Source organism: Agrococcus sp. Marseille-P2731, from assembly GCF_900117395.1.
GTDB lineage: Bacteria > Actinomycetota > Actinomycetes > Actinomycetales > Microbacteriaceae > Agrococcus.
Map to the genome: position 1 here is coordinate 951,753 of NZ_FPEG01000003.1, position 54,436 is coordinate 1,006,188.

Annotated in this window: 59 protein-coding genes (2 of these 59 only partly in view); 37 read left to right on the top strand and 22 right to left on the bottom strand. The window is 72.6% G+C overall.

What is annotated here, in order from left to right; all coding sequences use genetic code 11:
• A protein-coding gene (locus BQ6202_RS12720; protein ID WP_072314764.1) for an Fpg/Nei family DNA glycosylase crosses the window boundary here: on the top strand, positions 1–344 show its final stretch. Its footprint begins 580 nt before the window's first position; the window shows 344 of its 924 coding nt (coding positions 581–924); its start codon lies beyond the left edge, outside the window; its stop codon occupies positions 342–344.
• A 27-nt stretch (positions 345–371) separates the two neighbouring features.
• On the opposite strand, the gene BQ6202_RS12725 is transcribed toward BQ6202_RS12720, so the two are convergent.
• The 3 genes from BQ6202_RS12725 to BQ6202_RS12735 form a co-directional block, all read right to left on the bottom strand.
• Positions 372–653, bottom strand: coding sequence for a YciI family protein (locus tag BQ6202_RS12725; RefSeq protein ID WP_072314765.1), 282 nt, complete (start codon positions 651–653; stop codon positions 372–374).
• 51 nt (positions 654–704) lie between these two features.
• A complete protein-coding gene (locus BQ6202_RS12730) occupies positions 705–1,280 on the bottom strand; it encodes an NADPH-dependent FMN reductase (RefSeq protein ID WP_072314766.1) in 576 nt (191 codons plus the stop codon).
• Positions 1,281–1,402: 122 nt separating this feature from the next.
• Positions 1,403–2,623, bottom strand: a complete 1,221-nt coding sequence (locus BQ6202_RS12735; RefSeq protein WP_072314767.1) for an amidohydrolase — start codon at positions 2,621–2,623, stop codon at positions 1,403–1,405.
• A gap of 73 nt (positions 2,624–2,696) precedes the next feature.
• On the opposite strand from BQ6202_RS12735, the gene BQ6202_RS12740 reads away from it, so the two are divergent.
• From BQ6202_RS12740 to BQ6202_RS12750, 3 genes are read left to right on the top strand one after another with little or no spacing between them, the layout of a single operon-like run.
• Entirely contained in the window at positions 2,697–3,281 is a 585-nt protein-coding gene (locus tag BQ6202_RS12740) for a hypothetical protein (protein ID WP_072314768.1), read from the top strand.
• Positions 3,278–3,544: a hypothetical protein gene (locus BQ6202_RS12745; RefSeq protein WP_072314769.1), complete on the top strand. Its 267-nt coding sequence runs from the start codon at positions 3,278–3,280 to the stop codon at positions 3,542–3,544. Before BQ6202_RS12740 ends, BQ6202_RS12745 begins: the two co-directional genes overlap by 4 nt.
• Positions 3,541–4,134 carry a hypothetical protein gene (locus BQ6202_RS12750; RefSeq protein ID WP_072314770.1) on the top strand — a complete coding sequence of 198 codons (594 nt, stop codon included), beginning with the start codon at positions 3,541–3,543 and terminating at the stop codon, positions 4,132–4,134. Before BQ6202_RS12745 ends, BQ6202_RS12750 begins: the two co-directional genes overlap by 4 nt.
• A gap of 18 nt (positions 4,135–4,152) precedes the next feature.
• Here BQ6202_RS12750 and BQ6202_RS12755 read toward each other — a convergent pair whose 3' ends face one another.
• Positions 4,153–4,842: a response regulator gene (locus BQ6202_RS12755; protein ID WP_072314771.1), complete on the bottom strand. Its 690-nt coding sequence runs from the start codon at positions 4,840–4,842 to the stop codon at positions 4,153–4,155.
• Entirely contained in the window at positions 4,806–6,041 is a 1,236-nt protein-coding gene (locus tag BQ6202_RS12760) for a sensor histidine kinase (RefSeq protein WP_143143729.1), read from the bottom strand. Before BQ6202_RS12760 ends, BQ6202_RS12755 begins: the two co-directional genes overlap by 37 nt.
• Positions 6,042–6,158: 117 nt before the next feature.
• On the opposite strand from BQ6202_RS12760, the gene BQ6202_RS12765 reads away from it, so the two are divergent.
• The 4 genes from BQ6202_RS12765 (at position 6,159) to BQ6202_RS12780 (ending at position 9,946) form a co-directional block, all read left to right on the top strand.
• Positions 6,159–6,902: a GAP family protein gene (locus BQ6202_RS12765; protein WP_072315179.1), complete on the top strand. Its 744-nt coding sequence runs from the start codon at positions 6,159–6,161 to the stop codon at positions 6,900–6,902.
• A gap of 66 nt (positions 6,903–6,968) precedes the next feature.
• Positions 6,969–7,799, top strand: a complete 831-nt coding sequence (locus tag BQ6202_RS12770) for a sulfurtransferase (RefSeq protein WP_143143730.1) — start codon at positions 6,969–6,971, stop codon at positions 7,797–7,799.
• Positions 7,800–7,874: 75 nt separating this feature from the next.
• Positions 7,875–8,297 (top strand): Fur family transcriptional regulator, encoded by a 423-nt coding sequence (locus tag BQ6202_RS12775; protein WP_072314774.1) that lies wholly within the window; start codon positions 7,875–7,877, stop codon positions 8,295–8,297.
• Positions 8,298–8,440: 143 nt separating this feature from the next.
• On the top strand, positions 8,441–9,946 hold the full coding sequence (locus BQ6202_RS12780; RefSeq protein ID WP_072314775.1) for a catalase: 1,506 nt from the start codon (positions 8,441–8,443) through the stop codon (positions 9,944–9,946).
• A gap of 84 nt (positions 9,947–10,030) precedes the next feature.
• On the opposite strand, the gene BQ6202_RS12785 is transcribed toward BQ6202_RS12780, so the two are convergent.
• The 6 genes from BQ6202_RS12785 to BQ6202_RS12810 form a co-directional block, all read right to left on the bottom strand.
• Entirely contained in the window at positions 10,031–10,699 is a 669-nt protein-coding gene (locus tag BQ6202_RS12785; RefSeq protein WP_072314776.1) for a hypothetical protein, read from the bottom strand.
• Positions 10,700–10,703: 4 nt separating this feature from the next.
• Entirely contained in the window at positions 10,704–11,264 is a 561-nt protein-coding gene (locus BQ6202_RS12790; RefSeq protein ID WP_072314777.1) for a GAD-like domain-containing protein, read from the bottom strand.
• A gap of 22 nt (positions 11,265–11,286) precedes the next feature.
• Entirely contained in the window at positions 11,287–11,973 is a 687-nt protein-coding gene (locus BQ6202_RS12795; RefSeq protein ID WP_072314778.1) for a polymorphic toxin type 15 domain-containing protein, read from the bottom strand.
• A gap of 3 nt (positions 11,974–11,976) precedes the next feature.
• Entirely contained in the window at positions 11,977–12,696 is a 720-nt protein-coding gene (locus BQ6202_RS12800; protein WP_083587277.1) for a WXG100-like domain-containing protein, read from the bottom strand.
• 111 nt (positions 12,697–12,807) lie between these two features.
• The gene (gene purB, locus BQ6202_RS12805; protein WP_072314779.1) at positions 12,808–14,187 is read right to left on the bottom strand and encodes an adenylosuccinate lyase; all 1,380 of its coding nucleotides are present in this window, start codon (positions 14,185–14,187) and stop codon (positions 12,808–12,810) included.
• Between the two features lie 9 nt (positions 14,188–14,196).
• The gene (locus tag BQ6202_RS12810; protein WP_072314780.1) at positions 14,197–14,709 is read right to left on the bottom strand and encodes a low molecular weight protein-tyrosine-phosphatase; all 513 of its coding nucleotides are present in this window, start codon (positions 14,707–14,709) and stop codon (positions 14,197–14,199) included.
• A gap of 207 nt (positions 14,710–14,916) precedes the next feature.
• Here BQ6202_RS12810 and BQ6202_RS12815 point away from each other — a divergent pair, with 207 nt between their 5' ends.
• A complete protein-coding gene (locus tag BQ6202_RS12815; protein WP_072314781.1) occupies positions 14,917–15,174 on the top strand; it encodes a hypothetical protein in 258 nt (85 codons plus the stop codon).
• A gap of 55 nt (positions 15,175–15,229) precedes the next feature.
• The gene (locus tag BQ6202_RS12820; RefSeq protein ID WP_143143731.1) at positions 15,230–16,624 is read left to right on the top strand and encodes a hypothetical protein; all 1,395 of its coding nucleotides are present in this window, start codon (positions 15,230–15,232) and stop codon (positions 16,622–16,624) included.
• 9 nt (positions 16,625–16,633) lie between these two features.
• Here BQ6202_RS12820 and BQ6202_RS12825 read toward each other — a convergent pair whose 3' ends face one another.
• Positions 16,634–17,038 (bottom strand): phage holin family protein, encoded by a 405-nt coding sequence (locus BQ6202_RS12825; protein WP_072314783.1) that lies wholly within the window; start codon positions 17,036–17,038, stop codon positions 16,634–16,636.
• Between the two features lie 101 nt (positions 17,039–17,139).
• Between BQ6202_RS12825 and BQ6202_RS12830 the strand changes: the two genes are divergently transcribed.
• Genes BQ6202_RS12830 through BQ6202_RS12845 form a run of 4 tightly spaced genes read left to right on the top strand, consistent with a single transcriptional unit; the run spans position 17,140 to position 21,635 of the window.
• Positions 17,140–18,198, top strand: coding sequence for a histidinol-phosphate transaminase (locus BQ6202_RS12830; protein ID WP_072314784.1), 1,059 nt, complete (start codon positions 17,140–17,142; stop codon positions 18,196–18,198).
• A complete protein-coding gene (locus BQ6202_RS12835; protein WP_072314785.1) occupies positions 18,195–19,331 on the top strand; it encodes a thiamine pyrophosphate-dependent enzyme in 1,137 nt (378 codons plus the stop codon). The genes BQ6202_RS12830 and BQ6202_RS12835 overlap by 4 nt, the downstream gene beginning before the upstream one ends.
• A complete protein-coding gene (locus tag BQ6202_RS12840) occupies positions 19,328–20,335 on the top strand; it encodes an alpha-ketoacid dehydrogenase subunit beta (RefSeq protein ID WP_072314786.1) in 1,008 nt (335 codons plus the stop codon). The genes BQ6202_RS12835 and BQ6202_RS12840 overlap by 4 nt, the downstream gene beginning before the upstream one ends.
• A 13-nt stretch (positions 20,336–20,348) precedes the next feature.
• On the top strand, positions 20,349–21,635 hold the full coding sequence (locus BQ6202_RS12845) for a dihydrolipoamide acetyltransferase family protein (protein ID WP_072314787.1): 1,287 nt from the start codon (positions 20,349–20,351) through the stop codon (positions 21,633–21,635).
• Here the strand turns inward: BQ6202_RS12845 and nadE are convergent.
• Complete coding sequence (gene nadE / locus BQ6202_RS12850; protein ID WP_072314788.1) at positions 21,632–22,474, bottom strand: ammonia-dependent NAD(+) synthetase; 843 nt, start codon at positions 22,472–22,474, stop codon at positions 21,632–21,634. The genes BQ6202_RS12845 and nadE overlap by 4 nt on opposite strands.
• A 63-nt stretch (positions 22,475–22,537) precedes the next feature.
• Between nadE and nhaA the strand changes: the two genes are divergently transcribed.
• The 11 genes from nhaA (at position 22,538) to BQ6202_RS12905 (ending at position 30,812) form a co-directional block, all read left to right on the top strand.
• Positions 22,538–24,367, top strand: coding sequence for a Na+/H+ antiporter NhaA (gene nhaA / locus BQ6202_RS12855; RefSeq protein WP_072314789.1), 1,830 nt, complete (start codon positions 22,538–22,540; stop codon positions 24,365–24,367).
• Positions 24,368–24,484: 117 nt separating this feature from the next.
• Positions 24,485–25,585 carry a metal ABC transporter substrate-binding protein gene (locus BQ6202_RS12860; protein ID WP_072314790.1) on the top strand — a complete coding sequence of 367 codons (1,101 nt, stop codon included), beginning with the start codon at positions 24,485–24,487 and terminating at the stop codon, positions 25,583–25,585.
• Complete coding sequence (locus BQ6202_RS12865) at positions 25,582–26,391, top strand: metal ABC transporter ATP-binding protein (protein ID WP_072314791.1); 810 nt, start codon at positions 25,582–25,584, stop codon at positions 26,389–26,391. Before BQ6202_RS12860 ends, BQ6202_RS12865 begins: the two co-directional genes overlap by 4 nt.
• Positions 26,388–27,299 carry a metal ABC transporter permease gene (locus BQ6202_RS12870; RefSeq protein WP_072314792.1) on the top strand — a complete coding sequence of 304 codons (912 nt, stop codon included), beginning with the start codon at positions 26,388–26,390 and terminating at the stop codon, positions 27,297–27,299. The genes BQ6202_RS12865 and BQ6202_RS12870 overlap by 4 nt, the downstream gene beginning before the upstream one ends.
• Positions 27,299–28,189 carry a metal ABC transporter permease gene (locus BQ6202_RS12875; RefSeq protein WP_072314793.1) on the top strand — a complete coding sequence of 297 codons (891 nt, stop codon included), beginning with the start codon at positions 27,299–27,301 and terminating at the stop codon, positions 28,187–28,189. The genes BQ6202_RS12870 and BQ6202_RS12875 overlap by 1 nt, the downstream gene beginning before the upstream one ends.
• Entirely contained in the window at positions 28,186–28,581 is a 396-nt protein-coding gene (locus BQ6202_RS12880; RefSeq protein WP_072314794.1) for a Fur family transcriptional regulator, read from the top strand. Before BQ6202_RS12875 ends, BQ6202_RS12880 begins: the two co-directional genes overlap by 4 nt.
• 82 nt (positions 28,582–28,663) lie before the next feature.
• Positions 28,664–29,629, top strand: a complete 966-nt coding sequence (locus tag BQ6202_RS12885) for a hypothetical protein (protein ID WP_072314795.1) — start codon at positions 28,664–28,666, stop codon at positions 29,627–29,629.
• A gap of 197 nt (positions 29,630–29,826) precedes the next feature.
• Positions 29,827–30,063: a 50S ribosomal protein L28 gene (rpmB, locus tag BQ6202_RS12890; protein WP_072314796.1), complete on the top strand. Its 237-nt coding sequence runs from the start codon at positions 29,827–29,829 to the stop codon at positions 30,061–30,063.
• Positions 30,063–30,233, top strand: coding sequence for a 50S ribosomal protein L33 (gene rpmG, locus BQ6202_RS12895; RefSeq protein WP_072314797.1), 171 nt, complete (start codon positions 30,063–30,065; stop codon positions 30,231–30,233). The genes rpmB and rpmG overlap by 1 nt, the downstream gene beginning before the upstream one ends.
• Entirely contained in the window at positions 30,233–30,538 is a 306-nt protein-coding gene (gene rpsN, locus BQ6202_RS12900; protein ID WP_072314798.1) for a 30S ribosomal protein S14, read from the top strand. The genes rpmG and rpsN overlap by 1 nt, the downstream gene beginning before the upstream one ends.
• A 79-nt stretch (positions 30,539–30,617) precedes the next feature.
• Positions 30,618–30,812, top strand: coding sequence for a hypothetical protein (locus tag BQ6202_RS12905; RefSeq protein ID WP_072314799.1), 195 nt, complete (start codon positions 30,618–30,620; stop codon positions 30,810–30,812).
• Between the two features lie 5 nt (positions 30,813–30,817).
• On the opposite strand, the gene BQ6202_RS12910 is transcribed toward BQ6202_RS12905, so the two are convergent.
• The 3 genes from BQ6202_RS12910 to yczR all read right to left on the bottom strand — a co-directional run bounded on the left by BQ6202_RS12910 (position 30,818) and on the right by yczR (position 34,982).
• Positions 30,818–32,497, bottom strand: coding sequence for an alpha-amylase family glycosyl hydrolase (locus BQ6202_RS12910; protein WP_072314800.1), 1,680 nt, complete (start codon positions 32,495–32,497; stop codon positions 30,818–30,820).
• Entirely contained in the window at positions 32,494–33,465 is a 972-nt protein-coding gene (locus tag BQ6202_RS12915) for a TIGR03885 family FMN-dependent LLM class oxidoreductase (RefSeq protein WP_072314801.1), read from the bottom strand. Before BQ6202_RS12915 ends, BQ6202_RS12910 begins: the two co-directional genes overlap by 4 nt.
• Positions 33,466–33,548: 83 nt before the next feature.
• Positions 33,549–34,982, bottom strand: coding sequence for a MocR-like transcription factor YczR (gene yczR, locus BQ6202_RS12920; protein ID WP_072314802.1), 1,434 nt, complete (start codon positions 34,980–34,982; stop codon positions 33,549–33,551).
• A gap of 105 nt (positions 34,983–35,087) precedes the next feature.
• Here yczR and yczE point away from each other — a divergent pair, with 105 nt between their 5' ends.
• The 5 genes from yczE (at position 35,088) to BQ6202_RS12945 (ending at position 39,493) form a co-directional block, all read left to right on the top strand.
• Positions 35,088–35,792, top strand: coding sequence for a membrane protein YczE (yczE, locus tag BQ6202_RS12925; RefSeq protein WP_234946213.1), 705 nt, complete (start codon positions 35,088–35,090; stop codon positions 35,790–35,792).
• Between the two features lie 186 nt (positions 35,793–35,978).
• On the top strand, positions 35,979–36,263 hold the full coding sequence (locus tag BQ6202_RS12930; RefSeq protein ID WP_072314803.1) for an HU family DNA-binding protein: 285 nt from the start codon (positions 35,979–35,981) through the stop codon (positions 36,261–36,263).
• A gap of 80 nt (positions 36,264–36,343) precedes the next feature.
• Positions 36,344–38,347, top strand: coding sequence for a bifunctional copper resistance protein CopD/cytochrome c oxidase assembly protein (locus BQ6202_RS12935; protein WP_072314804.1), 2,004 nt, complete (start codon positions 36,344–36,346; stop codon positions 38,345–38,347).
• Positions 38,344–39,096, top strand: coding sequence for a histidine phosphatase family protein (locus BQ6202_RS12940; RefSeq protein WP_072314805.1), 753 nt, complete (start codon positions 38,344–38,346; stop codon positions 39,094–39,096). Before BQ6202_RS12935 ends, BQ6202_RS12940 begins: the two co-directional genes overlap by 4 nt.
• Before the next feature lie 4 nt (positions 39,097–39,100).
• Positions 39,101–39,493: a PPOX class F420-dependent oxidoreductase gene (locus BQ6202_RS12945; protein ID WP_072314806.1), complete on the top strand. Its 393-nt coding sequence runs from the start codon at positions 39,101–39,103 to the stop codon at positions 39,491–39,493.
• 4 nt (positions 39,494–39,497) lie between these two features.
• Here BQ6202_RS12945 and BQ6202_RS12950 read toward each other — a convergent pair whose 3' ends face one another.
• Together BQ6202_RS12950 and trhO are read right to left on the bottom strand one after the other, a co-directional pair.
• Positions 39,498–39,983 carry a GNAT family N-acetyltransferase gene (locus BQ6202_RS12950; protein ID WP_072314807.1) on the bottom strand — a complete coding sequence of 162 codons (486 nt, stop codon included), beginning with the start codon at positions 39,981–39,983 and terminating at the stop codon, positions 39,498–39,500.
• A gap of 49 nt (positions 39,984–40,032) precedes the next feature.
• Entirely contained in the window at positions 40,033–40,896 is an 864-nt protein-coding gene (trhO, locus tag BQ6202_RS12955) for an oxygen-dependent tRNA uridine(34) hydroxylase TrhO (protein ID WP_072314808.1), read from the bottom strand.
• Positions 40,897–40,959: 63 nt separating this feature from the next.
• On the opposite strand from trhO, the gene BQ6202_RS12960 reads away from it, so the two are divergent.
• On the top strand, positions 40,960–41,529 hold the full coding sequence (locus BQ6202_RS12960) for a thioesterase family protein (protein WP_234946237.1): 570 nt from the start codon (positions 40,960–40,962) through the stop codon (positions 41,527–41,529).
• 151 nt (positions 41,530–41,680) lie between these two features.
• Here the strand turns inward: BQ6202_RS12960 and BQ6202_RS12965 are convergent, their stop codons facing one another.
• On the bottom strand, positions 41,681–43,351 hold the full coding sequence (locus BQ6202_RS12965) for a phytoene desaturase family protein (RefSeq protein ID WP_072314810.1): 1,671 nt from the start codon (positions 43,349–43,351) through the stop codon (positions 41,681–41,683).
• Between the two features lie 84 nt (positions 43,352–43,435).
• On the opposite strand from BQ6202_RS12965, the gene BQ6202_RS12975 reads away from it, so the two are divergent.
• Positions 43,436–47,563 (top strand): bifunctional proline dehydrogenase/L-glutamate gamma-semialdehyde dehydrogenase, encoded by a 4,128-nt coding sequence (locus tag BQ6202_RS12975; RefSeq protein WP_234946214.1) that lies wholly within the window; start codon positions 43,436–43,438, stop codon positions 47,561–47,563.
• 26 nt (positions 47,564–47,589) lie between these two features.
• Positions 47,590–48,582: a glucose-6-phosphate dehydrogenase (coenzyme-F420) gene (gene fgd / locus BQ6202_RS12980; RefSeq protein WP_072314811.1), complete on the top strand. Its 993-nt coding sequence runs from the start codon at positions 47,590–47,592 to the stop codon at positions 48,580–48,582.
• A gap of 47 nt (positions 48,583–48,629) precedes the next feature.
• Here the strand turns inward: fgd and BQ6202_RS12985 are convergent, their stop codons facing one another.
• Together BQ6202_RS12985 and BQ6202_RS12990 are read right to left on the bottom strand one after the other, a co-directional pair.
• Positions 48,630–49,937 (bottom strand): FtsX-like permease family protein, encoded by a 1,308-nt coding sequence (locus BQ6202_RS12985; protein ID WP_072314812.1) that lies wholly within the window; start codon positions 49,935–49,937, stop codon positions 48,630–48,632.
• The gene (locus BQ6202_RS12990) at positions 49,934–50,887 is read right to left on the bottom strand and encodes an ABC transporter ATP-binding protein (protein WP_072314813.1); all 954 of its coding nucleotides are present in this window, start codon (positions 50,885–50,887) and stop codon (positions 49,934–49,936) included. The genes BQ6202_RS12985 and BQ6202_RS12990 overlap by 4 nt, the downstream gene beginning before the upstream one ends.
• Before the next feature lie 122 nt (positions 50,888–51,009).
• On the opposite strand from BQ6202_RS12990, the gene BQ6202_RS12995 reads away from it, so the two are divergent.
• Together BQ6202_RS12995 and BQ6202_RS13000 are read left to right on the top strand one after the other, a co-directional pair.
• Positions 51,010–51,852, top strand: a complete 843-nt coding sequence (locus tag BQ6202_RS12995; RefSeq protein ID WP_200792295.1) for a CPBP family glutamic-type intramembrane protease — start codon at positions 51,010–51,012, stop codon at positions 51,850–51,852.
• A 65-nt stretch (positions 51,853–51,917) separates the two neighbouring features.
• Positions 51,918–52,286, top strand: a complete 369-nt coding sequence (locus BQ6202_RS13000; protein WP_072314814.1) for a VOC family protein — start codon at positions 51,918–51,920, stop codon at positions 52,284–52,286.
• 35 nt (positions 52,287–52,321) lie between these two features.
• Here the strand turns inward: BQ6202_RS13000 and BQ6202_RS13005 are convergent, their stop codons facing one another.
• Complete coding sequence (locus BQ6202_RS13005) at positions 52,322–52,966, bottom strand: hypothetical protein (protein ID WP_072314815.1); 645 nt, start codon at positions 52,964–52,966, stop codon at positions 52,322–52,324.
• Between the two features lie 69 nt (positions 52,967–53,035).
• Here BQ6202_RS13005 and BQ6202_RS13010 point away from each other — a divergent pair, with 69 nt between their 5' ends.
• Both BQ6202_RS13010 and BQ6202_RS13015 read left to right on the top strand, forming a co-directional pair.
• Positions 53,036–54,043, top strand: coding sequence for a nucleoside hydrolase (locus BQ6202_RS13010; protein ID WP_200792256.1), 1,008 nt, complete (start codon positions 53,036–53,038; stop codon positions 54,041–54,043).
• An 88-nt stretch (positions 54,044–54,131) separates the two neighbouring features.
• A protein-coding gene (locus tag BQ6202_RS13015; protein ID WP_072314816.1) for a DUF368 domain-containing protein crosses the window boundary here: on the top strand, positions 54,132–54,436 show its start. 595 nt of this gene lie beyond the right edge of the window; only the first 305 of its 900 coding nucleotides appear in the window; its start codon is at positions 54,132–54,134; its stop codon lies off the right edge, out of view.

Below are 54,436 nucleotides of genomic sequence, written 5' to 3' on the forward strand. Positions count from 1 at the left end.
TCGGGAACGCCTACTCCGACGAGATCCTGCACGCCGCGCGCATGTCACCGTTCCATCCTGCGTCGATGCCGGCTGCCGACGTGCAGCGCCTGTACGCGGCGCTGCGACAGGTGCTCGGCGAGGCCGTGGAGCGCGCTCTGAGCGTCAGCGCAGCGTCGCTCAAGGCCGAGAAGCGGCAGGGGATGCGCGTGCACGGCCGCAAGGGCGAGGCCTGTCCCGTGTGCGGCGACACGGTGCGACAGGTCATCTATGCCGAATCGACCTTCGAGTACTGCGCCACGTGCCAGACGGGCGGCAAGCCGCTCGCCGATCGCGTGCTGTCACGGCTCGGCGTGCGGCGATAGCCCAGGGCTCCGGCCGGCGAGGAGCCGTCAGCTCGACGGGCCAGGGATCCCGCCGGTCGCGATCGTCCACGGCTGCGCGGTGACCACCCGCACGCCGGGCGCCGAGTAGTAGGGGTCGTCGGCGATGGCAGCCTCGACGGCAGCCATGTCGTCGGTGCTGAACAGCAGCAGCGCCCCCGACTGATCCTCGAAGGGGCCGCCGGCCAGCAGCAAGCCCTGCTCGTGGAGCGCGGCGGCGCGCTCACGGTGCGCGGGACGCAGCTCGAGGCGGGCGGGGTCGTCGGAGAACGAGAGGATGACGGCGATCATGGCTCCAGCCTAGGCACTGCCAACGGCTCGCCTCCGACGAAGCCCGAAGGCCTAGGCCGCGACGAGCTCCTCGGCAGCCGCCGAGACCAGCAGCTCGACGCTCTCGCGCAGCGCTGCCTCGGAGCGGCCGACGAACGCGGATGCGTCGATCATGCGCATCGACTCGTCGAAGTCGGTCGACGCGAAGGGCATCTGCACGCCCTCGCCCTGCAGCGCGAGCCCGATGTAGCCGAGCACGGCGCTGAGCTGCGCGGCGGCCGAGCGGCCGCCCGCCCAGCCGTAGGAGACGACGATCGCGGGCTTGGCGACCCACTCGGACTTCAGGTAGTCGATGGCGTTCTTGAGGGCCGCCGGGTAGCCCGAGTTGTAGTCAGGGGTGACGAAGACGACGCCGTCGAGGGCCTCGATCCGCCCGGCCCACGCGATGGTGTGCGGCTCGGTGCGCACGCCGGATGCCGGCGGCATCGCCTCGTCGAGCAGCGGCAGCCGGATCTCGGCCAGGTCGAGCATGACCGCGTCGGCTCCGGCCGACTCGAGCAGGGCGACGAGCTCGTCGGCGACGGGCCTGCCGACGCGGACGGGGCGGGTGCTGCCGACGATGATGCCGATCTGCGGGCGTGCAGACATGATGCTCCTCAGGGTCTGGGGTGGGTGCTGGCGCGCCTCGACGCGGCGCCGCAATCAGACAACGCGGCGCGCGCGCCGCTATTCCGAGCAGTGCGGCCGCGGCGGCCGGGCTCGAGCGCGCCCTAGGCGAGGAAGGCGCGCGCCGCGGCCACCATGGCGGTCGTCGCGGTGTCGAGCGTGGGCTGCAGCACCGGGATGAAGTCGGGGGAGTGGTTCGACGGCACATCCGCGTCGGCCGTGCCGCGCGCGGTCGCGTCGGCGACGAGCTGCGGGTCGAAGCCGCCGTAGAACCAGTAGACCGACGGCGCACCCCAGGTGTCGGGCAGGTAGCTGAAGTCCTCCGACCCGAGCACCGGGGTCTGCGGCAGGTGCCGCTCGCCGAAGAGCGCATCGAACGCTGCGCCCACGGCCGCAGCCGCATCCGCGTCGTTGATCGTGAGCGGCGCCCGCTCACCGGTCTCGATGGTGGCGGCCGGCGCACCGGCGACCGCGCACTCGCCCTGCACGATGCGCTCGATCGCGGCGATCATGCGGGCGCGCACCTGCTCGTCGAAGGTGCGGATGTTGATCTCGAAGCGCGCCGTCTCGGGGATGATGTTCTGCCTCGTGCCCGCGTGGAAGGTGCCGATCGTGAGCACGGCCTGCTCGCGGGGCGCGACCTCGCGCGACACGATCGTCTGCAGGCGCAGCACCATGCTCGCCGCGAGCACGATCGGGTCGATCGTCTTCTCGGGCTGCGAGCCGTGGCCGCCGCGCCCCCGCACCGTGACGACGAAGTGATCGCTCGCCGCCATGACCGGGCCGCCGGCGGTCAGCACCGTGCCGGCCGCGCCGGGCATCACGTGCTGGCCGAGCGCCACGTCGATGCCGCCGGGCAGCAGCTCGCGCAGCGCCTCCTGCATGCCGAGCGCGCCGTCCATGGTCTCCTCGGCGGGCTGGAAGAGGGCGATGACCGTCCCCGACCAGTCGTCCTGGTCGAGCAGGATGCGCAGGGCGCCGTGCAGCGAGGCCATGTGGGTGTCGTGCCCGCACGCGTGCATGACGCCGACCGGCGTGCCCGCGAGATCGGCCGTCGCGGTCGAGCGGTAGGGCACCTGCTCGACCTCGGTGACCGGCAGCCCGTCCATGTCGGCGCGCAGCAGCACCGTCGGGCCCTCGCCGCGGCGCAGCACGCCGACGACGCCCGTGGCGGTGCCGACCCGCTCGTGCACCTCGAAGCCCGACTCTCGCAGCAGCTCGGCCATGCGCGCGGCCGTGCGGTGCTCGCGCGACGAGAGCTCAGGGCTCGCGTGCAGCTCGCGGTAGAGGTCCTCGATGAAGGGGCGGTGGTGCTCGAGCGTCATGCGGCCAGGCTACGCCGCCGACCGCACCGGGGCCCCGCGCCGATAGGATCGATGGCGAACCGTGAGGAGAGCCGTGACCGCCACGCCCGTCGCCTCGCAGGAGCTGCAGCACTGGCACCTCCCTGCGCTGCGCGCCATCCCCGCCCTCGTCGTCGGTCTGCCGCTGCCCTTCGTCCTGCTGCACTCACCGCGCGTCGGGCTGATCGCGCTCGCCGCGCTGCTGCTCGGCAGTGCCGCGGCGGTGTGGGTCGCGCGCCGTCGCGTGCCGGAGGGCACGGGCGCGTGGCCGACCGTCGTCGCCGTGTGGTCGGGTGTCGTCGGCGTGGTCGCCATCGCGATGGCGATCATCGCGCCGACACCGGCGGTGCTCGGGCTGACGGTCGCCCTGTGGGCCGTGCCCGCGGGCCTCGTCGAGCTGCAGGGCTGGGTGCGGATGCGCGCCACCACCGAGCCGCGCACGCGCCAGCTGGCACGCGACTGGCTCGTGGTCGGCGGGTTCACGGTGCTGCTCGGCATCGTGTTCGCCTTCCTGCGCGATCCCGTCAGCCTCACGGGCTTCATCGGCGCCTACGCCGTCATCGTCGGCGTCTTCCACGCGGTCGCGGCGCTCTCCGCACGCCCGTCCCGCGCCACCTCGAGCGAGCGGAGCGATGCATGAGCGACGCAGATCCCCAGCGACCCGGCCAGCCCAGTCGACGCCAGAAGCTGAAGCCCTTCGAGTACCTGGTGTTCGCCGCCGTCGCGGGCGGCTTCATCGGCCTCGTCGTCATGCTGAGCGTGCGCGACGTGACGCTCGCGCTCATCTTCGGCGGCGTCGGCTTCATCGCCACGCTGCTGCTGACCGCGACCATGATGCTCGCCATCAAGCCGAAGGGCCGCTCGTCGGCCGACCTCGACAAGCGGGACGGCTTCGAGGCGTGAGGCGCGCGCGGGGGCTGGCAGCGCTGCTGCTGCTGCCGCTCGCGCTCGGGGGCTGCACCACGTTCTCGTCCTCCCTCGAGACCGCGCCGCCGGCCGCGAGCGACCACGGCGCGGACCACGGCCCCCATCCCGACGGCCCGCACCTCCTCGCCGAGGGGCGCGCCTTCGATCCCGCGAGGGACGACGTCGACCCCGAGACCGACTGCGACGGCCGCGGAGGGCGCGAGACGCTCACGACGTTCGACCGGTCGGCCTGGCCGGGTCTCGACGTGACCGCTGGTGACGCGCGCCTGACGTGCGGCAACGCATCCGGCGCCGGCTGGCGCCACATCGCCGACGGCCACACGGATGACTTCGGCGAGCTCGCCGACCTGGTCGACGCCGACTGGGAGGACGTCGCGTGGTTCGCGATCGACCGCGCCCTGGAGCAGCCGACGCGGGTCGAGGAGTACCGCGATGACATCGTGAACTACGACGTGCTGGTCGAGTACGTCGACGGCGGCGCGGTCGAGCGCTCGTGGATGGTGACGGTCGGGGTCGGGCTCGGCTCAGGGCAGATCATCACCTCGTTCCCCGACGAGCAGCACTGATGCAGGGCCGGCCGCGCGTCAGGGTCTGAGCCCCGCCTCGCGCGCCACGATCGAGGCCTGCAGACGGGTCGAGCACCCGAGCTTCGCGAGCACGCGCGACACGTGCGTCTTCGCCGTCGCGGCGCTGATACCGAGCCGCTGCGCGAGCTCGGCGTTCGAGAGCCCGTCGCCGAGCGCTGTGAGCACCTCGCGCTCGCGCTCGGTGAGCGCGGCGACACCCGGATGCTCGATCGGCTCAGGCGGCTGGGGAGCTGCCGCGAACGCATCGAGCACGCGGCGGGTCACCTCTGGCGCCATGACCCCCTCGCCGCGCGCGACGCGACGCACGGCGTCGACGAGCGTCGCGGCATCCGCCGACTTGAGCAGGAAACCCGCGGCTCCCGCACGCAGAGCGTCGAAGACGTAGTCGTCGAGGTCGAAGGTCGTGAGCACGAGCACGTGCGCGAGCCGCTCGGCGACGATCGCGCGCGTCGCCGCGATGCCGTCGGTGCCGGGCATGCGCACATCCATGAGCACGACGTCGGGCCGCAGCGCGCGAGCGTTCCGCACCGCGGCGGCGCCGTCGCCCGCCTCGCCGACGACGTCGAGGCCTGCGGCCTCGAGCAGCAGCCGCAGACCACCCCGGATCGCCTCGTGATCGTCTGCGATGATCACGCGCGTCGCGGCGTCGCTCACGATCGCAGCGGCAGCGTCGCCCGCACCGTCCATCGCGCACCTCCCTCGGTGGTCGCGCCGTCACCGGCGCCGCGGCCGCGACCGTTAGCATCGCCGCGACCGCCGCCGGGATCGATGTCGTCCGGCCCGGCGCTGAGGTCACCGCCGAGCGCGAGCGCGCGTTCGCGCATCATGCGCACCCCGAGGCCCGCCGAGGGCGGTGCAGCCAGGCGACCGGACACATCCATCGCCGAGTCGATTCGGAGCGCCATGGCGCCGCGCGCGTGCGAGATGTGCACGGTGACGGGGGAGCCAGGCGCGTGCTTCATGGCGTTCGTGAGCGATTCCTGCAGGATGCGCCCCGCTGCTTGGTCGGTCGCCACGGCCATTGCGGGTAGCGTGCCCTCGAGCGAGACCTGCAGACCCCGCTGCCGAGCGCGCTCGACGATGCCCTCCGCGTCGCTGACCCGGTCGGGTGCCGATGGGGATTCCCCGCCCGAGCGCAGCACCAGGATCATCGAGCGCATCTGCTCCAGGCTGCGCACGCTCGCCGCGCGGATGGTCTCGAGTGACGAACGGGGCGCGGTGGGCGCGGCGAGCGCAGCCTCGGTGTGGATCGCGATCGCCGCGAGCTCGCTCGCGATCGCGTCATGGAGGTCGCGCGCCATGCGGGCTCGCTCCTCGCGCACCACATCCTGCTGCGTCATCGCCGCGAGCCGTTCGAGGTCGTCGGCGCGCGCTGCCTCGAGCGCAGCCCTCGCACGCTCGCGCTGCACCGCAAGGCCCCACCAGTAGGGCGTGCCGACGATCGCGAACAGCTGCAGCCCCGTGAGCGCCGTCATGCGCAGATCGCCCGTCAGCGCGAGCACGAGCAGCGTGGCACCGACCGCGAGCCCGGCCACGAGGGCGAGCAGCACTCGCCTGCCGCGGTCGCTCGTGTGCAGCACGGTGCTGTAGATCGCGTCGATGAGCGCGAGCAGCATGCCGATACCCCCGCCGAGGGCGAGATCGACGCAGCTCAGCACCGCGGTCGCCGCGAGCACCGAGAACGGAGCGCGGCGCTTGGCGAGCAGCACGAGGCACGCGAGCGCCAGCAGGCCCGCCTGCACCCACGGCACGTGCCCGAGCAGCAGCGGCGGGTCGGAGACGAACGGTGCGTCGAGCGCGATGAACAGCAGGCCGATCGCGAGCGTGGCCGCAGAGGTCAGCGGGATGCGCCACGCGCGCACGCGTGACGGCAGTGGGCTCGTCATGTCCACATTCCAGCACGCCGGAGCGCGATAGCCGTCGGCCGAAGGATGCAGTCCGCTCGTCGAGGTCGCACCGTTCGGGTGATGCGCGCGCAGCCGCACCCCCGGGAGTCTCGAGCCGTGGACATTCCCCTGCTGCTCTCCCTCGCTGCGCTCGCACTCGTGGACAGCCTGAGCGTCGGCACGCTGCTCGTGCCGGTGTTCTTCCTCATCGCACCTGGCAGCGTGCGCGCCGGCCGCGTGCTGCTCTACCTCGCCGCGATCGCCGGCTTCTACGTCGCCGTTGGGATCGCGCTCGCGAGCGGGGCCGGCTGGATCGCCGAAGTGCTCGCACCCGTGACCGACAGCGAGCCGGTGCTGTGGCTGCAGCTCGTCACCGGAGCTGCCTTGCTCGCCGGAGCTCTGATCTTCGGCCGTGCCGCGCCGAAGCCGGGCACCCCCGAGGCGGAAGCGCTGCTGAACCGGCCTTCGCGCCTAGGTCGCTGGCGCGACACGGCGATGGCAGGTGGCGGTGGCGGCGCGCTCATCGGCATCGCCGTGGCCGCTGGCGCACTCGAGCTCGCGACGATGCTGCCGTACCTCGCAGCGATCGGCATGCTCACCTCGGCTGCGCTGCCGCTGCCGCAGCTGGTGGCGGCGCTCGCCGGCTACTGCCTCGTGATGATCGTGCCCGCGCTGGCGCTGCTCGCCGGTCGGGTGCTGCTGCGCGGGCTCGTCGAGCCTGCGCTGCAGCGCCTCGCGCGCTGGCTGCAGCGCAACGGCCCGGAGAACACCGCGTGGATCGTCGGCATCGTCGGGTTCCTCCTCGCGCGCGACGCCGCTGGCCGGCTCGGCATCGAGGTGCTCGGCGCTTCGTTCGGCTGAGGCGACTCGTCGCCAGCGTCTCGCTCCTGCACTGGGGCACTGCGCATGCTCTGCCACGATGGGCGCATGCGCGATCTCGTCTCCGTCGACTGGCTGGCCGAGCACCTGGGCGAGGATGACCTGGTCGTCGTCGACGCCTCCATGAGCCCGCCCGGCTCCGACGCGCCGCTGCCGACCGAGGGCATCCCTGGCGCCGTGCGCTTCGACCTCGAGGGCGCGATGTCCAGGCACGACGAGTCGGATGGGCTGGGCCCGGTCGGCGTGCACGACATGCCCGCGCCGGCCGACTTCGAGCGCGCGCTGCGCACGCTCGGCCTGCGGGCGGGCGACCGCGTCGTCGCCTACGACGCCGCCGGCCTCTTCTCGAGCGCCCGCGCGTGGTGGATGCTGCGTGCCGCAGGGCTCGACGCAGCCGTGCTCGACGGTGGCCTGCCCGCCTGGGTCGCCGCAGGCCATCCGCGCGCCGAGGTCGGAGCGACCACGGGGCGCCGGGGCGACGTGGCGGTGGTGTGGGACGCGTCGGCGCTGGTCGACGCGGAGGTCACGGCCGCAGCGCTCCAGTCGGGCGACGCAGCGGTGCTCGACGCGCGCTCCGCGGCGCGGTTCTCGGGCGACGAGCCCGACCCGCGCGAGGGCGTGCGCGCCGGCCACATGCCGGGCGCTGTCTCGCTGCCGTTCGCCGAGCTTGCCCCCGGCGGCCGCATGCTGCCGATCGAGCAGCTGCGCGAGCGGCTGGGCCAGGCGGCGGGAGCGCGCCCGATCATCGCGAGCTGCGGCTCGGGCGTGACCGCGTCGGTGCTGGCGCTCGCGGCGACGCTCGTCGGCCGCGAGGCCGCCGTCTACGACGGCTCCTGGTCGGAGTGGGGCCACGAGGCCTCGGGCCGACCCGTCGCCTGAAGCTGCATCGGGCAGCCGCCCCGACACACCTCGCGCGAGATTTGATCCATTCACGATAAGCGCTACGGTGGAGCCATGACCGAGAGCGACACCGAGCTGCTGCGGGGGCGGGGTCTGCGCGTGACGCAGGGCCGGCTCGCGGTGCTCGGCGCGCTCGAGCGGATGCCGCACGCCGATGCCGACGCGGTGCACCGCGCGCTCGCCGGTGCAGGCTCCGACCTCAGCGTGCAGTCGGTGCACAACGTGCTGGGCGACCTCACGGCCGCCGGTGTGCTGCGCCGCTTCGAGCCCGAGCGGCAGGCGGCGCGCTACGAGCGGCGCATCGACGACAACCACCACCACGCGGTCTGCTCGAGCTGCGGCAGGGTCGAGGACGTCGACTGCGTCGTCGGCGCAGCACCGTGCCTGCACGCCGACGCTCCGCCAGGGTTCGCGGTGCGCACCGCCGAGGTGACGTTCGTCGGCGTCTGCGCCGACTGCGTCGAGGCAGCCGCCTGACTGCACCGCACGGCCACCGCACCCGCCCGGGCGACGGAGCCCATCCGCCGCATCGCCCGGCAGCACGCAGCGCGGCGCGCTCGCGCCCTCGTGCGACCACCGACCACCAGAGCCTGACCCACGACCGAGACGGAAGAGGATCCATGACGACACCCACCACGAACAGCGTCGGCACCCCCATCGCGAGCGACGCTCACTCGCAGAGCGTCGGCGCCGAGGGCGCCATCGCGCTCACCGATCACTACCTGGTCGAGAAGCTCGCCCACTTCAACCGCGAGCGCGTGCCCGAGCGCGTGGTGCACGCCAAGGGCGGCGGCGCCTTCGGCACCTTCGTCACGACGCACGACGTCTCGCAGTACACCCGCGCGGCGCTCTTCCAGCAGGGCGCCGAGACCGAGATGCTCGCGCGCTTCTCGACCGTCGCCGGCGAGCAGGGCAGCCCCGACACCTGGCGCGACCCGCGCGGCTTCGCGCTCAAGTTCTACACGAGCGAGGGCAACTACGACCTCGTCGGCAACAACACGCCCGTCTTCTTCATCCGAGACGGGATCAAGTTCCCCGACTTCATCCACTCGCAGAAGCGCCTGCCCGGTAGCCACCTGCGCGACAACGACATGCAGTGGGACTTCTGGACGCTCTCGCCCGAGTCTGCGCACCAGGTCACCTGGCTGATGGGCGACCGCGGGCTGCCGAAGACCTGGCGCAACATGGACGGCTTCGGCTCGCACACCTACCAGTGGATCAACGCCGCGGGTGAGCGCTTCTGGGTGAAGTACCGCTTCAAGACCAACCAGGGCAACGACTTCCTCACGCAGGAGGAGGCCGACCAGCTCGCCGGCAGCGACGCCGACCACCACATCCGGGACCTGTACACCGCGATCGAGCGGGGCGATCACCCCTCGTGGACCCTCTCGGTGCAGGTGATGCCCTACGCGGATGCGAAGAGCTACCGCTTCAACCCCTTCGACCTGACGAAGGTGTGGCCGCACGCCGACTACCCGCTCATCGAGGTCGGTCAGATGACGCTGGACCGCAACCCCGAGAACTACTTCGCCGAGATCGAGCAGGCGGCCTTCAGCCCCGCGCACTTCGTGCCGGGCATCAACGGCAGCCCCGACAAGATGCTGCAGGCGCGCATCTTCAGCTACGCCGACGCGCAGCGCTACCGCGTGGGCGTCAACCACGCGGAGCTGCCCGTCAACGCCGCGAAGACCGAGGTGCGCTCCTACGACAAGGAGGGCTCGATGCGCACGCGCTTCCGCCCCGCGGACCAGCCCGTCTACGCGCCGAACTCCTTCGGCGGGCCGGCGGCGGATGCGGCTGCGGCAGGCGACGACGGCGGCTGGGTGTCGGACGGCGAGCTCGTGCGCGTCGCCCACACCCTCCACCCCGAGGACGACGACTTCGGCCAGCCCGGCACGCTCTACCGCGAGGTGCTGGATGACGAGGAGCGCGCACGCCTGGTGGAGAACATCGTGGGCCACGTCGGCAAGACGCGCGTACCCGCGATCCGCGAGCGAGCCATCCAGTACTGGAAGAACGTCGACGCCGACCTCGGTGCGCGCGTCGAGGCCGGACTGACGCCCATCGACCACCCGCGCACGCGCCTCGCGGGCGACCCGGAGCCCGCGCCCATCGGCACGACGTGATCGCCGGCGAGCCGAGCGCTCGCCCGTCGCGCTGAGCACGAGAGGCCCGCACCTGCACGGTGCGGGCCTCTCGTGCTCGGTGGACTACAGGAGGCCGTGCGCCCGCACGGATCCGTCTGCCTGATCCACCAGCACGCGGATGTCGTCGCCCTGGATGACCGCTGCGATCCCGGCGGGCGCTGCCGCCGCGCGGACGATCGCCGGCCGCAGCAGCTGCACCATCCAGGCGGAGAGCTTCTCCTGCTGCTCCGGATCCCAGGTGCCGGGCTCGTCGGCGTGCGGTTCGATGAACCACCCGGAGTCGCCGGCACCCGGATGCTCGACGCGCGACATCGTGAGGAGCTCGCAGCGCTGCCAACCGGCGACGGCGAGGAAGGTGTCGTCAGAGCGGATGGGCTGTGCGGGCAGTGCGATCGCCCGTGCGACGCGCTCCCAGGCAGCCTCGATGGAGAGCACGGTCGTCAGATCGGTCGTCCGGCGCTCCAGGGGCTCCGCATCGAAGTCGGGGACCTCGAGCACGAGGCCCTGCCCGTCGCGTCGAACGGTCAACGGGCTCCAGGGGCGCTCGATCGTGGCTCCGTCGCGCACCGCATCGGCCTGCTCGGCGAGCTGTGCGAGCAGGGACTCGAGCCGTGGACGCAGCGAAGCCGCCGCACGCCCCCGCACCGCCGCGCCGCCGACCTGCCGGACGACGTCGACGGGCTGCGGCCCGCGGGGCGGGAGGGTGAAGGAGAACTCCTGACGCGCCGTCATGCGGTCAGTGCTCGATGCGGCCCTGGAACTCGACCATCATGCGGATGGCCTCGATCGTCTTGCGCGGCTTCAGGTTCGCGACCTTCTTCTTGCCGCCGAGCGACAGCAGCGGCACGAACACGAAGGACTCGTCGAAGCCGGGCGCGCCGTGCGCCTGCACCGCCTCCGGGAAGAGGCCCCAGTCGAACAGGAACGCGAGGTGCTTCGCACCGCCGGCGCGGACGGGGGTGAAGAACGCCTGCATCGACGAGCCCACGCCCCTGAGCCGCTCCTCGCGGTAGATCAGGGCGATGAGGCCGGAGCCGGGCTCCCAGGTGATGAGGTCGCCGAGGCCGGTGACCATGACGGGGATCGACTCGGTGGAGTCCACCACTCGGCCGATGCAGTCGCCGACGCCGTCCTCGTACTGCTGCGGATCGATGATGCGGATGAAGCCCTCGGCGAAGGTGCCCGTCCCGTACTGCTCCCAGATCTCGACGAGCTCTGCCGGGACCCGGTCGCGATAGCGCGCGATGACCTCTGGGGCGAGGGGGGCGTGCGCGACGAAGTCAGGGATCTCGATCATGGTTCCAACCTAGCGAGGGTCGTCACGGCAGCTGGGTGACGTTCATGAAGACGGTGGACAGGTCGATGCCGGGGTTGCTCTGCACGAAGTCCGCGACCGCGATGTCGATCTGGCGGATGCGCGAGCTCCACTGCCCGCCGATGGACGAGTTGATGCCGCCGGCGCCCAGCCCCGAGATGTCGGTGACGTTGCCGCCGGCGACGCCGTCGAGCCGATGGAGCGCGGCCTGGCTGCTCATCCAGCTGCTCGTCTGGGCCAGGGCATCGTCGTAGTCGACCCCTGCGTCGAGGAGCTCGGTCAGGTGATCGATCTCTGCCTGGTCGCGCGCCGCCTGCTGCGCCGCGCGGGATGCGCTGGGCCTGCCGCCGTCGGCGTAGCGACCGCGGCGCGCGATCCACTCGAGCATCGACATGTCCTGCAGCGTGTCCAGCTGCTCGCGCACCTGGTCGTCGAACTCGCCCTGGTCGTAGCCGCGCCGATTGCGGAAGCCGGGGATGTCGACGTCGAGCTCGGTGCGGCGGTGCGGCGGCACGTCGTGGCGCCGCACGCGGCTCGCGAGCTCGAGGTCCTTGTCCTTGATCGCCTTCGACATCGCGACGATCTTCTTCTTCGCGCGCGTCGACTGCCGCGAGACGCCTCGCGCGATCTGCGGCAGCACCTCCTGCAGCGCGTCGACGGCTTGCTTCGTGATGATCTTGAGCTGCGACATCGACTACTCCGTGAAGATCTGGCAGGAGGAGAGCTGCGTGAGGAAGTCGTCGGCGAGCGCCTCCTGGTCGCTCGCGTTGCTCTCGAGGTCGTTCGCGGCGGTGTCGAGCGCATCGAGGTCGGCGCCGAACTTGTCGACGTCGCCGACCTGGCCCTCGACGATCGGCGAGTCGAGCATCGCCATCACCGCGGGCACCGCCTGGTTGAACAGGGGCTCAATGATCATCGGCAGCAGCTGCTGCGCGAGCTGGTCGATGGCGATGTTCGTCGCGACGTCGAGCAGCTTCTTGCGCAGCGCGATGATGGCGGCGTTCGCCGCGAGGCTCGCGCCGAGCGTGAAGACCGCGCTCGCTGCCGCGGCAGCGATCTGCGCGGCGGTGATGACGAGCTCGGCGATCACCTTGACCTTGAGCGCGAAGACGGCGTCGGCCGCGATGTCGACGCCGCTCGCCGCCGGCTCCAGCACATCGATGAGCTTCTGGATGTTCTGCGACTTGTTGGTGTCCCAGGCGTTGCCGAACGACTGGGCGGCCTGCGCCTTCATCGCGGAGCCGACGTCGTTCTTGATGCGCGAGTCCGCGACCTCGATGGTTCCCTCGACATCGGCGCAGAACGTGCGGATGATGCCCGCAGCCCGGCGCATCTCGTCCTCGTCGAGCGGAGGCCAGTCGTACCCGAGCATGTCGAGCACCCAGACGAGCTCACCCGGCAGGTTCATCGCCATGTCACACCACCCCTATCGAACCGATGTGCTCACGCTAGGGCGATCGCCCGGCCGACGCGATGGGCAGAACTACCCGTCGCGTCGGCGGGGCCGGGTGCAGAGCCGAGCGGCCTACGGCAGGCGGTCGACCAGCGCGCTCGCGACCCCCGTGTAGGCACCCGGCGTGAGGCGGCGCAGGCGCTCCTTCGCCGCATCCGAGATGTCGAGGCCGTCGACGAAGGCGACGAGCTCAGCCTGGCCGACGCGCTGGCCGCGCGTGAGCTCCTTGAGCTGCGCGTAGGGGTCGTCGATCGACGAGCTGCCGGCGAGCACCTCGGCGCGGATCACGGTCTGGATCGCCTCGGCGAGCACCTCCCAGTTGCCCTCCAGCGCGGCGTCGAGCGACGCATCCGACACCGCGATCTCGCTCAGCCCCCGGCGCAGGTTGTCGAGCGCGAGCAGCGAGTGCCCGAGGGCGACGCCGATGTTGCGCTGCGTCGACGAGTCGGTGAGGTCGCGCTGCAGGCGGCTGGTGACGAGCGTCGCCGAGAGCGAGTCGAGCAGGGCAGCGGCGATCTCGAGGTTGGCCTCGGCGTTCTCGAAGCGGATCGGGTTGATCTTGTGCGGCATCGTCGACGAGCCGGTCGCGCCTGCGATCGGGATCTGCGTGAAGGTGCCGAGCATGATGTACGTCCACACGTCGGTCGCCAGGTTGTGCAGGATGCGGCCGGCGTGCGAGATCGCTCCGAAGAGCTCCGCCTGCCAGTCGTGCGACTCGATCTGGGTGGTGAGCGGGTTCCAGGTGAGCCCGAGCGACTCGACGAAGGCGGATGCGGTGGCGGGCCAGTCGGCGCCGGGCTCGGCCACGACGTGGGCCGAGAAGGTGCCGGTGGCGCCCGCGAACTTGCCGAGCACCTCGACCGCATCGATGCGCTTCGCCTGCCGCTCGAGGCGCCAGGCCACGACCGCGAGCTCCTTCCCGAGCGTCGTCGGGGTCGCGGGCTGGCCGTGGGTGAGCGAGAGCATCGGCCGGTCGCGGTGCTCGAGCGCGAGCTCGCGCAGTCGATCGATGACGGCGCGGAACGCCGGCATCCAGACCTCGGCCACCGCGGAGCGGATGGTGAGCGCGTAGGAGAGGTTGTTGATGTCCTCGCTCGTGCAGGCGATGTGCACCGCCTCCGAGAGGCGCGAGAGGCCCTGCTGCTCGAGCTGGTCGCGCACGAGGTACTCGACGGCCTTCACGTCGTGGCGGGTGACCGCCTCCTTCTCGGCCAGCCAGTCGATCTGCTCCTCGCCGAACGCCGCAGCCCACTGCCGGAGCGCATCCGCGTCATGTGCCTCGACCGGGGTGGCGCCGAAGAGCCCGTGCTCGGCGACCCAGAGCAGCCACTCGACCTCGACGTGCACGCGGGCGCGGTTGAGCCCCGCCTCGGAGAGGTGCTCGGCGAGCGCCGAGGTCTGCCGCTGGTAGCGGCCGTCGAGGGGTGAGAGCGGCTGGATGGGGAGGGGCATGGGGCTCCTTCAGGGACGCATGGCTGGCTGGATCTGTCGGAACAGCCTGCTGACGGCGGTCTCGATCTGGTGGAGGACGGTGCCGAAGAAGGCGTCCTCCGAGTAGTAGGGGTCCGGCACGTCGAAGCCGGCCGCCTCGGGGTCGAACGAGAGCAGCAGGCGGATCTTCGACTCCTGCTCGTCGCTGCGGGCGAGCGAGCGCAGAGCGCGCTCCTGACCGCGGTCGAAGGCGATCACGAGGTCGAAGGAGTCGAGCCACTTCGCCTTGAACTGCTTCGCGCGGTGCGCGACGGCGTCGTAGCCCGCGTCGGTGAGCGCGACGAGGGTGCGGGGGTCGGCCGTCTCGCCCACGTGGTACTCGCTGATGCCCGCGCTCGCGACCAGCAGGCGCTCGGCGACGCCGTGCTTCTTGGCGAGGTGCTCGAAGACGGTCGCGGCCATGGGGGATCGGCAGATGTTGCCGGTGCACACGAAGCAGACGCGGAAGCGCGTCGCGTCGGCGAACTCCCGGTCGATGGTCACGGCTCCATTCTGGCGCACGCGCTCGCCCGCAGGTCGAGGAGCGCGCGGCCCCAGGCCGCTCGCGTCACGAGACCCAGCCCTCCACACCCCCACTTCCCGCTACCCGCGGCAGACCTCGGCGCTCGCCGAGCACCTCTCCGAGGCGGGGCTCAACCGCGCCCGCGGGCCGTGCCATCGTGCGACCCGGCGTCGAGACGAGGTGGCGAGATGACGATGACGGATGCGGTGGCCGCGGCCGCGAGGGCGAGCGCGGCAGCCGAGGCCCACGTGGCGATCGCGGCGGTGGAGCGCGCGGCTCGTGCGCTCGGTGACGCGGGGTCGCTCGCGGTGCTGCGGGGTCAGGAGGCGTGGCTCGGCCCCGCACGCGACGCGTTCGACGCTCGCGGGATGGCGCTGCGGGCGCAGCTGCTCGACGAGTCGACCGCGCTGCAGCTGCTCGCGTCGTCGATCCGGGGCGCGCTGTGACCGGGCGGGCCTCGTGAGCGCGGGCGGTCAGCAGCTGCGGGCCTGGGATCCATCGGTGACGGGCATGGCGTGCGCGCAGCTGCGCGAGGCGGAGGGCCGCGCGCAGGATGCGCTGCACGCGCTGCGCGCCGCTCCCGACCTGGTGGTGCAGGCCGCTCCCGGCGTCGATGCCGCCATGCTGCGCATGTGCGGTGCGGCGATCGGCGAGCGCGCGGTCGAGGCGCAGCGGCTCGTCGACGAGCTCGGCCGGCTGCACGACGACACCGCGCTTGCCGGTCGCTGCTACGAGTGGGCGTCGGATGCCGTGCGGCACATCATCGAGGAGACCGCCGGCAGCGTCGCCTACGCGCTCGGCACTGCCGCGCGCACGGCGCTGCTCGCCGCGGCACCGTGGGCGGTGGCGCTCGGGCTCGTGGCGGTGCCGCTCGCCGCCCGGCTGCTCCTGCTGCACCCGGCGCTGCTCGCTCGCGTGACGGAGGACGGCGCGCGGATCGGCACGGACGTGCAGCGCTTCCTCGACGACACCTCTCGCTTCTGGGAGCGGGCGGGGGAGGCGCTGATGGCGAACCAGGTCTTCACCGCTGCGCTCGCGCTCGCTGTCGAGTCGACCGACGAGGCGCTCGCGGGTCTGCTCGGCATCCCGGCGCCGATGGCAGCGCAGCTGGAGGCGCGGGTCGGCGATGATGAGGTGTTCGGGCTGATCGCGCTCGCGGCAGCGGGCGGTGCCGGTCTCGCGACGGGCGGCGGCCGCGTGGAGCCTGCCTTCCGTCGACCGGTCCCGGTGCCCGATGCGCCGGTGACCGATCCGGCCGAGGCGATGCGCATCATCATTGAGCAGGAGGACCAGGTGACCATCCACGAGCACCGCATGCCCGACGGCTCTCGTCGCTTCCAGGTCTTCGTGCGCGGCACCGAGTCGATCGGCCCGGATGCGACGACGGGCCTCGACATGCGCGCGAACCTCGAGAACGCGGGCGACGACGGGTCGCGGCTGCACGGCTCGAGCGCCGCGGTCGCACAGGCGATGCGCGACGTCGGCGTCGAGCCAGGGGACGCGGTCGACCTCTTCGGCTTCTCGCAGGGCGCCGGCGCGGCGGCGAACGTCGCCGCGTCAGGCGAGTTCGACGTGCAGACCGCGCTGCTCGTTGGCGGCCCGGTCGACGCCGCCGGCATCCCGCCGCACGTCGCCGTCTTCAGCGTCGCGCACCACGGCGACGTCGTGCCGGCGCTCGACGGCTGGGGCGACCAGAGCGTGCACGCGACGACGATGGTGCGAAGTGCGGAGGCGCACGGCTCCGGCCCGCTCGCGCGCCACTCCGGGCTGGAGTACGTCGACACGCTCGACGCGCTCGACGACTTCGCCTACGACGCCTATCAGGAGCGTCTCGCAGGAGGTGCCGTCGGCGGCATTGGGGTGGCAGGAGTCAGCGTGCACCTGCGAAGGCGGTGACGTAGCGCCTCAGCGCTCGCGCGGACGCTCCTTGCCGAAGATCGGGCGCGTGACGATCGTGATGAGCCAGGTCAGGAAGGCGATGCAGACGGCGGCCAGCATGCCCCACCAGAAGCCGTCGACCTGCAGGCCGTAGCCCACGGCCTCCGAGATCCAGTGGACGATCATCAGCAGGAACGCGTTCACGAACAGCGACACCAGCCCGAGCGTCAGGATGTAGAGCGGGAAGGCGACGATGCGGATCACGTTGCCGATCGTCGCGTTCACGATCGCGAACACGAGCGCGACGCCGAGCGTCGTCAGCGCGACCTGCCACCCCTCCTCGCCGAAGGGCACGATGTGGATGCCGCCCACGAACAAGGTGACGAGCCAGATCGCGACAGCGGTGAAGATCACTCGGAGCAGGAAGCGCATACGGGGATTGTCGCACCATCTCCTCGGCGCACACCTCGGCGCACACCTCGGCGCGCACCCATATCCCTGCGGCGGCCGCCCGCTCGCAATAGCCTGAGGAGGTGACTGTGCGACTTCGACCCGAGATCGCGGCGGTACCGCCGTACCAGCAGGGGCGGCCAGCGCCGCAGGGGGGCTTCAAGCTCTCCAGCAACGAGAACCCCTTCCCGCCGCTGCCCGCGGTGGTCGCGGCGGTGCAGCGGGAGGCCGAGCGCGTCAACCGCTATCCCCGGCCCGGTGGCCCCGAGCTGAAGGCGGCGCTCGCGAGCGAGCTGGGCGTCGACGCCGAGCGCATCCTGATCGGCGACGGCTCCGCCGCGCTCATCCAGCAGCTCATCCACGCCGTCGCCGGCCCCGGCGACGAGGTCGTCTATGCCTGGCGCTCGTTCGACGCCTACCCGCTGTTTGTGCGGATGGGCGGCGCGTCAGCGATCGAGGTGCCGGTCGACGCCGACCACGCGCACGACCTCGACGCGATGGCCGACGCGATCACCGAGCGCACCCGTGCGGTCATCGTCTGCAGCCCGAACAACCCCACCGGCACGATCGTCGATCGCGAGGCGCTCGACGCCTTCATCGCGAAGGTCCCCGCGGACGTCCTGATCATGCTCGACGAGGCCTACATCGAGTTCGTGCGCGTGCCGACCGTCGACGGGATCGCCTTGCAGCGCGCGCACGACAACGTCGTCGTGCTGCGCACCTTCTCCAAGGCGCACGGCCTCGCGGGCCTCCGGGTCGGCTTCGCGGTCGGCGACCCCGCGGTGCTGCGCGGCGCCGACATGGCGGGCGTGCCGCTCTCGCAGACGGCGCTCGGCTCGGCCGCCGCGCTCGCCGCGCTCGAGCACGCCGGCGAGACCTACTCCCGCATCGAGCGGCTCGCCGAGCAGCGCGACGCGCTCTGGCAGCGCCTCGTCGACGCGGGCGTGCGCGTGCCCCGCCCGCACGGCAACTTCTTCTGGGTGCCCGCGAAGCCCGGCCAGGAGGAGCAGGTGCACGACATCCTCGAGGCGAACCGCATCGTCGCGAAGGTCTTCCCCGGCGGCGCCCGCATCTCGGTGGGCGAGCCGGAGGCCGACGAGCACATCCTCGCCGCCGCCGTCGCGATCCAGGCGCTGCAGTGACCGCTGCCGACGCGACCCGGGCGCCGCAGGCAGCCGAGCCCATCCGCCTGCTCGACGCCGAGGGAGTGCTCGTCGAGAGCGCCGCCACCGAGCAGTGGCAGGCGATCGCAGCGCAGCTGAGCACCGAGGACCGGTTGGCGATGCACGGTGAGATGGTGCGCACGCGCCGCTTCGACATCGAGGCCGGCCACCTGCAGCGGCAGGGCAAGCTCGGCCTCTGGGTGCCCTCGATCGGTCAGGAGGGCGCGCAGGTCGGCGCCGCCTGGGCGGCCCGCGAGCAGGACACGATCTTCCCCTCCTACCGCGAGCACCTCATCGCGCTGCACCGCGGCGTCACGATGCACGAGATCATCGACATCTTCCGCGGCGCGCGCCACGGCGGCTGGGACCCGCTCGAGACGCGCGGCATGCGCATCTACTCCCTCGTGATCGCCACGCACGCCCTGCACGCGACGGGCTACGCCATGGGCGTGCGGCTCGACGGCGCGTGCGGCACGGGCGAGGCCGAGCGCGACGAGGCGGTCATCGCGTTCTACGGCGACGGCGCTGCGAGCCAGGGCGACGCGAGCGAAGGGCTCGTCTTCGCCGCGAGCTACGAGGCGCCGATCGTCTTCTTCGTGCAGAACAACAAGTGGGCGATCTCGGTGCCCTCCACCCGCCAGAGCCGCTTCCCGCTGCACGAGCGCGCTCGTGGCTTCGGGCTCGACGCCGCCTGGGTCGACGGCAACGACCCGCTCGCCTCCTTCGCGGTGACGCGGCGGATGCTCGACGCGGCACGGCAGGGCACGCCCGGCTACATCGAGGCGGACACCTATCGGATGGGTGCGCACACCACGAGCGACGACCCCACCCGCTACCGCACGAGCGACGAGGAGGAGTCGTGGCGGCGTCGCGACCCCATCGCCAGGCTCGCCACGCACCTGCGCTCGCTCGGCGTCGCCGACGCCGCGCTCGCGGAGCAGGAGCAGGAGGCGGCCGACCTGGCCGCCGACATGCGCCGCCAGGCGCTGGCTGCCGGCACCGCGATGAGCGACGACATCTTCGACCACGTCTACGCCGAGCCGCATCCGCTCATGACCGAGCAGAAGCGCGCACTGGCCGAGTTCGAGTCGAGCTTCGGAGGCGACGCATGACCGAGCCTGCTGCTCCCACCACCATGCCGATCGCGAAGGCGCTGAACTCGGGCCTGCGCGCCGCCATGCGCGAGGACGACCGGGTGCTCCTGATGGGCGAGGACATCGGCCCGCTCGGCGGCGTCTTCCGCATCACCGACGGCCTGCACGCCGAGTTCGGCGGCGACCGGGTGCTCGACACGCCACTCGCCGAGTCGGGGATCATCGGCACCGCGATCGGGCTCGCGATGCGCGGCTACCGGCCCGTGATCGAGATCCAGTTCGACGGCTTCGTCTACCCGGGCTTCGACCAGATCGTCTCGCAGCTGGCGAAGATGACCGCGCGCCACCGCGGCGCCGTGCGGATGCCGGTCGTGATCCGCATCCCCTACGGCGGCCACATCGGCGCCGTCGAGCACCACCAGGAGAGCCCGGAGGCCTACTTCGCGCACACGGCCGGCCTGCGGGTCGTGAGCCCCGCGACCGCCAACGACGCGCACTGGATGCTGCGGCAGGCGATCGCGAGCGACGACCCCGTCGTCTTCCTGGAGCCGAAGTCGAAGTACTGGTCGAAGGGCGAGGTGCTCGCCTCGCCCGCCGCGGGCCTCGACGGCGTGACGGGCATGCACCGCGCCGTCATCGCGCATCCGGGCACCGACGTGACCCTGATCGGCCACGGCGCGATGGTGCACGTCCTGCTGCAGGCGGCGCAGATCGCCGAGCGCGAGGGCACCTCGTGCGAGGTCGTCGACCTGCGCTCGCTCTCGCCCATCGACTGGGAGACGCTCGTAGGCTCCGCGCGCCGCACGGGCCGCGTGGTCGTCGCCCAGGAGGCGCCGGGCCACGTCTCGGTCGGCAGCGAGATCGCCGCCACGATCGCCGAGCGCGCGTTCTACTCGCTCGAGGCGCCGGTGCTGCGGGTGTCGGGCTTCGACACCCCGTTCCCGCCGGCGCAGCTCGAGGACATCTACCTGCCAGACGCCGACCGCGTGCTCGACGCGGTCGATCGCGCCATGGCCTACTGACGGAAGGCGCACCATGCAGGAGTTCCGACTGCCCGATCCGGGCGAGGGCCTGACCGAGGCCGAGATCGTCACCTGGCGGGTGAAGCCCGGTGACACCGTCCACGTCAACGACGTGCTGCTCGAGGTCGAGACGGCGAAGTCGCTCGTCGAGCTGCCGAGCCCCTTCGAGGGCACCGTCGAGGCGCTGCTCGTCGACGAGGGCCAGACCGTCGAGGTCGGCTCCCCGATCATCAGGGTGTCGGGGGGCGACGCGGATGCGGTGGAGACCACCCAGGACACCGCCGACACCGTCGAGAAGGACGAGGACGGCGGGGCCGTGCTCGTCGGCTACGGCGTGCGCGGCGGCGCGGAGACCCGCAGGCGCAAGCCCCACACGGTGCGCTCGGTGCCCGCGCCCACGCAGCCCGTGCGGCCCGCCTCGGTGCCCGCGGCATCCGCCTCGCCCGTGATCGCGAAGCCGCCGACGCGCAAGCTCGCGAAGGACCTCGGCGTCGACCTCGCCGCCGTGGCGGGCTCGGGCCTCGCGGGCGAGGTGACGCGCGACGACGTGGTGCAGGCGGCGCAGCAGGCGACCGTGTTCCGCAACCTGCAGGCGCCCGAGTGGTCCGGTGGCCGCGAGGAGCGGATCCCGGTCAAGGGCGTGCGGAAGGTGATAGCGCAGGGCATGGTCGACTCGGCGTTCACAGCGCCGCACGTGTCGGTCTTCACCGACGTGGATGCGACGCGCACGATGGAGTTCGTGCAGCGGCTGAAGGCGTCGACCGACTTCGCGGGCGTGAAGATCTCGCCGCTGCTGATCATGGCCAAGGCGATCCTGTGGGCGATCCGCCGCTCGCCGCAGGTCAACTCGACCTTCACCGGCGACGAGCTCGTCGTGCACCACTACGTCAACCTCGGCATCGCGGCGGCGACGCCGCGCGGCCTGCTGGTGCCGAACGTCAAGGACGCGCAGGACTTGTCGCTGCTCGAGCTCGCGACGGCGCTGCAGCAGCTGACGGCGACCGCCCGCGAGGGGCGCACGCAGCCGGCCGACATGCAGCACGGCACGTTCACGATCACCAACATCGGCGTCTTCGGCATGGACACCGGCACGCCGATCCTGAACCCGGGCGAGACCGGGATCATCGCGCTCGGCACCATCCGGCAGAAGCCGTGGGTCGTCGACGGCGAGGTGCGGCCGCGCTGGGTGACCACGGTGGGCGGCTCGTTCGACCACCGCGCGATCGACGGCGACGTGATCAGCCGCTTCGTCGCCGACGTCGCGGCGATCCTGGAGGAGCCCGCGCTGCTGCTCGACTAGCTGCGCTCGCCCTGCCACCAGGCGTCGTCGGGGCCGACCGGCATGCGGCGCTTGTGCTCGGTGGCGTCGTAGCGGGCGATGATCTGGTCGGCGACGCCATCCTCGACCCGCTCTCCGCGGAGGAATGCGTCGATCTGCTCGTACTGCAGGCCGAGCTCCGCCTCGTCGGTCTGGCCGGGCCTGTCATCGAGCAGGTCGGCGGTGGGCACCTTCTGCCACAGCCGCTCGGGTGCGCCGAGCTCGCGCAGCAGCTGCTTGCCCTGGCCCTTGGTGAGGCCGGCGAGCGGCAGCACGTCGGCCCCGCCATCGCCGTGCTTCGTGTAGAAGCCGGTGACCGCTTCGGCGGCGTGGTCGGTGCCGAGCACGAGCAGGCCCAGCTGGCCTCCGACCGCATACTGCGCGATCATGCGCGCACGGGCCTTCACGTTGCCCTTGTGGTAGTCGCTGACCGGGCCGATCGCCGCCTCGACGGAGGCCTCGAGCGCATCGACGCCGGGCTTCACGTCCACCGTGACCTCGCGGTCGGCCGCGATGAAGTCGAGCGCGAGCTGCGCGTCCTCCTCGTCGTGCTGCACGCCGTAGGGCAGGCGCACGCCGACGAAGGTCGCTTCGCCGCCGCTCTCTCGCACCCGCTCGACCGCGAGCTGCGCGAGGCGCCCGGCGAGCGTGGAGTCCTGCCCGCCCGAGATGCCGAGCACGAAGCCGCCCGCCCCCGTCGAGCGCAGGTAGTCGACGAGGAAGCCGATGCGGCGCTCGAGCTCCGCGGGGGGATCGATGCTCGGCTGCGAGCCGAGGGCCGTGGTGATCGCGGACTGCCGAATGTCGTTGCTGGTCGCCATGGAGCGAGCCTACGCGCGCTCTCTGACGATCGCTCGGCTGGTTAGGGTGAGCGCGGAGGCACCATGCGGGATGCGACGACGAGAGCGCGCTGGCTCGACCGACTGCGGTCCGAGAGCGGCGGCGCGATCATGCTGATCACGGTGACGGCGGTCGCGCTGCTGCTGGCGAACTCGCCGCTCTCGCACCCGATCGCCCAGTTCTGGGAGACCCCGGTGGCGATCGCGTTCGGCGACGAGCAGCTCGAGCTGAGCCTGCACCACTGGGTGAACGACGGGCTGATGGTGGTCTTCTTCCTGCTCATCGGCCTCGAGGTGCGGCAGGAGCTCGCCGTCGGGTCGCTGCGCGATCGCTCGCGGGCGCTCGCGCCGCTCGTGGCGGGCGCTGCCGGGGTGGCCCTCCCTGCGCTGCTGTTCCTCGTCGTCGCCGGCCGCGACGCCCCGCAGGCCTGGGGCGCGGTCGTCGGCACCGACACCGCGTTCCTGCTCGGCACGCTCGCGCTCGTCGGGCCGCGGATGTCGAACCAGCTGCGCATCTTCCTGCTGACGCTCACCGTGGTCGATGACTTCCTCGCGGTGCTGATCGTCGGGGTCGTCTACTCCGACGAGGTCCGGGTGTGGCCGCTCGTGGTCGCCGCCCTGTGCCTCGGCCTGCTGTGGCTGCTGGGCAGGCTGCGCGAGTGGCGCACGGCGCCCTACGTCCTCGTGATCGTGGTGCTGTGGCTCGCGACGCTGCTCTCGGGCATCCACCCGTCGATCGCCGGCATGGCCGCCGGCCTCCTGATCCCCGCTTTCGCGCCGGAGCGGCAGGGCGTCATGCGCGCGAAGCACCTGTTCGTCTCCTACTGGCAGTCGCCGGAGGCCTCGATGGCGCGGGACGCCCAGCGCGGCCTGGCGCGCTCGATCGCGGTCAGCGAGCGCTTCTCGAACGCGCTGCGGACTCCGGTCTCCCTCGTGATCGTGCCCGTGTTCGCGCTCGCGAACGCCGGCATCGACCTGCGCGGCGATGCGATCCCCGAGGCGCTCGGCTCCACCGTCATGTGGGGCATCGTGCTCGGGCTCGTGGTCGGCAAGCTCGTCGGCATCGCCGGCGGCACCTGGCTCATCGTGCGGTTCGGCCTCGGTCGCCTGCCCGACGGGGTCGGCTTCGGCAGCGTGATGGGCGGTGCTGCGCTCTCGGGCATCGGCTTCACGATGTCGCTGCTGATCGTCGGCCTCGCCTTCGACTCGGCAGAGGAGCGCCGCCCGGCGGTCGTCGGCGTGCTGCTGGCGATGGTGCTCTCCGCGCTGCTGGGCTGGCTGATCTTCCGCGTCGCCAGGCGCCGGTTCGGCGAGACCGCCGCCGACCTGCCGCTGACGCTCACGCCCGCGGTGCACGAGCGCGACCACGCGCGCGGGCCGGCGGATGCGCGGCACACGGTCGTCGAGTACCTCGACTTCGAGTGCCCCTTCTGCGCCGAGGCGACGGGCATGTGGCGCCAGGTGCAGCAGCGCTTCGGGGACCGCGTGCGCTACGTGGTGCGGCACCTGCCGCTCACGGACGTGCACCCCGCTGCCTGGCGAGCGGCGGTCGCGGCGGAGGCGGCGGGGCGCCAGGACCGGTTCTGGGAGATGCACGACGTGCTCTTCGCCAATCAGGCGACGCTCGAGCCGGGTGACCTCGAGCGCTTCGCCAGCGAGCTCGGGCTCGACCTCGAGCGCTTCGCCGAGGACTGCGATGACGAGCAGGTGCACGCGCGCGTGCGACGGCACGCCCAGAGCGCCCACGACAGCGGAGCGCGCGGCACGCCGACCTTCTTCATCGACGGGATGCGCCACCGCGGCCCGCACGATGCGCGCACGCTCATCGCCGCGATCGAGGCGATCGGCGCGCAGCCGCGCGCGATCGGCGCCTGAGCGGCGTCAGCGCTCCGGCTGCTGCGCGCACGGACTGCAGTGCGACATTGACAATCGTTCTCAGCACCGCGTAGCGTGGTGCGGCACGGCAAGGCGTCGTGCTGAGAAGGAATCGTCATGCGCAAGCTCCCCGCCCTCGGCACCGTCGCGGCCGTCGCCCTCGTGCTCACCGGATGCGCGGGAGCCGGCGCCGACCCCGGCGCGGCAGCGGACACCGGGGCCGCCGGCGAGAGGCTGCAGATCGTCGCCACCACGACGCAGCTGGCCGACGTCACGCGCGAGATCGTCGGCGACTCGGCCGAGGTGACGAGCCTGCTGCAGCCGGGCGCATCCGCGCACTCGTTCGACCCCGGCCCCGCGGCGCTCAGCGCGCTCGCGGACGCCGACCTGCTCGTCATCAACGGCGCGGGCCTCGAGGGCTGGCTCGACGACACCGTCGAGGCCTCCGGCTTCGCGGGCACCATGGTCGACACCTCGAGCGAGCTCGAGCTGATCGCGGCTGACGAGGACCCGCACGCCGGCCACGACCACGAGCACGAGCACGAGGGCGAGGCGGCGGAGGAGCACGCGGAGCACGAGCACGAGCACGAGCACGAGCACGAGACGGCGGAGGAGCACGCCGAGCACGACCACGAGGGTCACGACCACGGCGAGTTCGACCCGCACGTGTGGTCCGACCCCGCGAACGTGATCCTGCAGGCCGAGGCCATCGCCACCGCCGTGACCGCCGCCGACCCCGAGCTCGACATCGACGCATCCGTCACCGCCTACGTCGGGCAGCTCGAGGCCCTCGAGACGTGGATGCGCGACTCGATCGAGCAGGTGCCGGTCGAGGAGCGCCTGGTCGTCACGACCCACGACACCTTCGGCTACCTCGAGCGCGCGTTCGACGTGCAGGTGGTCGGCACCGTGCTGCCGAGCCTCGACGACAGCGCCGAGGCGAGCGCCGCGCACATCGACGAGCTCGTCGCCGAGATCCGCGAGACGGGCACCTCGGTCGTGTTCAGCGAGAGCGCCATCGACCCGCAGCTCGCCGCGACGATCGCCCGCGAGGCGGGCGTCGAGCTGCGGGAGGGCGAGGACGCGCTCGCGGCCGACGCGCTCGGCCCGGAGGGCAGCGACACCGCCACCTACATCGACGCGCAGATCCACAACATCACCGCGATCGTGACCGCATGGGGGGTCGAGCCGCTCGCGGTGCCAGAATCGCTGACATGAGTCAGCAGCCCGCCGCGATCGTCGAGATCGAGGACGCCTCCTTCGGCTACGGCGGCGCGCCGGTGCTGACGGAGGTCTCCTTCCAGCTGCGCGCGGGCGAGGCGCTCGCGCTCATCGGCCCGAACGGTGCAGGCAAGTCGACGCTGCTCACCGGCATCCTCGGCCTCGCCCGGCACGATGCGCGCGTCTTCCGGGTGCCGAGCGGCCGCGGCGAGATCGGCACGCTGCCCCAGACGAGCGAGATCGACCCGGCCTTCCCCGTGACCCTGGAGCAGGTCGTCGCCATGGGCCGCACGCCGCGCCTGGGGCTGCGCTGGCCGGGCAGCGGCGACCGGCGCGTCGTCGCCGATGCGCTCGAGGCCGTGGGGCTCGAGCAGCTGCGACGCACGCGCTTCGGCGATCTCTCCGGCGGTCAGCGCCAGCGCGGCCTGCTGGCCCGCGCGCTCGCGAGCGAGCCCCGGCTGCTGCTGCTCGACGAGCCCTTCAACGGGCTCGACCAGGGCTCGCGCGACGCGCTCGTCGAGACGATCCGCTCGCTGAAGGACCGGGGCGTCGCCCTCATCATCACGACGCACGACCTCGAGCTCGCCCGCCTCGTCTGCGATCGCACGCTGCTCGTGAACCAGCGCCAGATCGCCTTCGACGACACCGAGTGCGTCCTGACCCTCGAGCGCGTCGAGGCTGCCTTCGCGAGCCACGTGATGGAGATCGACGGCCACACCCTCGCGACCACGGAGCACCACGCCACCGAGCACGGCCACCACCCGCGCTCCGACGAGCAGCGGGCGGGGCGCGACGCCGGATGACGCCGGCTGCACTCGCGGCACGCGTCGACCTCTCGTCCCTGGTCGACCCGTTCACACCGTTCACCGCGCCCTTCCTCGGTCGGCCGCTGCTGCTGCTCGTGGCGCTCGCTGTCGCGGCCGGCACCGTCGGCATGCTCGTGCACCTGCGGCGCCTCGAGTTCTCGACCGACGGCCTCACGCACGCGGTCTTCCCCGGCCTCGCGATCGGCGCCGCGCTCGGCGGCACGGCGGGCCTGCTGCCCGGCGCGCTCGGCGCGGCGCTCGCCGCCGCGGTCGTGCTCGCGCTGCTCTCGCGCCGCGGGCAGCCGCGCGACACCGCCGTCGCGATCGTCCTCACCACCTTCTTCTCGTTCGGCGTCGTGCTGGTCTCGATCGGCGGCGGATCGAGCGGCAGCCTCTCCGACTTCTTCTTCGGCCGGCTGCTCACCATCACCTGGAGCTCGCTCGGCGTCGCGGTCGCGCTCATCGCCATCGCCGTCGGCCTGATCGTCGCGACCGGGCGCCAGCAGCTGTTCGCCGCCTTCGATCCCGCCGGAGCCCGCCGCGCCGGCCTGCCGGTGCTCGCGCTCGAGATCGTCGGCACCATCGCGATCGCGCTCGTGGTGGTCGCCGCGTCCGCCTCGGTCGGCACGCTGCTGGCGCTGGCCGTCGTGATCGTGCCGACGGCCGCCGCCCGGGCGCTCACGCGGTCGCTGCCGGGGGCGATCGCGGTCTCCGTGCTCTTCGGTGCGCTCACCGGCTGGATCGGCCTCTGGATCGTCGTGCAGCTCGCCGAGGCGGGCGTGGATGCGGCCCCCGGCGCGACCGTCGCCCTCACGATGGTCGTCGCGTACCTGGTGGCGCTGGGAGCCGGGGCCCTGCGCGGGCGCGCCGCGCGCATCCGCCCGACCCAGGCGGTGGCGCGCTGATGGCCGGCCTGGACTTCTTCGGCCTCGCCATGGTCGAGGTCGTGCTCGCGGGCGCGCTCGCGGGTGTCGTCGGCGTGCTGGTGGTGCTGCGCGAGCGCGCCTTCTTCACGATGTCGCTGACGCACGCGACGTTCCCGGGCGCGGTCGCCGCCGCGATCCTCGGCCTGTCCGTCCCGGCGGGTGCAGCGGTCGCAGCGGTCGCCCTCATCGGCATCGCCGTCGGCATCGGCCGCATCCGCTCGCAGGGGCCGTCCGTCGCATCCGGCATCATGCTCACCGCCGGCTTCGCGCTCGGCGCCTTCCTGCAGTCGGTGTCGCCGCTCGCGATCGACGTGGAGTCGTTCCTGGTCGGCCAGGTGCTCGCGGTGACGGGCGCCGACCTCGCGCTCACCGGCGCCGTGCTCGTCGTCGCGCTGGCCGCGTGGGCGCTCTTCGGAGGCCACCTGCTCTTCTCGAGCGCCGACGAGCAGGGCTACCGCCGCGCGGGCCTCGCACCCTGGCTGCCGGAGCTCGCCTCGCTGGTGCTCATCGCCGGCACCGTCGTGGCGATCATGCCCGTCGTCGGTGCGATCCTGGGCGTCGCGCTCATCGTCGCTCCGGCCGCGGCGGCGCGGCTCGTGGTGCGGGACTGGCGATGGATGCTCGTGCTGGCACCCGCGGGCGGGGTCGTCTCCGGCGCGCTCGGCCTCCTGGCCTCGCGCGCGCTCGACATCGCCGCCGGTGGCGCGATCGCCCTCGTCGCTGCGCTGCTCTACGCGCTCGCCTGGCTCGCCGGCGGTCGTCGTGGCGCGCCCCGCGCGCCCGCTGCGTCGTCGCCGCGCCCCGCCCGGCGGCTGCCGAGTGGGCGCGGTGGCGCCGCGCATGCCACTATCGAGGCGAGGAAGCCATGACCGACACCACCCGCCGCCCCACCCGTCAGCGCGAAGCCGTGCGCGAGGCGCTCGCGGCGAGCGACGAGTTCGTCTCCGCGCAGGCGCTCCACCAGTCGCTGCGCGGCGCCGGCTCGACCGTGGGCCTCGCGACCGTCTACCGCGCGCTCGCGGCGCTTGCCGAGGACGGCGAGGCGGATGCGCTGCAGTCGGGCGGCGAGCTGCTCTACCGGGCGTGCACGCCCACGCACCACCACCACCTCATCTGCCGCAGCTGCGGCCGCACGGTCGAGCTCGAGGCCGCCGCCGTCGAGCGCTGGGCCGGGCAGGTCGCCGCGCAGCACGGCTTCGTCGAGCCGGAGCACGTGGTCGACATCTTCGGGCTGTGCGCGGCCTGCGCAGCCGCGCGCTGACGCTCTCCACACCCGGGCGCGCGCCGCTGGCGCTGTCCTCGCCGCCCTGTGAGACTGGGCGCATCGATCGAGGAGGTCGTCCGTGACGAACCCGCCCAGCCCCTACGGCACCCAGCAGTCCGAGGTTCCCGACACCCAGACGGTGCGCCGACCGGCCGCATCCGCGCCGCGCCGCATCATGGGCATCCAGCCGGTGCTCTTCGTGGGCATGTGCCTGCTGGCGATCGTCACGCTCATCACGGTCGTGCTGATCTTCGTCGGCGACTTCGAGAGCCAGGCGGCCCGCGTGGTCTGGACGGTGGTGGTCTTCCTGGCCTTCACCGGGCTGCTGGCGCTCGACCTGGTGCTCGCGCGGCGCTCCGCCACGCCGCTCGTGATCGGTGTCGCCGCGAACACCTACCTGCTCGCGGTGCTCATGATCGCCATCTGGGTGCGCGGCGGGGACACCGGCGAGATGGTCGACGAGTACGACTTCGGCTCCGGGTGGTTCTTCGCCGAGCTGCTCGGCATCGTGCTGCTGACGCTGCTGGTGGTGCGCGCCGCCGCTGCCGGTGCGTGGGGCCTCATCAGCCTCGGCCACCGCTCCGGCACCCAGTTCGGGCGCGTCCTCGGCCAGATCGCCGCAGCGCTGCTGGGGCTGGCGGGCGTGCTGCTGACGCTGCACTTCGCGATCGAAGCCTTCGGCATCGAGCTCGGGGAGTGGTACTGGCGAGCCACGGTCGCCGCGATCGTGGTGACGGCGCTCGCGGCATCGGTGACGGTGCTGCTGTTCTGGAACCGCCGCAACCTCGACTGGCAGGAGGCGGAGGCGCGCGGCGAGCACGTGCGCCCGAGGGTCGCGCCGGGCACGGTGCTGCCGGGCGGCGCTCAGCAGGGGTGGCCGCAGCAGCAGGCGTGGCCGCAGCAGCCGGCGCCGCAGCAGCCGCAGCAGCCGCCGCAGCAGCAGCCCGACGCGAACGGCCTGCTCCCTTGGCCGACCTTCCCCGACGGCTCGCCCTACCCGATGGGTCCCGACGGACAACCGGTGTTCCCGCCCAGCGCGCGCTGACCGCTCACGCGCTCCGCGCATCCGCACTCTGGCTCGGTCTTGCCCAGGAGCGCGCGCGTGCCGTAGACTCGATCCTTGGTGCGGCTTCGGCCGCGCAGCACACGCCCCCTCCAGCGCCCGCAAGGGCTCGGCAGTGGCGTGGGCAGGCAAGTGATCTTGGGTGGGCTTCGGCCCACGGTAACCACTCTGGAGGAATCATGGCAGCCGTTTGCCAGGTGACCGGAGCCGTCCCAGGCTTCGGGCACAACATCTCGCACTCGCACCGGCGCACGAAGCGACGCTTCGACCCGAACGTGCAGCGCAAGACCTACTTCGTCCCGTCGCTCAAGCGCAGCGTGACGCTCAACGTGTCGGCCAAGGGCATCAAGGTCATCGACGCCCGTGGCATCGAGTCCGTCGTCCGTGACATGCAGGCACGAGGGGTGAAGCTCTGATGGCGAAGAAGTCGCAGGACGTCCGTCCGATCATCAAGCTGCGCTCGACCGCGGGCACCGGCTACACCTACGTGACGAAGAAGAACCGTCGCAACAACCCTGACCGCCTTGTGCTGAAGAAGTACGACCCCGTCGTCCGCCAGCACGTCGAGTTCCGAGAGGAGCGATAATGGCCAAGAAGAGCATGATCGCCAAGAACGAGCAGCGGAAGGTCATCGTCGCCCGCTACGCCGAGAAGCGCCTGGCGCTGAAGAAGGCGCTCGTCGACCCCACCAGCACCGATGCAGAGCGCGAGGCCGCTCGTCTCGGCCTGCAGAAGCTGCCCCGCAACGCTTCGCCGGTGCGCGTGCGCAAGCGCGACGCCATCGACGGCCGCCCCCGCGGCCACGTCGGCGCGTACGGCATCTCGCGCGTGCGCTTCCGCGACATGGCGCACGCGGGCGAGCTGCCCGGCGTGACCAAGTCGAGCTGGTAAGCACCCGCTGACGAGGAAGGCCCCGACCGGAAGGTCGGGGCCTTCCTCGCGTCCGCCGCCGGTGTGCGATCGTTGCTGCATGAGCAGCTTCCCCTCCTACCTCGGCTTCGCCGGTCTCATCGTCCCCGCGATCTGGCTCGTGCTGCTGATCGGCCTCGTGATCGCGATCGTGCTCGCCGTCCGCGCGCTGCGCGGCATCGACCGCTCCCTGCGCGCGCTCGTCGAGCAGGGCGTCGCGCGCGGCGAGGGCCCGTACGACGGCCCGCCCCGCTGAACCCGTCAGACGCGGCGGATGGTCGCGTCCGCGGGGGAGATCTGCAGCCAGCGCCAGCCGTAGGCGTCCAGGTCGAGCTCGAGTCGGCCCTCGACGCGCATGGACGAGTCGTCGAACCTGTCGATGAGCGTCACCGGCCCGTCGTCTGCGCTGATCTCGAGCCGCACCGCCTCGCGCCCGTCGCCGAGGTTGTGCAGCGCGAGCATCGCCCAGTCGTCGCCGCGGCAGACGTGCGCGAGCACCGCGCGCTGGCGCACACCGATCACCTCGAGCTGCGCCCATGCCAGCTCCGGGGTGTCGCGGTAGAGGGTGCTCAGTCGCTGGATGTGTCGCCACAGCGATGTCGGGTCGCGCCGCTGGTCGGCGACGTTCACCCGATCGGGCCCGAAGTCGCCACCCGGCAGCGGCCGCGTCCAGCGCCGCTGCGGCGCCGTCGAGAAGCCGGCCGAGGCATCCGCCTCCCACTGCATCGGGGTGCGCACCGCATAGCGGCCCTCCACCTCGAGCGCCTCGCCCATCCCGATCTCCTCGCCGTAGAAGAGCACCGGGCAGCCGGGCAGCGAGAACATCAGCGTGTACACCAGGCGCACGGCACGCTCGTCGCCGAGCATCGTCGGCAGCCGACGCCGGATCCCGCGGCCGTAGAGCCGCATCCCCTCCTCCGGTGCGAACGCCTCGAAGACCTCCTCGAGCTCGTCGGGGGCGAGCTTGTCGAGCGTCAGCTCATCGTGGTTGCGCACGAAGTTCGCCCACTGCGCCGTCGGAGGCAGCTGCGGCCGGTCGCGGAGCGCCGCGGCCAGCGGATGCGCGTCCTTGCGGGCGAGGGACAGGAAGAGCTGCTGCATCGAGACGAAGTCGAACTGCAGCTGCAGGCCCGCCGACTTCCCGTCAGCAGAGAACCACTGCAGCTGCTCCTCGTGCGGCAGGTTCACCTCGCCGAGCAGCAGCGCCTCGCCGTGCCGCATCGTCACGAACTCGCCCAGGCGCCGCAGGTGCTCCGCGCCGCCGTAGTCGCCGGCCGTCTCGGTGCCGTGGCTCGCGGCTCCGCTGAAGAGATAGGGCACGGCATCGATGCGGAAGCCCGAGACCCCGAGCTGCAGCCACAGCCCCAGGTTGCGCTCGATCTGGTGCTGCACGGGCGGATGCGCGATGTTCAGATCGGGCTGGTGCGCCCGGAAGTGGTGCAGGTAGTACTGCCCCGTGCGCTCGTCCTTCGTCCAGGTGGAGTCCTCCTCGCCGGGGAAGACGGGCGGGTCGGGGTTCGGCGGCGGCGCATCCCGCCAGACGTACCAGTCGCGGTGCGGCGACGCCTTCGACGAGCGCGAGGAGACGAACCACGGATGCTCGGCGGAGGTGTGGTTCATGACGAAGTCGACGATCACCCGCATGCCGTGGGCTCGGGCGACGCGAAGCAGCTCGACGAGGTCGCCGAGCGTGCCGAGCCGAGGGTCGACGGCGAAGAAGTCGGTGATGTCGTAGCCGTCGTCGCGGTCGGCGGTGGGGAAGAAGGGCATGAGCCACAGGCACGTGACGCCGAGGTCGGCGAGGTAGCGGATGCGCGAGTTCAGCCCCTGGATGTCGCCGTCACCATCGCCGTCGGAGTCCTGGAAGACCTGGATGTCGAGGCAGTAGTAGACGGCGTTGCGCCACCACAGGTCGGCCGACTCGATCGGGCGCGGGGTCACGCCGCCGCTCCGCCGCTGAACGTCGGCAGCACGTGCTCGCCGAAGGCATCGATGAACGCGGTCTGCTGCTGCCCCACGTGATGGAGGTAGACGGCGTCGCAGCCCGTGTCGATGATCTCGGCGATGCGCGCCTCGTGCCGGGCGAGGTCGCTCGAGACCGTGACCACGCCCCTGATCTGCTCCTCCGTCACGCTCGCGGTGCGCCGATCGAACTCCTCGGGGAGGTCGATGTCCCAGGCCTCAGGCGGTGCGATGATGCCGAAGGCCCACTGGTCGCGCGCGATCGCGAGCGCCTCCCGCTCATCCGGCGCCCACGACAGGTGCAGCTGCGCCGAGACCGGTCCGCGCCCGCCCGCGTCGCGGTAGGCCGTGACGACCTCGCGCAGTGCCGCGAGGTCGCCTGCCACGGTGATGAGCCCATCCGCCCACCGCGCGTGCGCGGCCGCAGAGGTCGGCGTGATCGCGGCGCCGATGAGCGGCGGCACCTCGGTCGGCAGCGACCACACCCGCGCGCGGTCGACGGTGATCGCGCCAGCGTGCGACACACGCTCGCCCGCGAGCAGTCGACGCATCACGTCGACGCTCTCGACGAGGCGCTGCTCGCGCACCGGCTTCTCGGGCCACGCCTCGCCCGTGATGTGCTCGTTGAGGTTCTCGCCCGAGCCGAGCGCCGCCCAGAACCGCCCCGGGAACATCTCGCCGAGGGTGCCGATCGCGTGCGCGACGACCGCGGGGTGCGCGCGCTGCCCGGGCGCCGTCACGACGCCGAACCGCAGCGAGGTGGTGGCGAGCGCCGCCGCGAGCCACGACCAGCTGTGGCCGCTGTGGCCCTGCCGCAGGCTCCAGGGCTCGAGGTGGTCGGAGCACATCGCGGCGTGGAAGCCGGCGCGCTCGGCGTGCTGCACGTGGGCGAGCAGCGCGCTAGGGGGCATCTGCTCGTGGGAGGCGTGGAATCCGATGACGGCCATCCGACCACGCAAGCGCGGATGCGCGGATGCGTCAAGGGAGCGCACGCCCAGGCAGCGCCGCTATCGAAGCCACCGCGCCCGCATCACACGACGGCGGATGCCGCCAGTCGCGTCGAGTCGGGCAGCTCACCCGCGTGCAGCGCGCGCCAGGCGGCGCCGAGCCGCTCCATCGCGGCGGCCGTGACCTCCGGCTCCCAGGTGATGGGGATGCGCGCGAAGCGATCGAGCACGCCGGAGGGCGAGAAGCGCGGCCCGGGCGGCAGCAGCAGGCCGCGGTCGCGCGCGCCGAGCGAGAGCGAGGTCGACCAGGGTCCGCCGAGGTCGACCCACGCGGCGAGGCCGCCGGGTACGCGCGGCATGGCGACGCCGGGCAGGTGCTGGGCGATGCCGGCGGCGACGGCAGCGCGACCGGCGGAGAGCCGCTCGCGCGCGCGCTCGAGCAGCGGTGCCATGTCGTCGAGCAGCTCGATCGCGATGCACTGCTCGAGCACCGGGCTGCCGAGGTCGATCGAGGGCCGCACGGCGAGCAGCCGCGCCGTCTGCTCGGCGCTCGTGGTGCGGATCCAGCCGATGCGCATGCCGCCCCAGGCGATCTTCGACATCGATCCGATCAGCAGCGCCGGCCCGTGCGCCGCGAAGGGCCGCGGTGTCCAGCCGCGGTCGATGTCGAGCTCTGCACACGTCTCGTCGACGACGAGCAGCGTGCCGGTGGTGCGCGCGACGGCGGCGAGCCGCGCCCGCTCGAGCTCCGGCATCGTGGCGCCGGTCGGGTTGTGGAAGTCGGCGATCACGTACGCGAGCGCCGGTCGCTGCGCGCGCAGCGTCTCGATGAGGTGCGCGGCGTCCCAACCGCCGCCCTGACCCTCACCAGCCGCCTGCTCGGGCGAGACCGGCGTCGGCATCAGCCGGTGGCCGGCGCGGCGCAGCGCCTCGAGCGCGTGCGGGAAGGACGGCTGCTCGACGAGCGCGCCGCGACCGCGCTCGCCGAACGCTGCGAGCACGACGGTGAGGGCGTGCATCGCGCCGCTCGTCACGACGATCTGGTCGGGGTCGGTCGGCAGGCCTCGCGCTGCGTAGCGGGCGGCGATGCGCTCGCGCAGCTCCGGCAGCCCGTCGAGCGAGTAGCCGGGGGTGCCGAGCAGCCCGGCGAGCCGGTCGAGGGCCCGCACGGTCGCCGCATGCATGCCGGGCGCCGAGCCGACCGAGGCGATCGTGAAGTCGATCACCCCGTCCCCGGCGGCGGCGGGGCGATGGATGCGCTGGGCAGGCAGCGCCGCGCGGGTCCCGGAGCCGTGCGCTCTGGCGACGTAGCCGCCCGACTCCAGCAGCTCGTAGGCGCGGGCGATCGTGGCGCGAGAGCGGCCGAGCTCCGCGGCGAGCGCTCGCTCGCTCGGGAGCCGCTCGCCGACGGTGATGCGCCCGTCGAGCAGCAGCATGCGGATGCGGTCGGCGAGCGACTGCGCGACGGCCGTCGTCGCCTGCCACTCGCCGAGATGGGTGCCGAGCCGGGATGCCATGCGCTCATCCTGCCGCACGACGACGCCTCAGTGGACTGCTGCGGGCGAGCCACTTCTCATGCAGTGGTCCGCCCGCGCGCTCGACCGAGGCGGTGGAATGGAGCCGTGCACCGCATCCGTCGTCTCTTCCTGCCCATCGACTCGCTGGGCGCAGCAGACACGAGCGCGCGCGTCGCGCAGCTCATGGTCGGGCTGTTCCTCTACGGCATCTCGCTCGCGCTGCTCGTGCGGGCGACGCTCGGCGTCGGCCCCTGGGACGTGCTCTCGCTCGGCATCGCGAACCACCTGCCGATGAGCTACGGCGCCGCGACCGTCGTGGTCTCGGGGCTCGTGCTGCTGCTGTGGATCCCGCTGCGGCAGCGGGTCGGCGTCGGCACGCTGCTGAACGCCGTGCTCGTCGGCCCGGCGGCCGACCTCGGGCTCTGGCTCATCCCGAGCCCGACTGAGCTCTGGGGCCAGGCACTCATGCTCGCCGGCAGCATCCTGCTGCTCTCGGTCGCGACCGGCATCTACATCGCGGCCCAGCTCGGGCCCGGCCCGCGCGACGGGCTCATGACCGGGCTCGTGCGCATCACCGGCTGGCCGATCTGGATCGTGCGCACGCTGATCGAGGGCTCCGCGCTGCTCGTGGGCTGGCTCCTCGGCGGGCCGGTCGGGGTCGGGACGGTGATCTTCGCGTTCGGCGTCGGGCCGCTCATCGGGGTGTTCCTGCCCTTCTTCGAGCGGCGCAGGGCGGCCGCCGAAGGGCGCCTGCGGGCTCGGCGGCTCGCTGCCGCCGCGACCGCCGCGCCGACCGACGACCGCACCTGACGGCGCAATCTGTACCCCAAATCCGTTCGCAGACCGCGAAAACACGCGGAATTCGCGGCGTGTCGGGGTGTTCCTCCGGCCGATCACGAGCCCCCGGGCTACGTTCATGTGTGGTCGGAGCCTCACGGGCCCCGGCGAATGCCCGCCCCCTCGGCGGGACGGACATGCCACCACCAGGAGGACATCATGGCTGAGACCATCAACAAGACCACCCTCGCTTCGAAGATCGCCGCATCGACCGACCTCTCGCAGGCGAAGGTCACCGCGGTGCTCGACGCGCTCTTCGACGAGGTGTCGGAGGCCGTCAAGGGCGGCGACAAGGTCTCGATCCCCGGCTTCTTCAGCGCCGAGCGCACCGCGACCGCTGCCCGCACGGGCCGCAACCCGCAGACGGGCGAGGAGATCAAGATCGCTGCCGGCCACCGCGTCAAGCTGACCGCTGGCTCGAAGCTCAAGGCAGCCGTCAAGTAAGACCGCTCCACACAGCACGCGCAGGGCCCCGCCACCTCGGCGGGGCCCTGCGCGTCGTCGGCGGCGACTAGCCTGGTCAGGTGCAGCGCCTCCGTCTCCTCGCGCCGGCACTCGCGATCCTCGCGGGGCTGGTCGCGACGTGGGCGGCGCTCGACTTCGGCGGAGGCGCAGACCCGCTGCCGATCGCCAGCCAGGATCCGGGCGCCGGCGTCCGCTACGGCGTGCCGATCGCGAGCATGCTGCGCAACATCGCGATCGCCGGCGCGTTCGGCGGCCTCGTGCTCGCGTGCTTCGCGCTCCGCCCCGGCAGCCGCGACTGGAACCGCACGCTCGACATCGCCGCCGCATCCACCGGCATCGCCGCCGTCGCGCAGGGCTTCCTCGCCTGGGGCGGCTTCCGCACCGCGGTCACGAACCCCGTCTCGGCGACCAACGAGTTCGGTGCGCTGCTGCAGTTCTACTTCATCCAGGTCGAGACGGGCAGGCTGCTGCTCGCCACCCTCCTCTCGCTCGCGCTGCTCACGGTCGTGCTGCTCGTGGCGCGAGGGCCCGTCTCGGTGGCGTTCGCGGTGGTCGGGTGGCTCGTGCCGCTCTGGTTCATCGCCTCGGGCGGCCACGCCGGCGGCACCGCCGGTCACACCCTCGCGGTCTCGTCGCTGCTGCTGCACCTGCTGTTCGTCTCGATCTGGCTCGGTGGCCTGCTGCACCTCGGCCTGCTGGTGCGCGGCCGCGACGGCGCGCCCGCTCCGAGCGGGGCCGCGGCGCAGGACACGGCCCCGAACGCCGCCTACAGCGACGTGCTGCTGCGCTATTCGAGCCTCGCGGCCGTGAGCTTCGGGGTCGTCGCGTTCACCGGCATCGTCTCCTCCTGGGTGCGCATGGAGGGCGACTGGTTCAGCGACTACGGCATCCTCTCGATCGCGAAGGCCGTGCTGCTCGTGGTGCTCGGCGGCTTCGGCGCCTGGCAGCGGATGCGCCTGCTGCGCCCCGCGAAGACGCTCGGCGAGCGGGTGGGCGGCCGGGCGATCGCGATGGTGCTCACGCTCGAGCTCGTGGTGATGGGCATCACCGCCGGCGTCGCCGCGGGGCTCGCGCGCACCGCCACCCCCGTGCCCGAGACGCCGCCGGGCCTCGAGGCGACGCCCGCCGAGATCCTGACCGGCACGCCGCTGCCCCCGCCGTTCGACGCCGGGCGGCTGCTCACCGAGTGGTCGCTCGACCCGCTCTGGTCGGTCGTCTGCGCCCTGCTGCTCTTCTTCTACCTCGCCGGCGTGCGGCGGCTGACGCAGCGCGGCGACCGCTGGCCCGTGCTGCGCACCGCATCCTGGTCGGCCGGCGTCCTGCTGCTGTGGTGGTGCACGAACGGCGCGCTGAACGTCTACCAGGAGTTCCAGTTCTCGCTCCACATGCTCGTGCACATGCTGCTCGGCATGGCCGTGCCGGTGCTGCTCGTGCCCGGCGCGCCCATCACCCTCGCGATGCGGGCCATCGCCAAGCGGCGCGACGGCACGCGCGGCGGCCGCGAGTGGCTGCTCGCGATCGTGCACTCGAAGTACATGCAGGTCGTCGGGCATCCGATCGTCTCCGCCGGGATCTTCGTGTTCAGCCTCTGGATCTTCTACTACACGCCGATCTTCGGCTGGGCGATGGAGGAGCACGTCGGCCACGTCTGGATGGTCGTCCACTTCGTCGGCGCCGGCTACCTCTTCGTGCAGGCGATCATCGGCATCGACCCGGGCCCTGCGCCCCCGCCCTACGCGCTGCGCCTCGTGCTGCTGCTGGGGGCGATGGTCTTCCACGCCTTCTTCGGCGTCACGCTCATGTCCGGCGAGGTGCTGCTGCTCTCCGACTGGTTCGGCGCGATGGGCGACGGCATCGACGCGCTGCGCGATCAGCAGGAGGGCGGGGGCATCGCCTGGTCGGTCGGCGAGATCCCGACCGTCATCCTCGCGATCACGACCGTGGTGATGTGGGCGCAGGGCGACAAGAAGGAGCGCACGCGCATCGACCGCGCCGCGGATCGCGACGGCGGCGCCGAGCTCGACGCCTACAACGACATGCTCGACAGGATGGGGAAGCGATGACCGAGGATCAGCAGCAGCTGCCGGAGGACCTGGCGGCGATGGCCGAGGGGCGCGCGCTGCGGCTGCGCATCGTGCGGCACGCCGAGACCGAGTACAACGTCGGCCACCTCATGCAGGGCTGGTCCGACTCGCCGATCACCGACCGCGGCCGCGAGCAGATCGCCGCGGTCGCCGAGCACCTCGCGCGCGAGCGCTTCGACCTCGCCTTCTGCTCCGATCTGCAGCGCACCCGCACGACGGCCGAGGGCATCCTCGCCCGCCTCGACCCGCAGCCGCCGATCGAGCACACCGAGCTGCTGCGCGAGTGGAACTTCGGCTCGCACGAGGAGCGACCGGCATCCGAGGTCTGGCGCGAGGTCATCGTCGAGCACGGCTTCGAGGTCGACCGCGAGCTGAGCGCGCTGCGCACCATCGGCGAGCAGGTGGGCTGGCGCGGGCTGTTCGACACCATCGCGAAGCTCGACTCGAGCGGGCAGGCCGAGCAGGCCGCCGCGACCGTGCTGCGCGCTGACCGCGCGCTCGAGCGCATCATCACCGCTGCGGCCGCACTGCCCGGCGACGGCGAGGCCGAGGTGCTGATCGTCTCGCACGGCGGCTTCATCACGTCGCTCCTGCGCCAGCTCGTGCCCGACGTCACGCCCGACGTGATCCTGCCGAACTGCTCGGTCTCGACCGTGTCGCTGGCGGCCGGCACCCTCGCCTGGCAGCTCGACGGGCTGGGCGAGACGGCAGAGCACCTGGCAGGCTGAGGCCATGACGAGCATCCCGGAGCAGTACCGCTACCTGACCGATGCGCCGCTGTTCGCCCACCTGGCGACGGTGCGGCCGGATGGGTCGGCGCAGTCGAACCCGATGTGGTTCAAGGTGGTGGGTGACGAGATCCGCTTCACGCACACCTCGAAGCGGCAGAAGTACAAGAACCTGCAGGCGAACCCGACGATGAGCCTGTCGATCACCGATCCCGAGCAGCCGCACCTCTACGTCGAGCTGCGCGGACACCTGGCCGGGGTCATCGAGGATCCCACGGGCGCCTTCTACGTGGAGCTGCAGAACCACTACGGCAACCCCTCGGAGCAGGCGCCGCCGGACGCCGCGGACCGCGTCATCCTGCGGATGGCGATCGACAAGGTGACGGGCCGGGTCTAGCCGGTCACTCCCGCGAGGGCAGGTGCACCTCGAGCTCGTACAGCGCGCGCGGCTCGGCCGCATCGGCGCGCTCACCGGCCAGCCCGAGCTTGCGGTAGAACTCGGCAGCGACGTCGAGCGACTGCCACTCGAGCACCCGGATGCGGGTCTGCTCCTCGGCCCACTGCCGCACCGCGCGGAACAGCGCGGTGCCCGCGCCGCGGCCCCGCGCCTCCGGTGACACCCACAGGTCGTGCATGCGGGCGATCGACCAGTCGCGCTGCGGCGCCGGGCCGTAGTCCTGCGCGGCGGCATAGCCGAGCAGCTGCCCGCCGGCCTCGGCGACGACGATGTGGTGCGCGTCGTTCACGACCAGGGCCTCGAGGCGCTCGCGGTAGCGGTCGACCTTCTCGTCCTCCTCGTCGACCGAGCGATGGGCGGCGATCAGCTGCTGCAGCACGGCCGCGTCTGCCGCGGCCGCTCGCCGGATCGTGATGTCGCCATCGCCCATGTCGTCAGCGTAGCCGTCGCCGCGCGGCGCACCGGCCGCAGCCGGAGCCTCAGGCGACCGCGACGTGCTCGGCGCACGCCGGCTCGCACGCGTCGCAGACCGGCACCTGCGTGCGGCACGACCACAGGCGGCAGTTGCCCATGTCGCCCGTCGGCGCCCCGCAGCTCGCGCACGAGCCGATCACAGCCGCATCCGCCCCGAACGACACCGTCTGGCGCTGGTCGAAGACGTAGAGCGAGCCCTCCCAGAGGCCGCGGTTGCCGAAGCTCTCGCCGTAGCGGACGATGCCGCCGTCCAGTTGGTAGACCTCCTGGAAGCCGCGCTTCGCCATCAGCGACGACAGCACCTCGCAGCGCACGCCGCCTGTGCAGTAGGTCACGATCGGCTTGTCCTTCAGGTGGTCGTAGGCGCCGGAGTCGAGCAGGTCGACGAAGTCGCGCGTCGTCTCGACGTCGGGCACGATCGCGCCCTTGAAGCGCCCGACCTCGGCCTCGAAGCGGTTGCGCCCGTCGAAGAACACCACGTCGTCGCGGCGCTCGACCAGCTCGTGCAGCTCACCCGGCTTCAGGTGCGTGCCGCCGCCGACGACCCCGTCCGCGTCGACCTCGAGCTCGTCGGGCGCGCCGAAGGTCACGATCTCGTCGCGCACCTTGACGCTCAGCCGCGGGAAGTCGGCGCCGGTGCCGCTCGACCACTTGATGTCCATGCCACGGAACCCCGAGTACTCCCTGGTGGCGCGCGCGTAGCGCTGCAGCGCATCCGTCACGCCGCCGACCGTGCCGTTGATGCCGTGCGGCGAGACGATGATGCGGCCGGTCAGCCCGAGCTGCTCGCAGAGCGCGCGCTGCCACAGCCGCACCGCCTCGGGGTCAGCGATCGGCGTGAAGCGGTAGTAGAGCAGCACCTTGTGCATTGTTCGATTCTCCCAAACGACGGCGGATGCTCTGCACGGCTCGGGCAGGATGCTCACGTGAACATGTGGGTGCAGTGGCTGCTGGCGATGACCGTGAAGAGCAAGGGGCGCCCTGCGCTCGGACTCGACGAGGTGGCGCGCACGCCGTTCGTGGTGCTGCCGACCGACATCGACCTGCTCGGGCACATGAACAACGGCCGCTACCCCTCGTACATGGATCTCGCCCGCGTCGACATGACGGTGCGCACCGGCATGCAGGCGGCGCTCGAGCGAGCGGGCATCTATGCGGTGGTCGGGCAGTCGACGATGGTCTACCGCCGCTCGCTCGACCTGTGGCAGCGCTTCGACATCGAGACGGCCGTGCTCGGCGCCGACGAGCGGGCCGTCTACCTGCAGCAGCGCTTCGTCGTCGACGGGGAGCTGCACGCGCGCGGCATCGTGCAGGGGCGCTTCATCGAGAAGGGCGTCGGCACGGCGCCCGTCGCGCGCGTCGTGGAGGTGCTGGAGGCGGCCGGCGTCCGCGTAGCGCTGCCGGAGCTCGACGAGCGGGTGCGCGACTGGGCCGAGACGAACCGGCTGCCCTCGAACCGCCTGCCCGCGCCCTCGAGCTGGTCGGGCCGCACGCCCCGATAGCTGCGCGCTGCGCGGCCGCGACGCTGGCTTCGCCGCGCGGCCCGCGGTCGTTCAACCGGCCCTGCGTGGCGTCGAGCTGATCGTTCGGTCGGGCAACGCTGTCACCGGTTGGAGGACAGGTGCCCGCGCCCGAGGCGGTCGGCGCGCCGCGTCACAGGCGCTCCGCGAGCAGCTCCAGCGCCGCATGGGCGGCGTTGTGGCCACCGATGCCGGAGACCGCGCCGCCGCGCCGCGCGCCGGAGCCGGCGAGCAGCACGCGCGGGTGGGCCGTCTCGACGCCCCACGCCGCCGCAGGACTCTCGGGCTCTGCCTCGAGCCACGGCCAGGACAGCGGCCCGTGGAAGATGTTGCCGCCCGGCATCGCGAGCGCCTCCTCGATGTCGCGCGTCGTCTTCGTCTCGATCGCGCGGCCGGCGCCCCCGACCCCCTCGAGCAGCAACGGCTCGATGGGCTCGGCGAGCACCGAGTCGAGCGAGGCCAGCGCCGCGCGCTCGAGCTCGGCGCGCATCCGCTCGTTGTTCTCGCTCGTCAGCAGCCGGTCCGGCACGTGCAGCCCGAAGACGGTGAGCGTGTGGGCGCCGGATGCGCGCAGCTCGTCGCCGAGGATCGTCGGATCGGTGAGCGAGTGGCAGTAGATCTCGCACGGCAGGGGGGCGGGGATGCCGCCGCCGCTCGCGCTCGCGTGCGCGGCACCGAGCTGCGAGTAGGCCTCGTTGATGTGGAAGGTGCCGCCGAAGGCCGCCTCGGACGAGACGTCGTCGCGCAGGCGCGGCAGCCGCCGCAGCAGCATGTTGACCTTCACCTGCGCGCCCTCGGGCCGCTCGGTCGCCGGCGCCTCGTCACCCAGCAGCCGGGCGAGCACGTGCGGCGCGACCGCCGAGAGCACCAGGTCGAACTGCGCCGTCAGCTCGGTGCCGGTCGGCAGGCCCGCGCTCTCCAGCGGCAGCCCGCCGATCCGCTCCTCCCAGGTGACCTCGCCGTCCGGCGTGACGCGGGTGACGGTCACCCCCGTGATGATCGAGGCGCCGGCAGCGCGCGCCGCGGCCTCGAGGCCGCCGGAGACCCGCCCCATGCCGCCGATCGGCACGTCCCAGTCCCCGGTGCCGCCGCCGATGACGTGGTAGAGCAGGCAGCGGTTCTGCTCGAGCCCCGGATCGTCGAGCGCCGCGAAGGTGCCGATGAGCGCGTCGGTCGCGATGACGCCGCGCACGAGGTCGTGGTCGACGGCGCGCTCGATCGCGTCGCTGATCGGAGCGTCGACGATCTCGGACCAGGCGGATGCGCCTCCCGCGGCTTCGCGCGCCGCGGCCGCGGTGGGCAGGGGCCGGGTCAGCGTCGGGAAGAGCGAGGCGGCGAGGCGCGTCGTGCGGTCGGAGAAGGACGCGAAGCCATCGGCATCGCTCGCGGCGCCGATCGCCGCGAACGACGCGCGAGTCGCCGCCTCGTCGCCGGCGTCGATGAGCAGCCCGGGCCTTCGCCCTGACGCTGCGGGGCCGCGCAGCAGGGCATCGGGCAGCGGCGTGTAGCTCGAGTAGCGCCGCCGGGCGAGCCGCACGTCGAGCCCCAGATCATCGATGATCTGCTTCGGCATGAGGCTGACGAGGTAGGAGTAGCGCGACAATCGCGCGTCGAGGCCCGCGAAGCCGTCGGTCGACACCGCTGCGCCGCCGGGGTGCGGCAGCCGTTCGAGCACCGTCACCTCGACGCCCGCGCGGGCGAGGTAGGCGGCGGCGGTGAGGCCGTTGTGGCCTCCGCCGATGACGGCGACCCGCGGCGGCCGGCCCGTGCTGCCGGTCCTTCGGCTGGATGCTGCGCTGGCCATGCTCTCTCCTCGTGCGACGACGGATGCGTCGGCCCGCCCCGGTGCGACGACGCGGCTGGGGCCCGCACGCATACGATATGCGGCATGACCCAGCAGCCCAGGGACGACGACTTCGACGCGCTCATCAAGGAGGGCATCGAGGCGGCGGACCAGGATCATCCGACCGCGTCGGGGGATGCTGCACCACAGCACGCGAGCGCCGACGAGCCGGCGCAGGAGCAGCCGGCAGCGAGCCAGTCCGCGCCGACGCCGTCGCACCAGGGCGAGGCCTTCGAGCCCGTGCCGCTCAGCACCGGCCCCGCCTTCGAGATCGACGACGCCACGTGGGCGCGCGCGGTCGCGCCGTACGAGCCCGTCGAGGTGCCGCGCATCCCGCGGTCGGTCGATGCCCCGCCCGCTGGCTGGTCGCTCTCTGCCGACGTGGCCGATGTGCCGACCGTGCAGATGGATGCGCTCGAGCTCGACGCCGAGCTGCGTGCCGCGTCGCTCGCGCCGGTGCCCGAGGCGGCGCAGGTGGAGGTGCCGGAGCCCGAGGCGGCGCAGGTGGAGGTGCCGGAGCCCGAGCCGGAGCCCGCCCCGGAGCCGCAGCCCGAGCCGCAGCCCGAGCCGGAGCCGGAGCCGGAGCCGGAGCCGGAGGCCGAGCCCGAGCCCGCACCCCCCGCAGCCGCACCCGTGCCCCCGGCCCCCGCGAGCGGCGACGACGACCCCTTCGCGGCGGCCGCCATCGAGCGAGTCCGCACCTGGATCGCCCGCCCCGCGTCCGGCAAGCGCGACAAGGCGGAGGAGCGGCTCGCTGGCCTGCTGGGGGATCCGCAGGGCCTCGCCTTCGCGGTCGGCTTCGTCGACAAGGTCGTGCGTCCCGAGGACCCGCGCATCGGCGCTCGCAACTTCGAGGAGCTCAGCCGCGACATCCCGGGCTTCCTCGACTGGTACCTCAAGCTCGGCGTCACGCTCGGCGGCGGCTTCGGCATCGTGACGCCGAAGCTGATCATCCCCGTGGTGAAGCGCGCGATGCGCGAGATCGTCTCGCACCTCGTCATCGACGCGAGCCCCGCGCGACTCGCGAAGCCGCTCGCCAAGCTGCGCGAGGAGGGCAACCGCCTCAGCATCACCCTGCTCGGCGAGGCCGTGCTCGGCGACGAGGCGGCAGCCGACCGCCTCGAGCGCACGATGGAGCTGCTGCGGCGCGACGACGTCGACCACGTCTCCGTGCAGGTCTCGTCGGTGGTGCCGCAGCTGCAGCTGTGGGCGTTCGACGAGACGGTCGAGCTGGCGGTCGAGCGCCTGCTGCCGCTCTACCGGCTCGCCGCCCAGCCGAGCGCACCGAAGCTCATCACCCTCGACATGCACGAGTACCGCGACCTCGACGTCACGATCGCGGTGTTCGAGCGGTTGCTCATGCGGCCAGAGCTCGCGCGGCTCGAGGCGGGCATCGTGCTGCAGGCATATCTGCCCGACGCGCTCGCCGCCTACCGCCGCCTCGCCGCCTTCGCCAAGCAGCGCCGCGCGCAGGGCGGCGCCGGCATCAAGGTGCGGCTCGTGAAGGGCGCGAACATCGCCATGGAGCGCGTCGACGCGGCGCTCCACGGCTGGCCGCTCGCGGTGCTGCCCTCGAAGGAGTCGAGCGACGCGAACTTCAAGCGCGTGCTGCACGAGGCGCTGCTGCCCGAGAACGCCTTCGCCGTGCGCGTCGGAGTCGCCAGCCACAACCTCTTCGACCTCGCCTACGCCGCTGAGCTCGCCCGCCACCACGGCACGCACCAGCGCGTCGACGCCGAGATGCTGCTCGGCATGGCTGCCGATCACCGCGAGGCCGTGCGCGAGCTCTTCCCGAACCTCGTGCTCTCCACCCCCGTCGTGCACCCCGACCGATTCGACGCCGCGGTCCCCTACCTGATCCGCCGGCTGGAGGAGAGCGCAGCGGACAGCAACTTCGTGTCGAGCATGTTCGAGCTCGCCGACCCTGCCGTGCTCGAGCGCGAGCAGGCCAGGTTCCTCGGCTCGCTCGCGCTCATGCGCCGCGAGGATGCGGCGCGCGCCGAGGGGGAGGCGCCGCATCCGACCCGCACGCAGGATCGCGCCGGCGACCTACAGGCGGCCATGGCGCATCCGACCGGCTTCGCCAACGAGCCCGACACCGACCCGGCGCTGGCCGCGAACCGCGACTGGGCGCGCCAGGTCGTGCAGCGCGCCGCGACCAGCGAGCTCGGCCTGCGCACGCTCGAGCTCAACCGCATCGAGGACTGGCCGACCCTCGAGCGCCGCATCGACCGCGCCGCGCAGGCGGCGAGCGGATGGGCCGGGCTGGGCGCCGAGAGCCGCGCGCGGGTGCTGCGCGACGCGGCAGAGGCGCTCGGCGCCTACCGCGGCAGGCTGATCGAGATCATGATGGCCGAGACGGGCACGACGCTCGCCGATGCCGACCCGGAGGTCTCGGAGGCGATCGACTTCGCCCGCTGCTCCGCCGAGCAGGCGCTCGAGCTCGACCGGATCGAGGATGCCTCGCCGCGGCCGGTGGCGCTCACCGTCGTGACGCCGCCGTGGAGCTCGCCCGTCGCCATCGCCGCCGGCGGCGTGACCGCGGCGCTCGCGACCGGCTCGGCCGTCATCCTCAAGCCCGCCCCGCAGGCCCGCCGCTCCGCGGCCGTCATGGTCGAGGCGCTCTGGCAGGCGGGCGTGCCGCGCGAGGTGCTCGTGCTGTGCGACGTGGAGGAGGGCGAGCTCTCGCGCCAGCTGGTCGCGCACCCCGCCGTCGGGCGCGTGATCCTGACCGGCTCGACCCAGACGGCCGAGCTGTTCACCTCGTGGCGACCCGAGCTGCCGCTGCTCGCCGCGACGAGCGGCAAGAACGCCATCGTCGTCACCCCCTCGGCCGATCTCGAGCTCGCGGCCGCCGACATCGTGCAGAGCGCCTTCGGTCACGCCGGGCAGCGGTGCTCCGCGGCATCCGTCGTCATCATGGTGGGCACGGTGGGCGACTCGCAGCGCTTCCGACGCCAGCTGGTCGACGCGGCGACCACGCTGCGCGTCGGCAGCCCGCTCGACACGCGCACGCACATCGGACCGCTCATCGAGCCGGCGCACGGCGCGCTGCTCGGCGCGCTCACGACCCTCGAGGAGGGTGAGGAGTGGCTGCTCGAGCCGAAGCAGCTGGACGATGCCGGTCGCCTGTGGTCGCCCGGCATCCGCGACGCCGTCGAGCCTGGCTCGGTGACGCACCTGACCGAGCTCTTCGGGCCGCACCTGTCCCTCATCGAGGTGGAGACGCTCGACGAGGCCATCGACGTGCAGAACGCCACCGAGCTCGGGCTGACGGCGGGCATCCACTCGCTCGATCCCGCGGAGGTGGCGCAGTGGATCGACGAGGTCCGCGCCGGCAACCTGTTCGTCAACCGCGGCATCACCGGTGCAATCTGGCGCCGCCAGCCCTTCGGCGGCTGGAAGCGCTCGCAGGTCGGGCCGGGCGCGAAGGCGGGCGGGCCGAACTCCCTGACGACGCTCGTGGACTGGGAGCCGATCGACCGCGGGCCCCGCGCCTCCGTGCGGCTGCACGGGCTCGACCGCCGCGTCTCGGAGCTGATCGAGGCCGCGACGCCCGCCCTCGACTTCCTCGAGTTCGACCGCGTGCGTGCGGGCGCCAACAGCGATCAGGCCGCGTGGGACGCCGAGTTCGGCACCCCTCGCGACGTGGCGGAGCTCGGCGTCGAGCGCAACGTGCTGCGCTACCGGCCGGCCGACATCCTCATCCGCGTCGCCGACGACGGCTCGGTCGCCGACCTCGTGCGGCTGCTCGTCGCCGCGGCCAGGACGCGCGCCATCGTGCGCCTGTCGACCGCCGTCGAGGTCCCGAGCCGCATCGTGCAGCTGTCCAAGCAGGCGATCCCGCACGTGCGCATCGAGGAGCTCGTCGAGGAGACCGACGCGCAGTTCCGCGCGCGGATCGCCGACGGCTCCGTGCTGCAGGCGGTGGAGAACGTGGATGCGCTCGGCCTGACCCGGGTGACCGAGCCGCTCCGGCGCATCCGCCTGGTGGGCACCGACCCGGGGCTGCGGGCGGCGCTCGCGGGCACCGCGACGGTCGCGGTCTACGACGGTCCGGTGACCGCGGAGGGCCGGGTGGAGCTGCTGCCGTTCCTGCGCGAGCAGTCGATCTCGATCACGGCGCACCGCTTCGGCACGCCCGACGCCGAGATGCAGGCGCTGCGGCTCTGAAGCACCGGCCTGCTTGACTGGGCACCATGCGGTACGGATACAAGGCCAGCGCCGAGCAGTTCAGCCCGGCGGAGCTGCTCGAGCTCGTGCAGCTCGCCGAGCAGGTCGGGCTCGACAGCGCGTTCATCAGCGATCACCTGCAGCCCTGGCGACACGACGAGGGCCACGCGCCCAACGCCGTCGCCTGGCTCGGCATGGCGCTCGAGCGCACCTCGACGCTCACGCTCGGCACCTCGGTGCTCACACCCACCCTGCGCTACCACCCGGCGGTCGTCGCGCAGCAGTTCGCGACGCTCGGGCAGGTGCACCCGGGCCGCCTGATCCTCGGCATCGGCACTGGGGAGGCGCTCAACGAGCAGATCATCGGCGTCCCGTGGCCAGAGCTCAAGGAGCGCTTCGCGCGGCTGCGCGAGGCCGTGCGCCTGATGCGCCGGCTGTGGAGCGAGGAGCGCGTGGAGTTCGAGGGCGACTACTACCGCACCACGGGCGCGACGATCTACGACCGACCCGAGCAGCCCATCCCGATCTACGTCGCCGGCGGCGGGCCCGCCACGACGCGCTACGCGGCGCGCTTCGCCGACGGGCACATCTGCACCTCGGGCAAGGGCGACGAGTACTACCGGGACACGATCGTCGCGAACCTCGAGGAGGGCCTCGCGAAGGCCGAGCGCGACTCCTCCGAGGTCGAACGCATGATCGAGATCAAGGTCTCCTACGACCGCGACGCCGACGCCGCCCTGCACAACACTCGCTTCTGGGCTGCGCTGTCGCTCTCGCAGGAGCAGAAGCACTCCGTGCACGACCCGATCGAGATGCAGCGGCTGGCCGACGAGCTGCCGATCGAGCAGGTCGCGAAGCGCTGGATCGTGGGTTCGGATGCGGCAGAGGTCGCGGGCGCGATCGCCCACTACGCAGAGCTCGGGTTCACGCACCTCGTGTTCCACGGGCCGGGCGGGGATCAGCGTCGCTTCCTCGAGCAGTTCTCCGAGGACGTGCTGCCGCTGCTGCCCGCGCGCTGAAGCGAGGATCGGGGACGCGTGATGCGTCCCCCGATCCTGGTCCACGCCTAGGCCGGCACGGCCTCCGTCGCCACGCGGCGCACGAGCGGCAGCGCGCACGCGGTGGCGCCGAGCGTCACGGCGACCGCACCGACGGCCATGGCCGCCCAGGTGAGCACCGAGCTCGGGTTGTCCCACCAGATGACGATCGTCGGCAGGATGAGCAGCAGCGCCATGCCGGCCGCGCCGCCGACCGCGACGAGCAGCGGCAGCGTCACCTGGCGCATGATCGCGCCCTGCATCACGGGCAGGTCGACACCCATCTTGTGCATCGCCTGGTGCTCGCGGCGCTGGTCGAGCACCTTCGCCGACTGGGCGATGCCGGCCAGCACGGCGCCGAGGACGGCCGCGATCGCGATGGTCAGGGCTGCGCCCGTGGCCATGTCGCGGCTCATCGGGTCGTCGCCGGCGGCCATCGCCGGCGCCATGGAGGCGAACCCGCCGGCCATCACGGCGATCGCCATGGCGCCGACGATGTTGAAGGCGCCGCGGGGGTCGTCGACCACCCGGCGCGCGGCGAGGAGCGTCGCGGGGCGACGGGCGCCCTTCGCGACGAGCCACGCGATGCCCTGGATCACGAGCGGCCCGATGAGCGAGTAGGCGAGCACGACGATGCCGATGAACACGATCGCGACGCTCGTCTCGACCGGGATCCACCCGAGGCCCACCGTGACCACGTAGACCGCGACGACCAGCAGGAAGCCCGCGATCCGCCAGAGGGACAGGCGCTTGGCGGTGACGCGCTGCGCCACGCCGAGCGGCGTCACGTGCACGCGGCGCAGCGAGGCGAGGGCGGCGCCGAGGGCGATCAGGATGACGGCACCGCCGGCCGCGAGCCAGACCCACGCGGGCGGCAGCAGCTCGGCGACCGTGAACGGCAGCCCCTGGAACTCGATCCTGGCGATGCCGGGCGTGACAGCGAGCGCGAGCATCGCGCCGACGAGCACGCCGACGAGAGCCTGCGCGACCGCGTCGAGCACCGCCATGGCGCTGACCTGGCCGCGAGTGGCGCCGGCGAGGCGCAGCGCCGCGAGCCGGTCGTCGCGGCGGGCGATCGCCAGCCGCACGGCGGCCTGCGCGAGCGTCCACACGGCGGGCAGCAGCAGGGCGGCGGCGACGAACGCGAGGGTGAGCACGAAGGAGCCGCTCGCCTCGTCGACGGCGCCGGTCTCGAGGCGCAGGCGGAAGGCATTGACGCCGCCGAGCACGGCGAGCAGCGCCGCGGTCGCGAAGGCGAAGGCGATGGCGCTCAGCACGTCGGTCGCGCGCGGGCCGGTGGCGCGCAGCAGGCGCGCCCAGAGCCTGATGGCGGTCATCGCCCGGCCTCGATGCTGCCGGTGCCCCACTGCTGCATCGGGTTCGCGACGCGCTGGCCGCCGCGCGGGTCTGCGTAGGAGGGCTCGCCGTAGGGAGCGGGATGCGCGGGCAGGGGCGCGGCGGCCCAGCGCGTGGGCTGGCCCGGCGCTGCCTGCACCTGCGCGAGCTGCGCCGGCTGCACCTGGGTGGCCGGCGCGGCCGCCTGGGGGACGTATCCGGCGTCGGCCGCGTGCACCGGCGCATCCGCCCGCTGCTCGTTCGGGCCGTCGCTGACGACGTGACCGTCCTCGAGGCGGATCACGCGCGAGCAGGCGGCGGCGACCTCGGGGTCGTGGGTGACGACGACGAGCGAGGCGCCGTGGCCGAGCGTCGCGCCGATGAGCAGCGCCATGACGGCCTGGCCGGTCGAGCGGTCGAGCGCGCCGGTGGGCTCGTCGGCGAAGACGATGCCCGGGTTGCCGACGAGCGCACGGGCGATGGCCACGCGCTGCGCCTGGCCGCCGGAGAGCTCGCCGGGCCGGCGATGCAGCATGCCGCCGAGTCCGAGCCGGTTGAGCAGGGCGCCGGCGGCGGCCTCTGCCCCCGAGCGCAGCCCGCCGCCGAGCATGAGCGGCAGGGCCACGTTCTCGATCGCCGGCAGCTCGGGCAGCAGCTGCCCGGACTGGAAGACGAAGCCGAAGTCGTTGCGGCGCAGCTTCGTGCGCTGGCCGTCGCGCATGGTGGCGAGATCCTGCCCGCGCCAGACGACGCGGCCGTCGGCCGGGGCGACGATGCCTGCGAGCACGTGGAGGAGGGTCGACTTGCCGGAGCCCGAGGGGCCCATGATCGCGACGGCCTCCGGGCCCTCGGCACCGATCGTCAGGCTCACGTTCGCGAGCGCTGCGGCGGCCGAGTTGCCCTCGCCGTAGGTGTGGGTGAGCTGGTGGGCGTCGAGTCTGTTGGTCTGCATGGTTCCACCTCACACCGGCGCTGGCCGCCGCGGGGGGCCTTTGCATCGGCGGTCGGATGGCGGATCATCCGAGCGGATGACAGGTGCGCTGGGTCGTGCATCCCTAGGCTGGTCCCGTGACGATCGCAGCCGAGAGGATCCAGGCAGAGGGCACCTCGACGCGAGCGATCGCGATCGTGCCAGCGGCCCTCGTGACGCTCGGCGCGATCCTGCTGTTCTGGGTGCTGAGCGACTGGGGCTACCTGCCGCTCGTCGCCGGCGTCGTCGGCGGCATCCTCACCGACCGCGCCGGCGCCTCCCGCAAGCTCGGCCAGGACCTGGCGATCATCGCGATCGCCCTCACCTGGATCAGCTTCATCTCGCTCCACGCCGACCTCTCGAACGAGGGCATCCTGCGGTTCACCGTCGCGCTCGGCGGCGCCGTCCTGATCCCGTACGCGATCACCCGCTGGGCCTTCGAGGATCACGCGATCCGCTTCCCGTGGCAGGGCGGCCGCTGGACCCGCCGCATGTGGACGTACATCGCCGTCGTGGTGCTGGCGGCCTACCTGATCCTGCCGTTCTACTTCCTCACCTCCGGCGTCTACCGCAACTGGCCGGCGGTCGAGGACGCCGACATGATCGCGCGCCTCTTCATGGGCGTGAACGCGGTGGGCCTCTGGGACGAGCTGTTCTTCATCTGCACCGTCTACACGCTGCTGCTGCGGCACTTCCGCCCGTGGATCGCGAACATCCTGCAAGCCGGCATCTTCGTGTCGTTCCTGTGGGAGCTCGGCTACCAGTCGTGGGGGCCGCTGCTGACGATCCCGTTCGCGCTCGTGCAGGGCGCCATCTTCTCCTGGACGAAGAACCTCCTCTACGTCGTGACGGTGCACCTGCTCTTCGACGCCGTCGTCTTCCTCGTCATCGTGCACGCGCACCATCCGGAGGCGCTGCCGATCTTCCCGCTCATCCACGGCTTCTGAGCCGCACGGGTCCGCCGGGCGGATGCGGGGTTCCGCCCGCGGGTCGCCGTCGGTAGCCTCTCGCCATGGCCATCGCTCAGCACCCCTCGCTCGTCATCGACTGCCCCGATGCGGCAGCGCTCGCGCGCTTCTACGGCGCGCTGCTCGACTGGCCCGTGCACCCCGACGGCGACGACGAGGACGACTGGTACGAGATCCGCGCCGAGCACGGGCAGGTCATCTGCTTCCAGCAGGTCGACGACTACCGCGCGCCTGAGTGGCCCGGACAGGAGCACCCGCAGCAGATGCACCTGGACGTGAGCGTCGACGACCTCGACGAGGCGGAGGCGGCGGTCGTCGCCCTCGGCGCGACGAAGCACGAGCACCAGCCGGGCACGACGTTCCGCGTCTTCCTCGACCCGGCCGGGCATCCGTTCTGCCTCTGCGTCGCCTGACGGCACGCGAGCAGCAGCCACGGCTCAGCGCCCTCTCAGTCGCGAGCGCGCAGCGCGAGGAAGCTCGCGAGGTCTGCGACCACGTCGGCGGAGACCGCAGGGTGCGTGAGCAGCGTCAGGAAGCGGCTGGAGAGCGCCGCGTGAGCGCGCCCGTGCTGCCGGCGCTGCAGCCAGCGCTCGGTCGGCAGCAGCACGCGCAAGGACCTCGGCAGTGAGCGCTCGACGACCGCTCGGGCGTCCGGCATGAGGTAGGCGGTGATCTCCTGCCCGCGCAGGCGCGACCGCGTCGCGCTCGCCGTCACCGCGCGCACGTGCAGCCACGACACCGTCTGCCCGCCGCTCAGCGCGAAGCCCTCGCGCGTGAGCGTCAGCGAGGGCTCGCCGCGCACCATCTTCGCCACCAGCACCGCCTCGAGCCACACGATGCCCGCGGCGATCGCGCCCATCAGCACCGCCGGCCACAGCATCCGCTCGTCGCCCTCGACGAGTCGCCCCACGGCGCCGACGGTCACCGCGGCCGGCACGACGAGCGCACCGAGCCCCGCGAGCGCAGACCACAGCTGCCACCGCCAGCTGGACCGGATCGTCACGGAGCCCTGGTTGAGCTCGTCGATCAGCGCGTCGAGCTCGGCCTGGAACGCCTGGGTCCTGCGCCTGGGGATGCCCGCCTCGTCAGCCACGCCCCGATCCTCTCGCACCGGCCCGCAGCCGACGCCACCGCCGCGCGCCGCTCGGCCTAGGCTCGAGCGGTGACCGCTTCCCCCACTGCCCTGACGACCGTCCTCCTCGACGTCGACACAGGCATCGACGACGCCCTCGCCATCTTCACGGCTGCCCTCTCGAACGAGATCGACCTGGTCGGCTGCACCGTGGTGTGGGGCAACGTGGATGTCCAGCAAGGGGCGCGCAACACCGCGGCGGTGCTGCAGCTCGCCGGCCACGGCGACGTGCCGATCGCGATCGGCGCCGCGGGCCCGAGGGGCGGCGCCGAGGCGGTCTTCTCGCCGCAGGTGCACGGCGCTGACGGGCTGGGCGGATGCGCGGACACGGCGCACGTGCCCGTGCTGTCGCGCGGTCGGTCGGCAGGCGCCGCCGGCAGCCCGGAGAGCGCCGTCGAGCTCATGCTGCGGCTCAGCCACGAGCACGCCGGCGTGCTCGAGATCGTCGCGGTCGGACCGCTCACGAACCTCGCTGCGGCACTCGACGTCGATCCGACGCTGCCGGAGCGCATCCGGCAGGTCACCGTCATGGGCGGGGCTGCGCTCGCGCAGGGCAACGTCAGCGAGACCGCCGAGGCCAACATCTGGCACGACCCGGAGGCCGCGCAGGTGGTGTTCGACGCGCCCTGGGAGCTGACGATGGTGGGGCTCGACGTGACGATGACCTCGCTCATCACCGATGAGCACCGCGCGCGGCTCGCGGCCGGTGGCGCCGTCGGGCGGTTCTCGAGCGAGATCCTCGACTTCTACCTCGACTTCTACGAGCAGTACACGGGCGAGCGGGCCTCCGGGAACCACGACGCGCTCGCGCTCGCGGTCGCCACCGGGCTCGTGAAGACCACCCTCTCGCCCATCGTCGACGTCACCGTCGACTGCTCCGAGGGGCCGACCCGCGGGCGCACGGTGACGACGCTCGAGGGGGAGTGGGGGCAGTGGCCCGAGCGCGATGGCGCCCGACACCGCGTCGTGATGGAGGTCGAGCCGGGCTTCGAGGAGCGCATGGTCGACCTGCTGGCGTCAGCGCACCCGGAGGTCTGACGGCTGGCAGACTGGGAGGCTCGTGCCCGATCACCCCAGTCGGACATCCCTCGAACGGTGCTGCCATGAGCGCCGAGAACGGTGCTGCGTGCCTGCACTCCTGCTGCTCTGGAACGTGGCGCGCGGTGCGCTCATCGGCGTCAGCGAGATCATCCCCGGTGTGAGCGGCGGCACGATCGCCCTGCTGGTGGGCGTCTACGAGCGACTGATCCAGTCGGCCGCGGAGCTCGTGCGGGGCGTCGTGCGGTTCGTCCTCGACGTCCCGCGGGGGCGTGGCACCGCTGGCGCGCGCGAGCACCTGCTCGCGGTCTCGTGGAGCACCGTGCTGCCGGTCGGCATCGCGATGCTCGCGGCCGTCGTGGTCGGCGCCCGCATCGTCGCGCCCCTCGTGGA

Coding starts and splice junctions, on each gene's coding strand:
- BQ6202_RS12725 (WP_072314765.1), bottom strand. CDS start 653: ATGATCGCCGTCATCCTCTCGTTCTCCGACGACCCCGCCCGCCTCGAG.
- BQ6202_RS12730 (WP_072314766.1), bottom strand. CDS start 1,280: ATGTCTGCACGCCCGCAGATCGGCATCATCGTCGGCAGCACCCGCCCC.
- BQ6202_RS12735 (WP_072314767.1), bottom strand. CDS start 2,623: ATGACGCTCGAGCACCACCGCCCCTTCATCGAGGACCTCTACCGCGAG.
- BQ6202_RS12745 (WP_072314769.1), top strand. CDS start 3,278: ATGAGCGACGCAGATCCCCAGCGACCCGGCCAGCCCAGTCGACGCCAG.
- BQ6202_RS12755 (WP_072314771.1), bottom strand. CDS start 4,842: ATGGACGGTGCGGGCGACGCTGCCGCTGCGATCGTGAGCGACGCCGCG.
- BQ6202_RS12760 (WP_143143729.1), bottom strand. CDS start 6,041: ATGACGAGCCCACTGCCGTCACGCGTGCGCGCGTGGCGCATCCCGCTG.
- BQ6202_RS12770 (WP_143143730.1), top strand. CDS start 6,969: ATGCGCGATCTCGTCTCCGTCGACTGGCTGGCCGAGCACCTGGGCGAG.
- BQ6202_RS12775 (WP_072314774.1), top strand. CDS start 7,875: ATGACCGAGAGCGACACCGAGCTGCTGCGGGGGCGGGGTCTGCGCGTG.
- BQ6202_RS12780 (WP_072314775.1), top strand. CDS start 8,441: ATGACGACACCCACCACGAACAGCGTCGGCACCCCCATCGCGAGCGAC.
- BQ6202_RS12785 (WP_072314776.1), bottom strand. CDS start 10,699: ATGACGGCGCGTCAGGAGTTCTCCTTCACCCTCCCGCCCCGCGGGCCG.
- BQ6202_RS12790 (WP_072314777.1), bottom strand. CDS start 11,264: ATGATCGAGATCCCTGACTTCGTCGCGCACGCCCCCCTCGCCCCAGAG.
- BQ6202_RS12795 (WP_072314778.1), bottom strand. CDS start 11,973: ATGTCGCAGCTCAAGATCATCACGAAGCAAGCCGTCGACGCGCTGCAG.
- BQ6202_RS12800 (WP_083587277.1), bottom strand. CDS start 12,696: ATGGCGATGAACCTGCCGGGTGAGCTCGTCTGGGTGCTCGACATGCTC.
- purB (WP_072314779.1), bottom strand. CDS start 14,187: ATGCCCCTCCCCATCCAGCCGCTCTCACCCCTCGACGGCCGCTACCAG.
- BQ6202_RS12815 (WP_072314781.1), top strand. CDS start 14,917: ATGACGATGACGGATGCGGTGGCCGCGGCCGCGAGGGCGAGCGCGGCA.
- BQ6202_RS12825 (WP_072314783.1), bottom strand. CDS start 17,038: ATGCGCTTCCTGCTCCGAGTGATCTTCACCGCTGTCGCGATCTGGCTC.
- BQ6202_RS12840 (WP_072314786.1), top strand. CDS start 19,328: ATGACCGAGCCTGCTGCTCCCACCACCATGCCGATCGCGAAGGCGCTG.
- BQ6202_RS12845 (WP_072314787.1), top strand. CDS start 20,349: ATGCAGGAGTTCCGACTGCCCGATCCGGGCGAGGGCCTGACCGAGGCC.
- nadE (WP_072314788.1), bottom strand. CDS start 22,474: ATGGCGACCAGCAACGACATTCGGCAGTCCGCGATCACCACGGCCCTC.
- nhaA (WP_072314789.1), top strand. CDS start 22,538: ATGCGGGATGCGACGACGAGAGCGCGCTGGCTCGACCGACTGCGGTCC.
- BQ6202_RS12860 (WP_072314790.1), top strand. CDS start 24,485: ATGCGCAAGCTCCCCGCCCTCGGCACCGTCGCGGCCGTCGCCCTCGTG.
- BQ6202_RS12865 (WP_072314791.1), top strand. CDS start 25,582: ATGAGTCAGCAGCCCGCCGCGATCGTCGAGATCGAGGACGCCTCCTTC.
- BQ6202_RS12870 (WP_072314792.1), top strand. CDS start 26,388: ATGACGCCGGCTGCACTCGCGGCACGCGTCGACCTCTCGTCCCTGGTC.
- BQ6202_RS12875 (WP_072314793.1), top strand. CDS start 27,299: ATGGCCGGCCTGGACTTCTTCGGCCTCGCCATGGTCGAGGTCGTGCTC.
- BQ6202_RS12880 (WP_072314794.1), top strand. CDS start 28,186: ATGACCGACACCACCCGCCGCCCCACCCGTCAGCGCGAAGCCGTGCGC.
- rpmB (WP_072314796.1), top strand. CDS start 29,827: ATGGCAGCCGTTTGCCAGGTGACCGGAGCCGTCCCAGGCTTCGGGCAC.
- rpmG (WP_072314797.1), top strand. CDS start 30,063: ATGGCGAAGAAGTCGCAGGACGTCCGTCCGATCATCAAGCTGCGCTCG.
- rpsN (WP_072314798.1), top strand. CDS start 30,233: ATGGCCAAGAAGAGCATGATCGCCAAGAACGAGCAGCGGAAGGTCATC.
- BQ6202_RS12905 (WP_072314799.1), top strand. CDS start 30,618: ATGAGCAGCTTCCCCTCCTACCTCGGCTTCGCCGGTCTCATCGTCCCC.
- BQ6202_RS12915 (WP_072314801.1), bottom strand. CDS start 33,465: ATGGCCGTCATCGGATTCCACGCCTCCCACGAGCAGATGCCCCCTAGC.
- yczR (WP_072314802.1), bottom strand. CDS start 34,982: ATGGCATCCCGGCTCGGCACCCATCTCGGCGAGTGGCAGGCGACGACG.
- BQ6202_RS12930 (WP_072314803.1), top strand. CDS start 35,979: ATGGCTGAGACCATCAACAAGACCACCCTCGCTTCGAAGATCGCCGCA.
- BQ6202_RS12940 (WP_072314805.1), top strand. CDS start 38,344: ATGACCGAGGATCAGCAGCAGCTGCCGGAGGACCTGGCGGCGATGGCC.
- BQ6202_RS12945 (WP_072314806.1), top strand. CDS start 39,101: ATGACGAGCATCCCGGAGCAGTACCGCTACCTGACCGATGCGCCGCTG.
- BQ6202_RS12950 (WP_072314807.1), bottom strand. CDS start 39,983: ATGGGCGATGGCGACATCACGATCCGGCGAGCGGCCGCGGCAGACGCG.
- trhO (WP_072314808.1), bottom strand. CDS start 40,896: ATGCACAAGGTGCTGCTCTACTACCGCTTCACGCCGATCGCTGACCCC.
- BQ6202_RS12960 (WP_234946237.1), top strand. CDS start 40,960: ATGTGGGTGCAGTGGCTGCTGGCGATGACCGTGAAGAGCAAGGGGCGC.
- BQ6202_RS12965 (WP_072314810.1), bottom strand. CDS start 43,351: ATGGCCAGCGCAGCATCCAGCCGAAGGACCGGCAGCACGGGCCGGCCG.
- BQ6202_RS12975 (WP_234946214.1), top strand. CDS start 43,436: ATGACCCAGCAGCCCAGGGACGACGACTTCGACGCGCTCATCAAGGAG.
- fgd (WP_072314811.1), top strand. CDS start 47,590: ATGCGGTACGGATACAAGGCCAGCGCCGAGCAGTTCAGCCCGGCGGAG.
- BQ6202_RS12985 (WP_072314812.1), bottom strand. CDS start 49,937: ATGACCGCCATCAGGCTCTGGGCGCGCCTGCTGCGCGCCACCGGCCCG.
- BQ6202_RS12990 (WP_072314813.1), bottom strand. CDS start 50,887: ATGCAGACCAACAGACTCGACGCCCACCAGCTCACCCACACCTACGGC.
- BQ6202_RS13000 (WP_072314814.1), top strand. CDS start 51,918: ATGGCCATCGCTCAGCACCCCTCGCTCGTCATCGACTGCCCCGATGCG.